Below are 55,851 nucleotides of genomic sequence, written 5' to 3' on the forward strand. Positions count from 1 at the left end.
GGTTCGGGGGACGCGCGGCGGCGCGCTGCCGAAACGTCGAGCGCGGCATTCTAGCACCGCGGCACGACGGGCGCCGGCGGGGCGAGACAAGGCCGCACGGATCGGGTAGAATCTCGCGCTCGCCTGATCGGGCGTGCCGGTTTTCGGGCTGGCTGACGTGTCCCGAGCGGTCCCGGGCGCGTGGAGCACGCATCTTGCGTCCCGTGCGGTCAGGCGACGGAAATGCGCGTGAGTGGCGAAATTGGTAGACGCACCAGGTTTAGGTCCTGACGCCCGCAAGGGTGTGCCGGTTCGAGTCCGGCCTCACGCACCAGAAGTCGAACGTGTCCCCGTCGGGGGCGTTCGCGAAAAAGCGCTGCCGGTCGGCTGACCGCAGCGCTTTTTTATTGACGCCGGTTTCGTCGCCCGGCATCCGGCCTCGTCCGACAAGCCGGCCGCGTGTAATATCGTGGCCACTTTTCGTACAAGCAGTACAACGACACAAGGGGCCGCCGATGAAACACACCGTACGCATCCCGATTTCCGTTCTCGCGCTGCTGCTGGCCGCGCCGGCCTTCGCCAATACGCCTGCCGACAACGTCGCGTGGAGCGCCACACCCGTGAAGACGGTTGCATCGTCGTCCGCATGCTCCGCGTACTCGGGGCGTGTGATGTCGAGCGGCGAGCCGCTGTCGACGGAGGGTGTGTTGAAAGCGCTCGGCACGTCGCTGGCGGGCGCCGCGCTAGGTGCCGTCGCCGGCGGATATCAGGGCGCAGCCCCCAATCCGTGCCCGCGTCCCGGCCTGTGACTCGCTGGCACGCGGATCGCGGAGCGTACCGCTTCGGTTGAAACGAGCGCGATACGAAGCGCCTCGCGTCGCTCGACCGCGGCGCTTCGTCGTTTCCGGCACGCCTATTCCCAGAAGCTGCGAATCGCGACGGCCACGATCACCGGCACCGAGAACACCAGCGGAATCGCGAAATACTGCGCTTCGCGATCGACGATCCAGCTATAGATCACCCACGCCGCGCCGATCGCGAACGTGATGAGGCCGACCGTCACGGCGGCGATGTTCAGGGCCAGCTTCGACGGCTGGCGGCGCGTTTTGGCGGTGTCGTTGTTATCGCGCGGGGACGATTTCATCGGAAAAGTGCGGCCTCGGGCCGGAACAGGGGTAAAGACACAGGAAACCCCATCCGTACCGATCGCGCAAGGGCCGGCGCATGCCGGCCCGGTATCGTTTGTCAGCGCGCGTTACAACCCGAACGACACGGCCAGTTCGTCGAGCAGCTCGCGCTGGAACGCGACGAACCGCTCGCCCGGCTGCTGCGCGATCGCCAGGTCGAGCATCGGATCGGCGACCTCGGTGCGCACGCCGGCCAGTTCCTCGACGATCGCCAGCCCGCAGAACGGTACGTACGCCTCCGAATAGCCGCCTTCGTGAACGATCACGAGCCGCCCGCCGCAATGGCGTTGTGCGGCTTCTTTCACCGCACGGGTCATGAACCGGTAGCTGTCGGTATGCAACTGCATGCGCGCGAGCGGATCGACCGCGCTCGCGTCGAGGCCGCTCGCGATGACGATCAGCTCGGGGCGGAAACGCGCCAGCGCCGGCAGCACGATCCGCTCGAACGCATACCGGTATGCGTCGTCGCCGCTGCCCGCGAGCAGCGGCACGTTCAGGTTCGCGCCGACGCCGGCGCCTTCGCCGCGATCGTCCGCGCCGCTGTAGCCGGGCGGGAAGCAGCGGTCCTGGTGCAGCGAGATCGTCAGCGTATCCGGATCGTCGTAGTAGATCGACTGCGTGCCGTTGCCGTGATGCACGTCCCAGTCGATCACCGCGACGCGCTCGATGCCGTACTTCGCGCGGGCAGCCTCGATCGCGATCGGGATGTTCGCGAGCATGCAGAAGCCCATCGGGCGGTCGCGCAGGCAGTGATGGCCGGGCGGCCGCGACAGCGAGAACGCATTCGCCGCGCGCTCGCCGACGACCGCATCGACCGCCGCGATCGCGAGACCGGCCGACAGCGCGGCGATCTCGTAGCTGCCCTTGCCGAATGGCGCGAGATCGCCGAGGTCGCCGCCGTTCGCGTCGCTCAGCGCGCGGAACGCGTCGAGATAGTGCGCCGGATGAATGCGCAGCAGGTCGGTGGTGGTCGCGGGTTCGGCGCCGTGCAGGTCGAGCCGCGCGGCCAGGCCCGACGCCTGCACGAGCGACAGGAAGCGGCGCTTCGAATCGGGCGATTCCGCGTAGCCCGCGCTCGACGGGGGCTGGACCCAGCCGCCGACCGGGAAGAACAACGCGTGCGTGCCGCCGGTATGCCAGAAAGTGCGTTCGTCGGTGAAAAAGGCAGTGCGATTCATGGATGCGTGACCTGTCACGGTTGGGAGGAAACGGAAGGGCGCGCGCGGCGATCGATGTGGCGCAGCGCGGCGAACGACACGATCGCGACGGCCGTCGCGGCCGCGAACAGCGCGCGCATCGTGCCGCCGGCGTCGAGCATCAGCCCGGCCAGCAGCGGGCCGGCGGCGAGCGCCGCGCCGATCACGAAGTTCAGTGTCGCGACGAGGCGGCCCGACGTGTCGATCTGCGCGACCGTCGCGAGAACGAACGGCAGCACGAAGGTCCACGCGAACTTGAACGCGAAGATCGCCGCGCTGTAGCCGCCGGTGTCACGCATCGCGGCGAGCGCGACGAGCGACGCCGCGAGCAGCGCGTAGCCCGCCGCCAGCATCGCGCGCCGCGCGAGCCGGCCGCCCGCGCACGACGCGAGCGCCGCGCCGGCGATCCCCATCACGCTCGCGATTGCGAGCACGTTGCCGGTCGACTGCGGATCGAGCCCGGCCTCGGCCGCCGCGCGGCTCGCGAACGTCCATACGCTGCCGATCGCGAGATAGAACGTCAGCACCGCGCCGATGGCGAGCACGACGAAGCGGCGCGGCGTCGGCGGCGCGTCGCCGCGCGCCGTATATGCGGATGCCGTCCGCGTGCCGAGCGACGACGGAAAGCCGCGCGACAGCGGCGCCGCGAGCAGCGCGAGCACGGCGAGCGCGATGTACAGCGCGCGCAGCCCGAACGCGGCGAACACGTGCGGCAGCACGAACAGGCCGATCGCGCCCGCGATCAACTGGCCGACGACCCACAGGCCGTACACGCGGTCGCTGTTCCTGCTCGTCGCCGCGCTCGTCATGCAGAGCACCATCAGCGAGCCGCCGCCGAGCGCGGTGATGGCGCGCAGCGCGAGCAGCGCGGCAAACCCCGGCATCCACAGCGCAGTCAGCAGGTTGCCAGCGCCGAACAGCGCGACGGCGAACGCCGCTACGCGGCGTGCGTCGACTCGTCCGAGCCACAGGTACGACGGCACGGTCGCGAGGCTGAACGCGCCGAGTTCGACGAAGAAGTAGGTGCCGATCTGCGACGCGGACAAGCCGAGCTGCGTGGCGAGCTGACCGGCGACGGCGGGCGCCACGAGCAGCAACAGCGGCGTGATGGCCGCGAACACGACGAGCGCGACGAGCGTCGAGCGCGCGAACGTCGACGCGCGGCCGTCGGGCGGGAGGGCGGCATCGGGGGAGAGGGTTTTCATGGCGGGATCTCGTTGGGGGAATCAGAACAGGTGGTACATGCCGACCATCGCGCCGAACTGCGACGCACCGGCGAGCGGCGTCGGGTCGTATTCGTAGACGGTCTGCGAGCTCTGGCCGCTGTTGCGCGCATAGCCGAGGTTCACGTATGCGACGGTGCGTTTGGACAGCGCGTACGTGGTGCTCGCGATGAACAGCGTCGGGTGGCCGATCGCCGGCGTGCGCGAATCGGTGTGGTAGACGCCCGCGTTCAGGCCGATCCCGCTCGACGTCAGGTAGCGCGCACCGCCCCAGACGATCGTGCGGGCCGCGTCGAGGTCGCCGGTCAGGCGTTCGACGCCCGCATACACGGTGAGCGGCAGCGTGGCGAACGCATAACGTGCGGCGAGCGTGCCGAGTTCGCGGCGCCGCGCGGACGCATCGGCCGCCGCCGATACGTCGCCGTGCGCCTGATGCAGCACCGCGCTCGCCGACAGGCCGTTGCTCGTGTACTGGCCGCCGAGCTCGAGCACGCGCCCGGCGCGCGTATTGCCCGCGACGCCGGAGGTCGCGGCGAGCGCTTCGACGTCGAAGCCGGCGAACGTCGGCGACTGGTATTTGACCGAGTGGTCGATGAAGTTCGCGTTCATCGGCACGAGCACGCCCTGGCCGCTGTACGACCCATACCAGAGCGGGTCGTAGAACAGTGTCTTGTCGAACAGCACGCTGAACTGGCGGCCGAGCGTGACGGTGCCCACCGGCCCAGCGATGCCCACGTATGCACCGCGGAAGAACGCGTAGCCGCGCACGGTCGGGGCGCCGTCGTTGACGTTGAAGCCCTGTTCGAGCTTGAACAGCGCCCGCCACCCGCCGCCGAGATCCTCACGGCCCTTGATCCCGAACTGCGAAGGCAGGATGCCGTAGTTCTGCAACTGCACGGCCGAATGGTGCCCGTCGGCGTGCGTCAGGTATTGCACGCCGGCGTCGAGCGCGCCGTACAGCGTGAGGGTGGACTGCGCATGCGCGGCGGCACCGCACACGGCAAGCGTCGCGGCGGCCGCGGCCGTGCGGATGAAGTGGGGTCTCGTCACGTGGGGTTCTCCATACCTTCCTGCATCGGTGCGTCGTTGGTGTCATCGCGACGCAGTGTCCGCAGCGGGAAAACCGTCGAACAGTCGTCCAGATGAACGGTGCGGAAAACCCGCGGTGCGCGGCGTGAACGCCGCGCGATGCCGCCGCGCGCCGTGCTGCGCAGCAGCAACGTGCGATGTACCGTTCAAATGGATGGGGCTGGCGAGCGTTCCGGCGTCGTGGCCCGCCAAAAAAGTCGCTCGCTATAATCGGCCGGTGTCGTTGCGCACATCAGCAGCCCGACCGGACAGGAGAGCGGAAGGTGAGGATCACGACGGATATCGGGCAGGATCTCGACGCGCTGCGCGACGTGCCGGCCGCCATCGTGCTCGACGAACGCGCGTGGCCGCCGCTGCCGTCCCGGCGTGCCGATTTCGATGGCGTCACGCGCGGCGACGCAGCGCAGCGCGCACTCGGGCTGATGCTGCTCGACCTGTACGCGGTGGCCGCGCAGTCCGCCATCGGCGAATTCGAATACCGGTTCTTTTCGCTGCTGCAGGCGCTCGTTCCGTTCGATGCCGCGTGGACGGGCGTCGCGACCCATGTGCCGACCGGCCCGGTGATGCACAACAGCTTTTTGTACCGGTTGCCGCACGCGTTCTTCACCGACTGGAAGCGCGTGCGCGATTGCGACCCGCTCGCGCACCGCACGTTGCACGGCGCGCACGGCCGCGCGGTGCGGCTGTCGGTCGTCGAGCCGGGGCTCGATGGGCGGTTTCGCGACTGGTGCGTGAAGTACGGGCTCGCGCAACTGATGTTTGTGTGTACGCTCGATCGCCGCTTCGGCCTGACGACGTTCGTGTCGATCTACCGTCAGGGCCTGAACCGGCCGTTCAGCGACGACGACGCGCATCGTTTCGAGGAAGTCATTCCGCATCTCGCGGCCGCCTTGACGATCAATCGCGCCGCGCAGCTCACGCGCGAACGCGAGCGCGCCGACACGGTCGCGCCGGCGGCGCGTGCGCTGTGCGACAACTTCGGTGTGCTGCACCATGCCGATCACGGTTTCGACGACGTGCTGCGCACCGAATGGCCGGCCTGGGTCGGTGCACGCGTGCCGGAGCCGCTCGTCGCGCACCTGCGGCGCCAGCCGGGCCGGCCGTTCGTCGGCGACGCACTGCGCATCCAGTGCGTGCCCGTCGCGGGGCTGTTCCAGATCGAGGCGCGGCCGCGCTCGCTGCTCGACCGGCTGAGCCCGCGCGAGCTCGCGGCGATCCGCTATTACGGCACCGGCCGTTCGCACAAGGAAGTCGCGCAGCAGATGGCGATCTCGCCGACGACCGTGCGCCACTATCTGCGCTGCGCGTACCGCAAGCTCGGCATGCACGACAAGAGCCAGATCGCCGGCGTGCTCGGCGCGAGCAGCGGCGCGATCGACGACGAAGCGGTGGAAGCGGGCGGCATGCCGCGCTGAGAGGCACGAGCGCGTACCGCACGATCCGCGGTACGCCGCCTGAAAGGTTGTGCCCGCAACCATTGAGCGTTATGCTCGTCAGCTCCCGGGAGACGGAATTTCATCATGAACGACACGAATTCAGGGTCGGTGCGCGCGGCGGTGGTCGGGGTCGGCGCGATCGGCGGATTGCTCGCGGCCGCGTTGTCGAAAGCCGGCATGACCGTGAGCGCATACGCACGCGGTGCGACGCTCGATGCGCTGAATACGCACGGCGTGCGCGTGATCGACGAGGCGGGCGCAACCGCGTCGGTGCCGGTGCGCGCGAGCGACGATGCGGCCGCGCTCGGTGTGCAGGACTACGTGGTGATCGCGCTGAAGGCGCAGGCGCTGCCGGCGCTGGCCGCGCGCATTGCGCCGCTGGTCGGGCCGGATACGGTGATCGTCGCGGCGATGAACGGGCTGCCGTGGTGGTTCACGCACGGGCTCGAAGGGGCGCTCGACGGCGTGCCGCTCGATGCGGTCGATCCGGCCGGTGCGGTGTCGGCCGCGTTGCCGCCCGCGCAGGCGATCGGCTGCGTCGTGCACCTGTCGTCGAGTACCGACGCGCCGGGCGTCGTGCGCCGCGGGCGCGGCAACCGGCTGATCGTCGGCACGCCCGATCCGCGGCTCGATACGGCCACGGCGCGGTTCGCCGCGGCGCTCACGGCCGGCGGTTTCGACGTCGAGTCGACGCCCGCGATCCGGACCGAGATCTGGACGAAGCTGTGGGGCAACATGAACATGAACCCGCTGAGCGCATTGACCGGGTCGACGGCCGAGCAGTTGCTCGACGATCCGTTCACGCAGGATCTCGCGCTGCGGATGATGGAGGAGGCGGCTTCGATCGGCGCGAAGCTCGGCTTGTCCACCGGGATGAGCGGCCCCGAGCGGATCGCGGTCACGCGCAAGCTCGGCGCGTTCAAGACGTCGATGCTGCAGGATTTCGAGGCGGGGCGCTCGCTCGAGATCGGGCCGATCCTCGGCGTGTTTCCGGAACTCGGCCGCAAGCTTGGCGTGCCGACGCCGTACTGCGACGCGGTGCTCGGATTGTTGCGTCAGCGCGCGGCGAACAGCGGGTTGTAATGCACACGAGGCCGCTGAATTAGCGGCCGTCGGCAACGCCGGCAACGTGACCCCGCGCGCTTCGCGCGATGCCGCCGCATGATGCAAGACAGGCCGCCCGGATCGCGCGTGACGCGACCCGGGCGACCTGTACGATTCCTCGGATCAATGCTGCCGGCAGTGCTCGGCAAACCGGCGAACCGGCGATGCCGAGGCCGACATTCGGCTCAGTCGTCGCGTTCGACTGCGTGCGCAACGACCTTGTCGAGCAGCCGCTCGAACGTCTGACGTTCGCTGTCGGACAGGCACGCGAGCAAGCCGTCGTTCCACTTGCGCACGATCGGCATGATCTTGCGATGCAGCGCGCGGCCGTCAGGGGTCAGCGCGATCAGCACGATCCGGCCGTCTTCCTCGCTCGCGCTGCGCTCTAGCAGCCCCTGACGCAGCAGGGCTTCGGCCGCGCGGCTTGCCTGGCTCTTGTCGAGATTGGTGTGGCGCGCGAGATCCATGATCGAGAACGGGCCGAACGCGCCGACGGCGGCGATCACGCGCGCCTCGGGCAGCGAGATGTCGAGCTTGTGCCGGTACACCTCGCCGATCCCGCGGTCGGAACGCTTCGTGAGCGCATGGAGGCGATAGGTCAGAAACTGATCGAGCCCGGCTGAACGGCCTTTCATGTCGAATCCTGAAGAAAAAGGGCGGGCCCGATTGTTCCTGTATCGCGCGCTCGGGTCAACGGTCAGTGTGCACCGTACTTCAGGCGTGTCAACTGTTCTGCTTCGTTCGCGAGCAGGTTGGCCGCGTCGCGGATCGCGACGTCGAGCGTGATCGGCCCGGGCGCCGGCGAAAAACAGCCGGCGAAATGCTCGGACAGGCGCGGCAGCGCGGCCGGGTCGACCGCGCCCGACAGCAGCGATGCGCTCACGCCGGCGGCCCGCGCGTGGCGGCACGCGATGAACGGCGCCTTGCCGTGCAGCGTCTGCACATCGGAGCGGCCTTCGCCGGTGATCAGCCAATCGGCGCCGGCCAGGGCGGCGTCGAGCCCGACCTGGCGCGCCACCACTTCGGCACCGGCCTCGAAGCGTGCACCGAGCATGTGCAGCGCGAAACCGAGGCCCCCCGCGGCGCCCGCGCCCGGCAGATCGCGGCCGCGGCGGTCGAGCGCGGCTTCGAGCAGGTCGGCGAAGCAGGCGAGGGCCGCATCGAGGAGCGCGACCTGCGCGGCCGTCACGCCCTTTTGCGGACCGAACACGGCGGTGGCGCCATGCGCGCCCGTCAGCGGGTTGTCCACGTCGGACATGCCGACGAATTCCGTTTCCTTCAGACGCGGATCGAGCCCCGACGCGTCGATCCGCGCAATGTCGGCGAGCCGCGACGGCACGGGCTCGACCGGCTGGCCGCCCGCGTCGAAGCACTGCAGGCCGAGGCCCGCGAGCAGCCCGGCGCCCGCGTCGTTGGTGCTGCTGCCGCCGAGCGCGACGAAGAAGCGGCGCACGCCGTCGTCGAGCAGCGCGCGGATCGCCTCGCCCATTCCGCGCGTGCTGCGCGCGTCGACCGGCACGCTCATGCCGACCGGGTCGGTAATGCCGACGATCTCGGCCGTCTCGACGATCGCGGTGCGCGCATCGATCACGCCCACCGCCGCGTCGCGCGCCGCCAGCGACGCGCCGGCCACCCGCAGCGTGCGCCGCGTGCCGCCGCCCGCCAGCATCGCGTCGAGCGTGCCTTCGCCGCCGTCGGCCATCGGGCAGCAGCGCACCACGGCGTCGGGCCGGGCGCGGCGAATGCCGGTGGCGATCGCGTCCGCGACCTGCTCGGCGGAAAGCGAGCCTTTGAACGAATCGGGCGCGATGACGACGACAGGCGCGGACGGGTGTTGCGGCATGGTGTCTCCGGAAGGCGTGATTGGTGTGAAGAAAGAAGAGTCGGGCCACGCAGGTGGCTCACACGCTATCGGAGCTTACAGGATGGTGGGCCCGGGGTGGATACGCCGTTCGGCATAGCGGCGATCCGCGTGCAGGGTCGTGCGACGGGCCGTCGATGGAGCGGGACACACGCGAGTCGCGCCGATCTGGCGGTACGAGGAAAATTGTTTGCTAGAATAGTCGATTCTTCCGGCCAAAGCCGTGCTCCGAGCCGCTTGCGCTAGCCATTCGGCGCGTGCAGGGATGGCGTGGCGCTCCGGCGCGGCGTGTGAGTGCGACGCACCTCACGCTGCAGGCAGGCACGGCAAGGAAAACCCGATTCGCTCGAATAATTTTAGGACGATTGAAGCCATGGCTAACGTTGTTGAGAACCTCGGCAAGCTTGAACGCCGCGTGACGATTTCTTTGCCGAAAGACACCGTGCAGAAGGAAATCGACGCCCGCATCCAGAAACTCGCGAAGAACGTTCGCATGCCGGGTTTCCGCCCGGGCAAGGTGCCGCTGAAGATGGTCGCGCAACAGTACTCGGGTCAGGTCGAGGCGGAAGTGCTGAGCGACAAGATCGGCCAGGAATTCTTCACGATCAGCCGCGCGGAAAACCTGCGCGTCGCCGGCCAGCCGAGCTTCGAGCCGAAGCAGGAACAAGCCGAAGATGCGTACGCGTTCGACGCGACGTTCGAGGTCTACCCGGAAGTGAAGATCGGCGATCTGGCGACGGCTGAAGTCGAACGCTCGACGACGTCGATCGGCGACGCCGAAATCGACCGCACGCTGGACATCCTGCGCAAGCAGCGCGTGCACTACCACGCACGCGGCGAAGCCGGCGAGCACGGCGACGGCGGTGCTGACACCGCGGCGACGGACGGCGACCGCGTGACGGTCGACTTCGTCGGCAAGATCGACGACGTCGCGTTCCAGGGCGGCACGGCCGAAGATTTCCCGTTCGTGCTCGGCGAAGGCCGCATGCTGCCGGAATTCGAAACGGCGGCGCTGGGCCTGAAGGTCGGCGAACAGCGTACGTTCGACCTCAAGTTCCCGGATGACTACCACGGCAAGGACGTCGCCGGCAAAACGGCGCAGTTCACGGTCACGATGAAGAAGATCGAGTGGCCGCACCTGCCGGAAATCGACGCCGAATTCGCGAAGTCGCTCGGTATCGAAGACGGCGACCTCACGAAGATGCGCGCCGAGATCAAGGAAAACCTCGAGCGCGAAGCGAAGCGCCGCACGCAGTCGATCGTCAAGAACCAGGTGATGGACGCGCTGCTGAAGATTTCCGAACTCGACGTGCCGAAGGCGCTGATCGAGCAGGACCAGCAACGTCTCGTCGAAATGGCTCGCCAGGACCTGGCGCAGCGCGGCGTGCCGAACGCGAAGGACGCACCGATCCCGGCCGAGATGTTCGCCGAGCAGGCGGAGCGCCGCGTGAAGCTGGGCCTCGTGCTGGCCGAGCTGGTGAAGTCGAACGGCCTCGAAGCGAAGCCGGAACAGATCCGCGCGGAAGTCGACGAGTTCGCGAAGAGCTACGAAGACCCGAAGGAAGTGGTCCGCTGGTATTATTCCAACCAGCAGCGCCTCGCCGAGATGGAAGCGTTCGTCGTTGAAAGCAACGTCGTCGATTTCGTGCTGGGCAAGGCCAAGGTGACGGACAAGGAAGTGAGCTTCGAGGCACTCGCGAGCGCATCGGCGCAAGCGTAAGTGTCGCTCTAGCGGCGTGCCGGCTGTCGGAGCGACGGCCCGCACGCCGTTTTTACGTCAAGCGCACGGTTGCCATTAATATGGCGATTGAGCGGGCGGCTTCCTACCGTTCAATTTTCCATTCGAACAAGGTTCATTGAATGATCACTCGCGCTGAATTGCTGGACATGCTTGCTTCGAACGCGCCGCAGGGTTTCGAGGCGCAAGCGCTGGGGCTGGTGCCGATCGTCGTCGAAACGAGCGGCCGCGGCGAGCGTTCGTACGATATCTATTCGCGTCTCCTGAAGGAGCGCCTGGTGTTCATGGTCGGCGAAGTGAACGACCAGACCGCCAATCTCGTGGTCGCGCAATTGCTGTTCCTCGAGAGCGAGAATCCCGACAAGGACATCAGCCTCTACATCAACAGCCCGGGCGGCTCGGTGTCGGCCGGGATGGCGATCTACGACACGATGCAGTTCATCAAGCCGGACGTGTCGACCCTGTGCATGGGCCTCGCGGCCAGCATGGGCGCGTTCCTGCTCGCGTCGGGTGCGAAGGGCAAGCGCTTCGCGCTGCCGAATTCGCGCGTGATGATTCACCAGCCGCTGGGCGGCGCGCGCGGCCAGGCATCCGACATCGAGATCCAGGCGCGCGAGATCCTCTACCTGAAGGAACGGTTGAACAACCTGCTCGCGCAGCATACGGGCCAGGACGTCGAGCGCATCGCGCGCGACACCGACCGTGATAACTTCATGTCGAGCGAGGACGCGAAGGCGTACGGGCTGATCGATCAGGTGCTGCTGAAGCGCCCGTAAACTTAAGTGGGGTGCCGCCCCGATTCGCGCGGCGCCCCTGCTATGTTCCGCACGCCCCGAGCCTCTGCGGCAAGCGCATCCGGCCGGCTCCGGTCGCGCCCTAGGCGCGGCGTTCGGAGCATTCGGCGTATCATGTCATTTACCTGTCCGGAGGCTCTACATTCATGGCGGACAAAAAAGGTTCGAACAGCGAGAAGCTGTTGTATTGCTCGTTTTGCGGGAAAAGCCAGCATGAGGTGAAAAAACTCATCGCGGGCCCGTCGGTGTTCATCTGCGATGAATGTATCGACCTTTGCAACGAGATCATTCGCGACGAAGCGGCTGCCGCCGGCGTCGAGGCCAGCCTGTCCCGGTCGGATCTGCCGAGCCCGCAGGAAATTCGCGACATCCTCGATCAGTACGTGATCGGCCAGGAGCGCGCGAAGAAGATCCTCGCGGTGGCCGTGTACAACCACTACAAGCGCCTGAAGCATCTCGACAAGAAGGACGACGTCGAGCTGTCGAAGAGCAACATCCTGCTGATCGGCCCGACGGGCTCCGGCAAGACGCTGCTCGCGCAGACGCTCGCGCGGTTGCTCAACGTGCCGTTCGTGATCGCCGATGCGACGACGCTGACCGAAGCCGGCTACGTCGGCGAGGACGTCGAGAACATCATCCAGAAGCTGTTGCAGAACTGCAACTACGAGGTCGACAAGGCCCAGCGCGGGATCGTCTACATCGACGAAATCGACAAGATCAGCCGCAAGTCGGACAACCCGTCGATCACGCGCGACGTGTCGGGCGAGGGCGTCCAGCAGGCGCTGCTGAAGCTCGTCGAGGGCACGATGGCGTCGGTGCCGCCGCAGGGCGGCCGCAAGCATCCGAACCAGGATTTCATCCAGGTCGACACGACCAACATCCTGTTCATCTGCGGCGGCGCGTTCGACGGTCTCGAAAAGGTGATCACCGATCGTACCGAGAAAACCGGCATCGGCTTCGGCGCGACGGTCAAGAGCAAGCAGGAACGCGACGCGGGCGAAGTGCTGCGCGAAACGGAACCGGAAGATCTGATCAAATTCGGTCTGATCCCCGAATTGATCGGCCGCCTGCCGGTGGTCGCGACGCTCGGCAAGCTCGACGAAGTCGCGCTGATGAAGATCCTGGTCGAGCCGAAGAATGCGCTCGTCAAGCAGTATCACAAGCTGTTCGCGATGGAGCGCGTCGAGCTGGAAATCCGGCCGGGCGCATTGCAGGCAGTCGCCCGCAAGGCGATCCGCCGCAAGACCGGCGCGCGCGGTTTGCGTTCGATCATCGAACAGGCGTTGCTCGACGTGATGTACGAGCTGCCGACGATGAAAGGGGTCAGCAAAGTCATCATCGACGAGAACGTCATCGATGGGGACGGCAAGCCCTTGCTGATCTACGAGGACACGCCGAAGGTGGCGGGTTCGAACTGACCGGCTTGCCGACGATGTTCAGCGAAAAAGGCCGTTCATGAGTCCGTGGGCGGCTTTTTTTCGTTTATCTTGTGGGTAACTCTGACTCGACACGCGGTGGTTACTTTCTTACCGAATATTTCCCGCACTTGAAGGCTTGCAATTCGTTGTGGCGGCCTCAATTACCGAACAATTGATTCCACTCATGGGGAAATGAAATGTCAGGCACCCAACTTCTCCCGCCGGAACGCATCACGCTCCCGCTGCTGCCGCTGCGGGACGTCGTCGTTTTCCCGCACATGGTCATTCCGCTCTTCGTGGGCCGGCCGAAATCGATCAAGGCCCTCGAAGCAGCGATGGAAGGCGGCAAGCACATCATGCTCGTCGCCCAGAAAACCGCGGCCAAGGACGAACCGACCGAAAAGGACATGTACGAGGTCGGTTGTATCGCCAACATTCTGCAGATGCTGAAGCTGCCGGACGGCACCGTGAAGGTGCTCGTCGAGGGCCTGCAGCGCGCGAAGGCGTTGTCCATCGAAGAACAGGAGACGCAGTTCTCCTGCGAAGTGATGCCGCTCGAGCCCGATCACGCCGACAGCGCCGAGACGGAAGCGCTGCGTCGCGCGATCGTGTCGCAGTTCGACCAGTACGTGAAGCTGAACAAGAAGATCCCGCCGGAGATCCTCACGTCGCTGTCGGGCATCGACGAAGCGGGCCGTCTCGCCGACATGATCGCCGAGCGCCTGCCGCTGAAGCTCGACCAGAAGCAGCACATCCTCGAAATGTTCCCGGTCATCGAGCGCCTCGAGCACCTGCTCGCGCAACTCGAAGCCGAGATCGACATCCTGCAGGTCGAAAAGCGCATCCGCGGGCGCGTGAAGCGCCAGATGGAAAAGAGCCAGCGCGAGTACTACCTGAACGAGCAGGTCAAGGCGATCCAGAAGGAACTGGGCGAAGGCGAGGAAGGCGCGGATCTCGAGGAACTCGAGAAGCGCATCAACGCCGCGCGCATGCCGAAGGAAGCCAAGAAGAAGGCCGACGCCGAGCTGAAGAAGCTGAAGCTGATGTCGCCGATGTCGGCGGAAGCCACCGTCGTGCGCAACTACATCGACACGCTGATCGGCCTGCCGTGGCGCAAGAAGAGCAAGGTCAACAACGACCTGTCGAACGCCGAGCAGGTGCTCGACGAGGATCACTTCGGCCTCGAGAAGGTCAAGGAACGGATCCTCGAGTATCTCGCGGTGCAACAGCGCGTGGACAAGGTCAAGGCGCCGATCCTGTGCCTCGTCGGGCCTCCGGGCGTCGGCAAGACCTCGCTCGGTCAGTCGATCGCCCGTGCGACGAACCGCAAGTTCGTCCGGATGGCGCTCGGCGGCGTGCGTGACGAAGCCGAGATCCGCGGCCACCGCCGCACGTATATCGGTTCGATGCCGGGCAAGATCCTGCAAAGCCTCGCGAAGGTCGGCGTGCGCAATCCGCTCTTCCTGCTCGACGAAGTCGACAAGATGGGCATGGATTTCCGCGGCGATCCGTCGTCGGCCCTGCTCGAAGTGCTCGATCCGGAACAGAACCACACGTTCGCCGACCACTACATCGAAGTCGACTTCGACCTGTCGGACGTGATGTTCGTCGCGACGTCGAACTCGCTGAACATCCCGCCGCCGCTGCTCGACCGGATGGAAGTGATTCGTCTGTCGGGCTATACGGAAGACGAGAAGGTCAGCATCGCGCAGCGTTACCTGCTGCCGAAGCAGAAGAAGAACAACGGGCTGAAGGAAGGCGAGATCGACGTCACCGAGCAGGCGATCCGCGACATCATCCGCTACTACACGCGCGAAGCCGGTGTGCGTTCGCTCGAGCGGGAAGTGTCGAAGATCTGCCGCAAGGTCGTGAAGATGCTGCTGCTGAAGAAGGCATCGGGCGCGATCAAGGTCGATGGCGAGAACCTCGATACGTTCCTCGGCGTGCGCAAGTACGACTTCGGCCTCGCGGCGAAGGAAAACCAGGTCGGTCAGGTGACGGGCCTCGCGTGGACGGAAGTCGGCGGCGATCTGCTGACGATCGAAGCCGCGGTGATGCCGGGCAAGGGCAACGTGATCCGCACGGGTTCGCTCGGCGACGTGATGAAGGAGTCGGTCGAGGCCGCACGTTCGGTCGTGCGCTCGCGTTCGCGTCGTCTCGGTATCAAGGACGAGGCGTTCGAGAAGCAGGACATCCACATCCACGTGCCGGAAGGTGCGACGCCGAAGGACGGTCCGTCCGCCGGCGGTGCGATGACGACCGCGCTGGTGTCGGTGCTGACGGGTATTCCCGTGCGGGCCGATGTCGCGATGACGGGCGAAATCACGTTGCGTGGCGAAGTGCTGCCGATCGGCGGGCTGAAGGAAAAGTTGCTGGCGGCTCACCGCGGCGGCATCAAGCTCGTGCTGATTCCGGAAGAGAACGTGAAGGATCTCGCGGACATTCCGGACAACGTGAAGAACGCGATCGAGATCGTGCCGGTCCGCTGGATCGACAAGGTGCTGGAGCTCGCGCTCGAGCGTTCGCCGACTCCGCTGCCGCCGGAAGAAGAAGCGAAGGCAGCAGCGCCGGTCGGCGAGGCGGCGAAGGATGCCGGCTCGACGGAAGTCGTCAAGCACTGAGGCCCTGAGCACCGTCGTGGCCGACGGTTGTTCACGAAACCCGCGGCGGTGTCCGCGGGTTTTTTTATGTGGATCGGAATCGTGCGAGGGAATCGTGCGAGCGCGTGCGTTAAAAAAATCACGCAGCAGGCTTGGCAAAATGATCGGGGATGAATTAAACTTGCGGGCTCGCTGATTGTTGATGCGGAAACGCAGATCGCAGTCGGAACGAATCGGAAACGGGTGCTTAGCTCAGCTGGTAGAGCGGCGCCCTTACAAGGCGTAGGTCGGGGGTTCGAACCCCTCAGCACCCACCAGTTTCACGATTCAGCCAGACCAAGGAGCGGTAGTTCAGTCGGTTAGAATACCGGCCTGTCACGCCGGGGGTCGCGGGTTCGAGTCCCGTCCGCTCCGCCAAACAAACAACAATGCCCGCCTCGTGCGGGCATTGTTGTTTGTGCGTTCGGTTTTGCGCCCGCTTGCGGGCGCGTGACTGCGGAGTGGAGGAAGCCGCTTGCGGGTTCGTTCCGTGCCCGCTTTTCGCCCGTCCCACCCCGTATGTTGTAATATCGGACGTTTTGTCCAATTTTCCCGTCACGCATGCTCGATTTCTTCCGTAATCACCAGCGCCTGATGATGGCGCTCCTGCTCTTGATCGTATTGCCGGGGCTGGGTTTCGTCGGGATCCAAGGCTTCCGCGGCTTCTTCGACGACAGTGCGAACGTCGCGGCAGTCAACGGGCACAAGATCACGCGGGTCGAATTCGACGGCGCGTTCCGCCAGCAGATCGACCAGGCGCGCCAGGCGCTCGGCGGGCAGTTCGACATGAAGATGTTCGACACGCCCGAGCATCGCAAGCAGGTGCTCGATGGCCTGATCCAGCAACGCGTGCTGGCCGACGAGACGCAACGCCTGCACCTGACCGCATCCGACAACGCCGTGCGCGACGCGCTGATGAGCGACCCGATGATCGCGTCGCTGAAGAAGCCCGACGGCACGATCGACGTCGAACGCTACGCGCAACTGCTGTCGTTCCAGGGGATGACACCCGAGCAGTACCAGGAGCGCGTGCGTTACAGCCTCTCGCTCCAGCAGATTCCGGCGAGCATCGTGTCGAGCGCGTTCACGCCGAAGAGCCTCGCGCAACGCCTGTCCGAACTCGCCGCGCAGCAGCGTGAAGTGCAGGCGCTCGTGTTGAAGGCGAGCGACTTCGCGGCGAAGGTCCAGCCGACCGACGCGCAGCTCACCGCGTACTACGACGCACACAAGCAGAGCTTCGCGACGCCGGAAACCGCGACGATCCAGTACCTCGTCTATTCGCCGGCCGCGGCGGCCGCGAGCGCGCAGCCGACCGAGGCGGACATCAAGAAGTTCTACGACGACAATCCGACGCACTTCCGTACCGAAGCACAGGTGCGCGTGAGCCACATCTTCATCGCCGCGCCGGGCAGCGCCAGCGCGGCCGACAAGGCGGCCGCGAAGGCGAAGGCCGAGCAACTGCTCGCCGACGTGAAGGCGCACCCGGACCAGTTCGCGCAGATCGCGCAGAAGAACTCGCAGGACGCGCCGTCGGCAGCGAAGGGCGGCGACCTCGGCTTCATCACGCGCGGCTCGACCGCGGGCGGCAAGGCGTTCGACGATGCGGCGTTCTCGCTCAAGCAGGGCGACGTGAGCGGGATCGTGCAGTCGGATCTCGGTTTCCACATCCTGAAGGCAACCGAAGTGAAGCCGGCGATCGTCAAGCCGTTCGCGGACGTGAAGGACCAGATCGCGGTCGACCTGAAGCAGCAGTACGCATCGAAGGCGTTCTCGGACAACGCGGAAGGCTTCACGTCGACCGTCTACGAAAAGGCGAAGACGCTGCAGCCGGCCGCGGACAAGTACAAGCTGACGATCCAGACGGCCACCGTCACGCCGGTGCCGAATCCGCAGTTGCCGCCGACGAGCCCGTTGAACAATCCGAAGTTCCTGGCCGCCGTGTTCGCGAACGACGCGGTGAAGAACCAGAACAACACGCAGGCGATCGACGTCGGCAACAACACGCTGATCTCGGCGCGCGTGACCGAGCACAAGCCGGCGGCGGTGCCCGCGCTCGACACGATCAAGGACGTCGTGCGCCAGAAGGTCATCGCCGAGCAGGCCGCGGAACTCGCGAAGAAGGACGGTGCGGCGAAGCTGGCCGAACTGCAGAAGTCGAAGTCGACCGACGGGCTCGCGGCCGCGCAGAAGGTGTCGCGCACGCAGGCGCAGGGCTTGACGCCGGCTGCGCTGAGCGCGGTCTACAAGGTCGATGCGAAGACGCTGCCGGCTTACGTCGGTGTCGACCTCGGCGCGGACGGCTATGCGATCTACCGTGTGAACGCGGTGATCCCCGGTTCGGCGGTCGATCCGCAGCAACTGGCGGCCGCGCAGCAGCAGATGGCGCAGGTCGACGCGCAGAGCGAAGGCGAAGCGTACCTCGCCGCGCTGCGCGATCGCTCGAAGGTGAAGCTGTACGGCAGCACGACGGCCGGCCAGCAGCAGGACGGCGACAACTGAGCATCGTTTTGCCCGCAACCATCAAAAAGCCCCGCTCGAAGCGGGGCTTTTTGTTTTCCGGTGCGCCGCGCTCAGCCGTGCGGCTTGCCGAGCAACGGCTTCAGCGCCGGCCACACGTTGTCGAGCAGAATGCGCTGGGCCTGCTGCGCGGGATGCATCTGGTCGGCCTGGAACATTTCGGGCTTGTTCTCGATGCCGGCCAGCAGGAACGGCACGAGCGGCACGCCGAGATCTTTCGACAGCCGCGTATAGACCGCATGGAACTTCTGCGTGTAATCGGGGCCGTAATTGGGCGGCACGTACATGCCGACCAGCACGACTTTCGCCTGGGTGCGCCGCGCGCTCGCGATGATGTCGCGCAGATTCTGCTCGGTCGTCGCGAGCGGCACGCCGCGCAGCGCATCGTTCGAACCGAGCTCGACGACGACGATCGAGGGCTTGAGCCGCTGCAGCACCGCGGGCAACCGCGCACGGCCGCCGCTCGTGGTGTCGCCGCTGACGCTGGCGTTCGCGACGCTATAATCGATTCGCTCGGTCGAAAGCCGTTGCCGCAGCAGCGACACCCAGCCGGTGTCGCGCGGCAATCCGTATTCGGCCGACAGGCTGTCGCCGAGCACGACGATCACGGGCGGGCTCGATGCCGGTGCCGTCGCGGCGCGCGCGGGCACGGTGACGGTGACGGCCAGCAGGGTGCCCAGCAGCGCGGCGGCCGCCGCGCGTCTTTTCCAGCGAAATGTCGTGTCCATGTTCAAGATTACCGATCCGATCATCGAAGTCCATGACGTGTGCAAACGGGTTGCCGATGCAACGGGCGAGCTGACGATCCTCGACGGCATCACGCTCGCCGTGCAGTCGGGCAGCAGCCTCGCGATCGTCGGCGCGTCGGGCTCGGGCAAATCGACGCTGCTCGGCCTGCTTGCGGGGTTGGACAGCGCGACGAGCGGCACGGTTCGCCTGCTCGGTCGCGCGCTCGACCAGCTCGACGAGGACGAACGCGCGGCGCTGCGCAACGGCGCGGTCGGATTCGTATTCCAGTCGTTCCAGTTGATGCCGCACCTGACGGCGCTCGAGAACGTGATGCTGCCGCTCGAACTGCAGGGCGGCATCAGCGCGCGCGACGCAGCCGACCGCGCGCGGGCGCTGCTCGTGCAGGTGGGGCTCGGCGAGCGTACCGCGCATTATCCGAAGCTGCTGTCGGGCGGCGAACAGCAGCGCGTCGCACTCGCACGCGCGTTCGTCACGCGCCCGGCGATCCTGTTCGCCGACGAGCCGACCGGCAGCCTCGATGCTGCAACCGGACACGCGGTCATCGACCTGATGTTCGAACTGAACCGCACGCATGGCGCGACGCTGGTGCTCGTCACGCACGATGCCGAACTCGCGCGCCGCTGCGCAACGACGGTGACCATCGACGCCGGGCGCATCGTCGCGCCGCACGCGGCTTAGCGCAGCGCGTGAATGTTCGTGCCGGCCGCGCGGCGTGGATTGCGCGGCCGGCACGGGCATGACGCCGTCGCGTCAGCGCTTCAACGGCTTCAACGGCTTTAACGGCTTTAACGGCTTCAACGCTTGAGCGCCGCGCGGGCGCGCTCGATCAGCGCCGTGGTCGACGAGTCGTGCTTCGCCGGATCGACCGATTCGGCCGACAGGTCGGCTTCGACGACCTTGCCGAGAATCTTGCCGAGCTCGACGCCCCACTGGTCGAACGGATTGATGTCCCACACCGTCGCCTGCACGAGCACCTTGTGCTCGTAAAGCGCGATCAGCGCACCGAGCGTGCGCGGCGTCAGCGCATCGACGAGCAGCGTCGTGGTCGGGCGGTTGCCGGGGAACGTCAGGTGCGGCGCGAGCGCTTCCTTGCCGGGCCCGGCGACCTTGCGCGCTTCCTCGAGCGTGCGGCCGAGCATCAGCGCCTCGCTCTGCGCGAAGCAGTTCGCGAGCAGCTTCGGGTGATGGCTCGCGAGCGGATGCTCGGGCGTCAGCACCGCGATGAAGTCGATCGGCACGATCGTCGGCCCCTGGTGCAGCATCTGGAAGAACGCATGCTGGCCGTTGGTGCCCGGCTCGCCCCACGTGACGGCCGAGGTCGGGTAGTCGACGAAGGTGCCGTCCAGGCGCGCGGATTTGCCGTTGCTCTCCATTTCGAGCTGCTGCAGGTACGACGGCAGGTAATGCAGCGCTTCCGAATACGGCGCGACGAGATAGCTCTGCGAGCCGAAGAAATTCCGGTACCAGATGCCGATCAGGCCGAGCAGCACCGGCAGGTTGCGCTCGAGCGGCGCTTCGCGGAAGTGACGGTCCATGTCGTTCGCGCCGGCCAGCAGCTCGTCGAACTGTTCGGGGCCGACCGCGATCATGATCGACAAGCCGACCGCCGACCACAGCGAATAGCGGCCGCCGACCCAATCCCACATTTCGAACACGTTGTCGGCGGCGATGCCGAACTTCACGACTTCGGCCGGGTTCGCCGACACGCCGACGAAGTGCTTCGCGAGCGCATCCTCGGGGCAGCCGCGCGCGACGAACCAGTCGCGCAGCGAACGTGCGTTCGTCATCGTCTCGAGCGTCGTGAAGGTCTTCGACACGATGATCGCGAGCGTTTCCTCGGGATCGACCTGTTCGAGCACGCGTGCGAGATCGGCGCCGTCGACGTTCGACACGAAGTGGGTCGTGATGTCGGGCGTGGCGACGTGGTGCAGTGCATGCACGACCATCTTCGGCCCGAGATCGGAGCCGCCGATGCCGATGTTGATCACGTGGCGGATGCGCTTGCCCGTATGGCCCGTCCACGTGCCGCTGCGCACGGCGCGCGCGAACGTCGCCATCTTCGCGCGCTCGGCGCTCACCTGCGCGTGGAACGGCGCCTGCGGGTCGGTCGCGCGCAGCGCGGTGTGCAGCGCGGCGCGGCCTTCGGTCGGATTGACGATCTCGCCCGCGAACATCGCGTCGCGGCGCGCTTCGACGCCCGCATCGCGCGCGAGCTGCACGAGCAGGCGCAGCGTTTCGTCGTCGATGCGGTTCTTCGAGAAATCGGCCGCGAGACCGCCGCCCGGAATCGTGAAGCGTTCGGCGCGGGTCGGCGCGCGGTCGTTTTCCGGCGCGAACCAGTCGCGCAGCCGCGCGTGGCGGATCTGTTCGAAGTGGGATTGAAGGGCAGTCCAGGCGGGGAGCGATTTCAGCGTCATGGCGGTTCGAGTGAAGCGTGAATCGGGAGGAATGCCGCGCCGGCTCATCGGGATCGGAAAGCCGGCGGACGAGAAGGCCCGCCGTGCGGCGGGGCAGTCAGTATAGCGGCGTTACGTGTCGGCGCGCGGCGACGGATAAAAAAGGCGATTGATCAGCGTGCGCACCATCGGCGCGAGCTCGCCCGCGGTGAGCCCGGCCGGGCCGGTGCCGTTTGCGGTCAGCGTGTCGGCCGCGAGGCCGTGCAGATAGACGCCCGCCAGCGCCGCCTCATACGGTGCGACCCGCTGCGCGAGCAGCGCGCCGATCAGGCCGCCGAGCACGTCGCCGGTGCCGCCGGTGGCGAGCGCCGCATTGCCGGTCGGGTTGATCGCCACCCGCCCGTCGGGCGCTGCAATCACCGTGCCCGAGCCTTTCAGCACGACGACGCCCGCGTAACGGGCGGCGAGCGCCTGCGCGGCCGCGACGCGGTCGCGCTGCACGGCTGCCGTGTCGCCGCCGAGCAGGCGCGCGGCTTCGAGTGGATGCGGTGTCAGTACGCACGGATTGCCGCGCGCGCCGCGCCTGACGACGGCGGCCGCGAGGTCCGCGTGCGTCGCGACGAGGTTCAGCGCGTCGGCATCGAGCAGCGTCGCGATGTCTTGCGCGAGCACGTCGCGTACGAGCGTCGCCGCGGCCTCGCGCGTGCCGAGCCCGCAACCGGCCGCGATTGCGGTCATCGTGCCGAGGCCGAGGGTGTCGGCCGGATGCAGCATCAGCTCGGGGAAGGGCGGATCGTACGGCGGCGCGCCCGCGCCCAGAAAGCCGACGTGCACCTTGCCGGCGCCCGCGAACAGCGCGGCGCGCGCGGCGAGGATCGGTGCGCCGCACATGCCCGTGTCGCCGCCGAGCACCGCGAGGCTGCCGTACGTGCCCTTGTGGGACGCGAACGCGCGCGCGGGCAGCGCCGCGGCGAACAGCGAGGGCGCGTTCAGCACGATGGCCGGGGCGGCGGGCGGCGCGACGTCGAGCGACGCGACGTGGATCTCGCCGGCGAGATCGCGGCCGTCGCCCGTGTAGAGGCCGGGCTTCGCGCCGATGAAGGTGAGTGTATGGGTGGCTGCGACGGCGACGCCCGCGCCGACGATCCGGCCCGTGTCGCTGTCGAGCCCGCTCGGCACGTCGAGCGCGAGCACGCGGCCGCCGTCGCGCGCATGGGCGGCGATGCGTGCGGCCTGCTCGGCGAACGTGCCGTCGAGCGCGCGGCCGAGACCGATGCCGAACAGCCCGTCGACGACCCACGCATAGCCTTCCAGCGACGCGGGCGGGGCGGCCGACAACGGCACGCCTGCCGTGCGCGCGACACCGAGTGCCCATTGCGCGTCGTCCGGTTTGACCGGCACCGGCATCCAAGCATGCGTCGCGACGCCGAGCTGCTGGAGCTGCGCGGCGGCCACCAGCGCGTCGCCGCCGTTGTTGCCGGGGCCGACCGCGAACCAGACGGGGCGATCGTCGCCGGCGACGCGCTCGGACAGCCAGCGCGCGGCGGCGGCGCCGGCGCGGCCCATCAACGTGTGCGGCGGCAGCGCGGCGGTTGCATCGGCTTCGGCCGCGCGCAGGTCGGCGACGCGCAGCAGCGCGATCGGATCGGAATCGGGAAGCGGGCGGGTAACGGTCATCGCGGGATCGTGGCGGCTGGCAAGGATGCCGCCACGGGCCGGCCCGCGGCGGTCAGGTCGTGAAGCGGCCGGCGCTCAGCGCGGCGAGCGTGTCGGCGGGCCAGTGCTGGACGTTGCCGCCCAGATAGTCGGTCACCACTTTAGCAGACCCGCACGCGAGGCCCCAGCCGGCCGGGCCATGGCCGAAATTGACGAACACGCGCGGATGCGGGGTCGGACCCACGACGGGCAGACCGTCGGGCGACAGCAGTTGCGTGCCTTGCCACGACAGCGCGGCCGAGATCTTCGCGGCACCCGGTACCCAGTCATGGACGGCCTGGCCGAGGAGCGCGAGCGCGGCTTCGGACAGCGGCTCGGCGAGCGGTTTCGCGGTGTCGGCCTGGCTCTGCAGCACCGCGGCCCCGCCGACGCGCAGCCGCTGATGGGTGCGCGTGATCGAGATCCGCTTGATCGAATCGACGACGCTCAGGTGCGGTGCGTGTTCTTCGTACGCGACTGGCGCGGTGAGCGTATGGACGCGCACCGGGTGCAGCGGCAGGCGCCAGCCGAGCCGTTCGAGCAGCGCGATGCTGCCGGCGCCGGCGGCGACCACGATCGCGTCGGCGGAAATCACGTCGACCTCGCGCGCCTTCGCCGCGCTCCGGTTGCCCGGCGGCACGAGCTCGACCGCCGCGCGGCCGTTGTCGACGCGGATCGCGGCGACGTCCGCGCCGAAGCGGAACTGCACGCCGTGCTCGTCGAGCGTCTGCTTGACCAGTTTCGCGAACAGCGGGCAGTTGCCGGTGCGCTCGGTTTCGAGCAGCACGCCGCCGGCAAAGCCGGGCTCGGCCGGCACCGACGGTTCGAGCGCCGCGCATTCGTCGGCGGTGAGCGTGCGGTACGGCTGGTCGAGCGTGCGCAGCAGGTCGAGCGCCGGTTGCAGCGCGTCCCAGTCGCGCGGATCGCGCACGACGTGCAGGATGCCGGGCTTCTGCTCGAATTCGAGCTCGAGGCGCGCCTCGATATCGGCGAGCGTGTCGCGCGACACGTCGATCAGCGGGCGCAGCCGCGCGTACTGCGCGGCGAACGCGTCGGGCTCGCGCAGCGTGCCGAGCTGCTTGACGAAGTGGCGCACGCCGCCGTTGAAGCCCGGCTTGTAGACGACGCCGCTGTCGCGCGACTGGCGCTGGCGCATGAAAGTCGGGCCGAACCAGACGTCGAGCGGGCTCGGCAGCAGCGCGCCGCCGTCGCCGTAGGTCGCACCTTGCGCGACGGTCGCGTGGCGTTCGACCACGCACACGCGATGGCCGGCCGCGCGCAGCTGGTAGGCGGTGGCGACGCCGCTGATTCCGCCGCCGATGACGATGACATCCATTGGATTGCTTCGATGACGGGCGGCGCGCACGCCGCCCGGTGAGAATTCGCTGAGGGCCGAGGCCCGGTCAACCCGGAATGATAGCGCCAAAAGTGCGCTAGCCGGCGCCGGCCGAGCACCAGGTCGTGCGCTCGCGCCGCGGCGGCCGGCGCGCGGGCCGCCGCGGGCCGCTCCGGCGGGCGGCCGTGCGCGCCGTGCGCCCGGGCACCGGGGCGGTGCACGCGGACTACCGATCGGCGGTCTTGGGCGGCCGACTTCCGGGTATAATTACGGCCTTCCTTTCGCCCCACGTCGCCACCTCGCGCGACTCATCGACGTCAGTCCAGCCCATGGCTCACTTCTCGTGTTTTCCCGGCGCTTCGGCCCTCTCCGATTTCCGTCAAACCCGTCTGCTCGACACGCTCAGGCAAATCGACGCCAACATCGTCGCGGTGCGCGGCCAGTTCCTGCACTTCGTCAATGCGGCCGAGCCGCTGTCGGCCGACGACAGCGCGCGCATCGACGCGCTGATGCACTACGGCGAGCCGTTCCAGCCGGCGGGCGAGAAGGGCGCGACCGAGACCTTCGTCGTGCTGCCGCGCTTCGGCACGGTTTCGCCGTGGGCGAGCAAGGCGACCGACATCGCGCAGCACTGCGGCCTCACGCAGGTGCGCCGCATCGAGCGCGGCGTCGAATTCACGGTCACGCTGAAGTCGGGCCTGCTCGGCGGCAAGAAGGTGCTGTCGGACGACGCACGCGCGGCCGTCGCGGCCGCGCTGCATGACCGGATGACCGAAAGCGTGGTCGCGGCGCGCGACGACGCGAAGCACCTGTTCGACGAACTGCCGGCCAAGCCGCTCGCGAGCGTCGACGTGCTGGGCGTCGGCCGCGGCGCGCTGGAGCGCGCGAACGTCGAGCTGGGCCTCGCGCTCGCCGACGACGAGATCGACTACCTGGTCGACGCGTTCCGCAAGCTCGAACGCAACCCGACCGACGTCGAACTGATGATGTTCGCGCAGGCGAACAGCGAACACTGCCGCCACAAGATCTTCAATGCGCAGTGGACGATCGACGGCGAAGCGCAGGACATGTCGCTGTTCGCGATGATCCGCAACACCGAGAAGCTGAGCCCGCAGGGCACGATCGTCGCGTATTCGGACAACTCGTCGATCATGGTCGGCGCCGAAGCCGAACGCTGGTTCCCGCGCAACGCGGGTGCGGCCGGCGAGCCGGGCGAGCGTTATGCCCGCCACACCGAGCTCACGCACACGCTGATGAAGGTCGAGACGCACAATCATCCGACGGCGATCTCGCCGTTCCCGGGTGCGGCGACCGGCGCGGGCGGCGAGATCCGCGACGAAGGCGCGACGGGCCGCGGCGCGCGTCCGAAGGCCGGCCTCACGGGCTTCACCGTGTCGAACCTCGACCTGCCCGACGCCCGCCAGCCGTGGGAAAGCGCACGCGACGCGGCGCAGCCGGTGGCCGAGCGCAACCCGAACGAGCAGCACGGCCCCTACGGCCGTCCGGACCGCATCGCGTCGCCGCTGCAGATCATGATCGACGGCCCGCTCGGCGGCGCCGCGTTCAACAACGAATTCGGCCGCCCGAACCTCGGCGGCTACTTCCGCGTGTACGAGCAGAACGTCGGCGGCACGGTGCACGGCTATCACAAGCCGATCATGATCGCGGGCGGCCTCGGCAACATCGCGGATCAGCATACGCACAAGCACGACGTGCCGGCGGGCTCGCTGCTGATCCAGATCGGCGGCCCCGGCATGCGGATCGGCATGGGCGGCGGCGCGGCCAGCTCGATGGCGACCGGCGCGAACACGGCCGAGCTCGATTTCGACTCGGTGCAGCGCGGCAACCCGGAAATCGAGCGGCGCGCGCAGGAAGTGATCAACGGCTGCTGGCAGCTCGGCGCGGAAAACCCGATCCTGAGCATCCACGACGTCGGCGCGGGCGGCCTGTCGAACGCGTTCCCCGAGATCGTCGACGGCGCGGGCAAGGGCGCGCGCTTCGAACTGCGCAAGGTCGCGCTCGAGGAATCGGGCCTGTCGCCGCGCGAAATCTGGTCGAACGAGGCGCAGGAGCGTTACGTGCTGGCGATCGCGCCGGCCGACCTGCCGCGCTTCGAGGCGATCTGCGCGCGCGAGCGCTGCCCGTTCGCGGTGGTCGGTGTCGCGACCGACGAACGCCAGCTGAAGCTCGTCGACGACGAAGCGACGGGCGCCGACGAATACCCGGTCGACATGCCGATGGAAGTGCTGCTCGGCAAGCCGCCGCGCATGCACCGCGACGTCGTGCGCGTGAGCACCGAGCGTGCGCCGGTGGACGTGACGGGCATCGCGCTGTCGGAAGTCGCGCTCGACGTGCTGAAGCACCCGACGGTCGGCAGCAAGTCGTTCCTGATCACGATCGGCGACCGTTCGGTCGGCGGTACGTCGGTGCGCGACCAGATGGTCGGCCCGTGGCAAGTGCCGGTGGCCGACTGCGCGATCACCGCGCTCGACTACGCGGGCTTCAAGGGCGAGGCGATGACGATGGCCGAGCGTACGCCGCTCGCGGTGATCGACGCGCCGGCATCGGGCCGCATGGCCGTCGGCGAAGCGATCACGAACATCGCGAGCGCGCCGATCGCGTCGCTCGACAAGCTGAAGCTGTCGGCGAACTGGATGGCCGCATGCGGCACGGCCGGCGAGGACGCCGCGCTGTTCGACACGGTCAAGGCGATCGGCATGGAGCTGTGCCCGGCGCTCGGGATCGGCATCCCGGTCGGCAAGGACTCGCTGTCGATGAAGACGAAGTGGGACGAGCAGGGCGTCGCGAAGGAAGTGGTGTCGCCGGTGTCGCTGATCATCTCCGCGTTCGCGCCGGTCGATGACGTGCGCCGCCATCTCACGCCGCAACTGCGCCGCGTGGCGGACGCGGGCGACAGCGTGCTGATCGCGATCGATCTGGGCCGCGGCAAGAACCGGATGGGCGGCAGCATCTTCGCGCAGGTCACGCAGCAGGTCGGCAATGCGACGCCGGACGTCGACGACGCGGAAGACCTGAAGCGCTTCTTCAACGCGATCCAGTCGCTCAATGCACAAGACAAGCTGCTCGCGTACCACGACCGCTCGGACGGCGGCCTGTGGGCGACCGTGTGCGAAATGGCGTTCGCGGGCCGTGCGGGCGTGTCGTTGAACGTCGACATGCTGACGCTCGACCCGAACCACGAATCCGACTACGGCGACGCGAAGGACTGGGCGAAGCAGACGAGCGGCCGTCGCGACGATCGCACGCTGCGCGCGCTGTTCTCCGAAGAGCTCGGCGCCATCGTGCAGGTGCGCGCGTCCGACCGCGACGCGGTGCTCGGTGCGCTGCGCGAGTTCGGCCTGTCGACCTGTTCGCACGTGATCGGCTCGGTCAACGATCGCGACGTGATCGAGGTGTACCGCGATGCGAAGAAGATCTTCGGCGCGCCGCGTACCGAACTCCATCGCGCATGGAGCGAAGTGAGCTGGCGCATCGCGCGCCTGCGCGACAACCCCGCCTGCGCGGATGCCGAATACGACGCGCTGCTCGACGCGGCCGATCCGGGCATCTCGCCGGTGCTGACGTTCGATCCGGCCGACGACATCGCCGCGCCGTTCATCGCGACGGGCGCACGGCCGCGCGTCGCGATCCTGCGCGAACAGGGCGTGAACTCGCATCTGGAAACGGCGTATGCGTTCGATCGCGCGGGCTTCGACGCGCACGACGTGCACATGAGCGACCTGCTCGCGGGCCGCGCGACGCTGGCCGATTTCGCGGGCGCGGTCGCGTGCGGCGGTTTCTCGTACGGCGACGTGCTGGGCGCGGGCGAAGGCTGGGCGAAGACGATCCGTTTCAACGCGAACCTCGCCGACATGTTCTCGGCCTTCTTCGCGCGTCCCGATACGTTCGCACTCGGTATCTGCAACGGCTGCCAGATGCTGTCGAGCATCGCGTCGATGATCCCGGGCGCCGAAGCGTGGCCGAAGTTCACGCGCAACAAGTCCGAGCAGTTCGAGGCGCGCTTCTCGTTCGTCGAAGTGGAGAAGTCGCCGTCGATCTTCTTCGCGGGCATGGAAGGCTCGCGGATTCCGGTCGCGGTCGCGCACGGCGAAGGCTATGCGGACTTTTCGCAGCAGGGCGACATCGATCGCGTCGCGGTCGCGATGCGTTACGTCGATCACCGCGGCGAAGCGACCGAGCGCTATCCGTTCAACCCGAACGGTTCGCCGGCCGGCATCACGTCGGTCACGACGGCGGACGGCCGCTTCTCGGTGCTGATGCCGCACATGGAGCGCGTGCATCGCACGGTCACGATGAGCTGGCACCCGGAAGGCTGGGGCGAAGCGAGCCCGTGGATGCGGGTGTTCCGCAACGCGCGCCGCTGGATCGGCTGATCCGGATGATGTTCGACCCGAACGCACCGGTCGAGGTCGTCACGCTGCGTGACGAACGGGCGGGCGAGGCCGACGCGATCGGCCGCGTGATCCGGGCGGCGTTCGCGGGCGAGCCGCAGGGCGGGGCGTTCGAGCAGCGCATCGTCGAGACACTGCGCGCAGACGGCGCGCTGAGCGTATCGCTCGTCGCGGAGCGCGACGGGCGTATCGTCGGGCACGTCGCGTTTTCGCCCGTCGCGATCGGCGGCGAGCCGGCCGGCAGCCAGCAGTGGTACGGACTCGCGCCGCTCGCGGTGCGGCCCGATTGCCAGCGGCAGAGCATCGGCGCGGGGCTCGCGCGCACGGGGCTCGACGCGTTGCGGCGGCTCGGCGCGCGCGGCTGCGTGGTGCTCGGCGAGCCGGCGTATTACGCGCGTTTCGGGTTCGAACCGCACGGCGGCATCGTGTTTCCGGGCGTGCCGCCCGAGTATTTTCTCGCGCTGCCGTTCGACGAATCGGCGCCGCTGCCGTCGGGCGAAGCGCGTTATCACGACGTGTTTTATCCCGCGTAGCGAACCCTGCGGGCAGGCGATGCCCGACACGGGAAAAACCGCTCTTCGGAGCGGTTTTTTATTGCGCGCCGGTTGAGCGCCGTCGCGTCGCGAGACACGTGTTCGTGCGCGCCAAAAGAAAAAGCCGCTCCGAAGAGCGGCTTTTCGATGCGCGTGCGACGCGCGCCGGCGTTACTGGATCTTGGCCTGCTGGCGCAGACCTTCCTCGAACGCCTGCAGCTTCTGCTGCACGAGCTGCTGGGCGATCTGCGCCTTCACCTGCTCGAACGGCGGCGGTGCGATGTCGCGGATGTCGTCGACGCGGATGATGTGCCAGCCGAACTGCGTCTTCACCGGCGTATCGGTCATCTGGCCTTTCTGCAGCTTCTGCGCGGCGGCCGCGAATTCCGGCACGTACGCCTTCGGGTCGGACCAGTCGAGATCGCCGCCGTTCTTGCCCGAACCCGGATCCTTCGAGTATTGCTTCGCGAGATCCTCGAACTTCGCGCCGGCCTTGATCTTCGCGATCAGGTCCTTCGCCTGCTGCTCGTCGCTGACGAGGATGTGGTGCAGGTGGTATTCGCGGTTGCCGCCGGCGCCCTTGACGAGGTTGTCGTAACGCGCCTTCACTTCGGCGTCGGTCGGCTGGTTCTTCTTCAGGAAGCTCTCGATCATCGAGCGCAGCACGACGGTCTGCTGCGCGACGGCGACTTGCGCCTTCACGTCCGGACGATTCGGGATGCCTTCGCGGATCGCTTCCTGCATCAGGATTTCGCGGTTCACGAGTTCCTGGCGCACGGCCTGCTGCAGTTGCGGGCCGTCGGTCTGGCCTTGCTGAACGAGCTGCGCGACCATCGCGTCGGCGCGCGACTTCGGAATCGGCGTGCCGTTGACGACGGCGATGTTCTGGGCGAATGCCGGTGCCGCTGCAAATGCAGCCGCCGCGACCCACAGGCGGGGGGATTTCAGGATCATCGGGAATTCCTAATGAGACTAGATTGAAGATTCGTTGAATTCTTCGGGCGTGTAAGCCACGATCGCGAGCGCGTGAATGCCGCGCTGCATCGCATCAGCGAGCGCATCATACACCAGCCGGTGCCGCGCGACGCGCGGCTTGCCCGCGAACGCGGACGACACGATCGTGACCGTGAAATGACCGCCGGCGGAGGCACCCGCGTGGCCTGCGTGCTGCGCGCTGTCGTCGCGCACGGCGAGCGACAGCGGGGCGAGCGACGCGGTGAGGCGCGCTTCGATCAGCGCGATGCGTTCGTCGGGGGAGGCGTGGAGAAAGGCGTCGCTCATGTCATTCGTCCTTCAGGTACTTCGTGAGCCACAGGCTCTGCAGGATGATGAATACGACCATCGCGCCCGTCGTACCGAACAGCTTGAAGTTCACCCATTGCGATTCGGTGAAGTTGTGCACCACGTACAGGTTCGCGACGCCGAGCACCGCGAAGAACATCGCCCACGCGACGTTCAGCTTGTCCCACACGGGCGACGGCAGCGTGAGCTGCTTGCCCATCATCTTCTCGATCAGGTTCTTGCTGAACGCATAACGCGCGGCGAGCAACCCGATCGCAAACAGCCAGTACAGCACGGTCGGTTTCCATTGTATGAATTTCTCGTCATGCAGGACGAGGGTGGCGCCGCCGAACACGACGATCACGCCGAGGCTGACCCACAGCATCGTGTCGACCTTCCGGTGCCGGAAGGCGACCCAGGCGACCTGGGCCAGCGTCGCGACGATCGCGACCGCGGTGGCGGTAAAGATGCCCCAGACCTTGAAGGCGACAAAAAACAGGATGATCGGAAACAGATCGAACAGGAATTTCATGGCGCTCGCAGCTGCGTGACGGGCCGCTGGCGCGGCCTGTCATCGTTGTAGGGACCCGCCAGGCATCGCCGTCGCGGATCGGGGCGGTCCGGCCCGAGGCTGGCCGCCCGGCAGATCCGCCCGGCGCCGCTCATTCGTTTTCGGGTCGGGACTCGAAGTTTAACGCAGCCGAATTGATGCAGTACCGCAAACCGGTCTGATCGCGCGGGCCGTCCTCGAAGACGTGGCCCAGATGCGCGCCGCAGTGGTTGCAGCGCACCTCGACGCGCACCATCCCGTGCGAGTAGTCGACCTTCTCGTCGATCACTTCGCCGTCGAGCGGCTTGAAGTAGCTGGGCCAGCCGCAGCCCGAGTGGAACTTGGCGCCGGATTCGAACAGCGGCGTGCTGCAGACGACGCACTTGTAGATGCCGGCATCCTCGGTGTCGGTGTATTCGCCGGTGAACGCGCGCTCGGTCGCCGCGTGCTGCGTGACCTCGTACTGCATCGGCGTGAGCCGGCGGCGCAGCTCGGCGTCGTCCTTCTGGTACGGGAAGGTCTTATCGTCGGAATCGTGTGACATGGGGTTCTCCTGATCGGTCGGTCGAGATGCGCGGGTTGCAGGCTCAGGACGAGCAGCTCACTTCGAGCGAGCCGGCCCAGTCGGGCGGCAACGCCGCGTACGCTTCATGCTCCGGTTGTTCGTCGAACGGACGGCGCAGGATTTGCGCGAGCCGCTCGACTTCCGAAAAATCCTTTTCCTTCGCGCGCCGGATCGCGACTTCGGCCAGATGGTTGCGAAGCACGTATTTCGGGTTCGCGCGGTTCATTGCAATCGCGCGCGCCGCGTCGTCGCGCGTTTCCTCGGACAGCCGCGCGCGGTAGAGGTTCGCCCATGCGTCGAACGCTTCGCGGTCGATGAACAGGTCGCGCACGGGTGCGTCGCGGCTCGCGTCGTGCTTCGAGATCTGCGCGAGCCGGCGGAACGTCAACGTGAAATCCGCGTGGCTCGCGTGCATCGTCTCGAGCAGCTTGTTCGCGAGGTCGGCGTCGTGCTCGCGTTCGAGCTCGAGGCCGAGCTTCGCACGCATCGCGCGTTCGAGTGCGGGACCGAAGCGCTCCGGAAACTTCGCGAGCACGGCCTGGGCATCGTCCACCGCGCGCTCGGCGCGCGCATCGTCGTCGGCGATGCCGTGCTGCAGCCCGATCAGCGGCAGCAGCGCCTGCGCGAGGCAGTAGCAGTTCCAGTGCGCGATGCGCGGCTGCATCCGGTACGCATAGCGGCCGCCGGTATCGGAGTGGTTGCAGATGTGGTTCGCGTCGAACGCGTCGACGAAGCCGAACGGGCCGTAGTCGATCGTCACGCCGAGGATCGACATGTTGTCGGTGTTCATCACGCCGTGGCAGAAGCCGACGGCCTGCCACTGCGCGACGAGGTCGGCAGTGCGCAGCGTCGCGGCCTCGAGCAGCGCGAGGTACGGATCGTCCGCGTCGCGGCAGGCCGGATAGAAGCGGTCGATCACGTGATCGGCAAGTTGGCGCAGCAGGTCGGGGCGATCGTTCGAGAAGAAGTGCTCGAAGTGGCCGAAGCGCACGAAGCTCTCCGACACGCGCGTGACGACGGCCGCCGTTTCGATCTCCTCGCGCACCACCGGCTGGTCGGAGCCGACCACCGTCAACGCGCGCGTGGTCGGGATGCCGAGGTGATGCATCGCTTCCGAGCACAGGAATTCGCGGATCGACGAGCGCAGCACCGCGCGGCCGTCGCCCATCCGCGAGTACGGCGTGCGGCCGCCGCCCTTGAGCTGCAGTTCGTAGCGCCGGCCGTCGGTGCCCGGCAATTCGCCGATCGTCAGCGCGCGGCCGTCGCCGAGCTGGCCGGCCCACACGCCGAACTGGTGGCCGGAATAGACCGACGCGTACGGCATCGCGTGCGCGGGCCAGTCGCGCGTCGGGTTGCCGGCGAACAGTTCGGCGAAACCGGGCTGCGCGGCGATCGCGGGCGGCAGGCCAAGCAATTGCATGACTTCGTCGGAACAGCCGACGACGTACGGCGCGGCAAGCGGCGCGGCCGGCAGTCGCGTATGAAACGCGTCGCCGAGCGTGACGAACGCGCGTTCGGCGGGCGCGCCGAGCGTCGCGGGGAGGTCGGGGAGAGTGTCAGCCGCATCGGCTGCGCTTCGGGAAAACGACATGTTGAGCGCCTCTGGGTAAGCCGATATTGTAAGGCGGCGTCGCGCCGCCCGCATGGCGGCCCGCGCATCGCGCGCCACGCCCGTCCGGGGCCGCTGACGGGCGCGCACCGGGACCGCTTCCGTACGGAAACGGCCCCCAGGCTGGTCACCGATTCGCATCCTCAGGGAGAACAAGACGATGGGTAAGCCGTTGCTGGGCCAGATGATGGATGTGCCGCTGCTGGTGTCGTCGCTGATTTCGCATGCCGCGCGGCACGCCGGCGACACGGAGATCGTGTCGAAGCGCGTGGAAGGCGACCTGCATCGCTACACGTACCGCGATTGCGAACGCCGCGCGAAGCAGCTGGCGCAGGCGCTCGCGCGGCTCGGCGTCGAAACCGGCGAGCGCGTCGGCACGCTGGCGTGGAACGGCTACCGGCATCTGGAGGCGTATTACGCGATCGGCGGGATGGGCGCCGTGTGCCACACGATCAACCCGCGCCTGTTTCCCGAACAGATCGCGTACATCGTCAATCACGCGGAAGACCGTTACGTCCTGTTCGACATCAATTTCGCGCCGCTGGTCGACGCGATCGCGCCGCAATGCCCGCACGTGAAGGGCTGGATCGCGATGACGGACGCCGCGCACCTGCCGTCCGGCGCCACGCCGTTCCTCTGCTACGAAACGCTCGTCGAAGCCGAGGACGGCCGCTACGACTGGCCGCGTCTCGACGAGCGGCAGGCGTCGGGGCTCTGCTACACGTCCGGCACGACCGGCAACCCGAAGGGCGTGCTGTATTCGAATCGCTCGACCGTGCTGCACGCGTACGGCGCCGCGCTGCCCGACGCGATGAACCTGTCCGCGATGGACGCCGTGCTGCCCGTCGTGCCGATGTTCCACGTCAACGCCTGGGGGCTGCCGTACGCGGTGCCGCTGACGGGCGGCAAGCTGGTGCTGCCCGGCAAGGATCTCGACGGGAAATCGCTGTACGCGCTGATGGAGGCCGAGCGCGTGACGTTCTCCGCGGGCGTGCCGACCGTGTGGCTCGGCCTGCTGAACTACATGCGCGAAGCCGGCGTGCGTTTCTCGACGCTGAACCGCACGGTGATCGGCGGCTCCGCGTGCCCGCCCGCGATGCTGCGTACGTTCGAGGACGAATACGGCGTGCGCGTGATCCATGCGTGGGGGATGACCGAACTGTCGCCGCTCGGCACGCTCGCGAAGCTCAACTGGGCGCAGTCGCAGCGGCCGCTCGACGCGCAGCGCCGGCTGCTCGAGAAGCAGGGGCGCGTGATCTGCGGCGTCGACATGCGCATCGTCGGCGACGACGGCCGCGAGCTGCCGTGGGACGGCATCGCGTTCGGCGAACTGCAGGTGCGCGGGCCGTGGGTGATCGACCACTACTTTCGCGGCGATGCGTCGCCGCTGTCGGACGGCTGGTTTCCGACCGGCGACGTCGCGACGATCGACCCCGACGGCTTCCTGCAGATCACCGACCGCAGCAAGGACGTGATCAAGTCGGGCGGCGAGTGGATCAGCTCGATCGACATCGAGAACGTCGCGATCGCGCATCCGGGGGTGGCCGAAGCCGCCTGCATCGCCTGCGCGCACCCGAAATGGACCGAGCGCCCGCTGCTCGTCGTGGTGCCGCGCGAAGGCGCGAACCTGAGCCGCGACACGCTGCTCGCGTTCTACGAGGGCAAGGTCGCGAAATGGTGGATTCCCGACGACGTCGTGTTCGTCGAATCTCTGCCGCACACGGCGACCGGCAAGCTGCAGAAGCTGAAGCTGCGCGAGACGTTCCGCGATTACGTGCTGCCGACGGCGGTGTGCGAGCCGTAAGCCCCGTGCCGGGCCGCCGCCGCCGGCCTGCGAATCGGTCTCCCGATCCGTCCCCGGATCGGGAGCAAAATTCAAATTGAACGACCGTGCTTTTTCGTTGTATGCTGCCTCCGTTCATCCGGACATGCGGCCGTTCGACCGCGCACAATGAAGCGCAGCCAATCCGGCGCGCGATGCATGGAGGCAGGCAGATGGCAGTGGATTACTCGACTCGCGACGGCGTGGCCGTCATCACGCTCAACAATCCGCCCGTCAACGGGCTCGGCCTGTCGACCCGCCAGGGCGTCATGGACGCGCTCGATCGCGCCGCGCAGGATCCGTCGGTCACGGCCATCGTGCTGACCGGCGCGGGCCGCGCGTTCTCGGGCGGCGCCGACATCACCGAATTCAATACGCCGAAGGCCCTGCAGGAGCCGACGCTGCACACCGTGATCCGCGCGGTGGAGGCGAGCGCGAAGCCGGTCGTCGCGGCGCTGCACAGCGTCGTGATGGGCGGCGGCCTGGAGCTTGCGCTCGGCGCGCATTACCGCGTCGCGGCGCCCGGCGCGCAGGTCGCGCTGCCCGAAGTGAAGCTCGGGCTGCTGCCGGGCGCGGGCGGCACGCAACGCCTGCCGCGCGCGGTCGGGCTCGAAACCGCGCTGAACATGATCGTGTCGGGCGCGCCGGTGCCGTCGGAGCAACTCGCGAAGAGCGGGCTGTTCGACGAAATGGCCGACGGCGATCCGCTCGACGCGGCCGTCGCGTTCGCCCGCACGGTCGGCGCGCAGAAGGGGCCGCATCCGCGCGTGCGCGATCGCAAGATCGTCCACGAGAACGCGGCGGGCTTCATCCAGTTCGCACGCAATTCCGCGCGGGCCGCCGCGCCGAATTTCCCCGCGCCGCACAAGTGCATCGACGCGATCGAGGCCGGCGTGCTGAACGGTTTCGACAAGGGCAGCATCGCCGAGCGCGAAGGTTTCGTCGCGCTGATGATGACGCCGGAAAGCCGCGCGCTGCGTCATGCGTTCTTCGGCGAGCGGGCGGCTAGCAAGATTCCCGACGTGCCGGCCGACACGCCGCTGCGCGAGATCCGCCGGGTCGGCGTGATCGGCGCGGGCACGATGGGCGGCGGGATCGCGATGAACTTCATCAACGCGGGGCTGCCCGTCACGCTGCTCGAGACGAAGGAGGAGGCGCTCGAGCGCGGCCTCGCGACGATCCGCAAGAATTACGACGCGCAGGTGAAGAAGGGCAAGCTCACGCAGGAGAAGCTCGACGCGCGCATGGCGCTGATCGCGCCGACGCTGTCCTACGACGACCTGAAGGACGCCGACCTGATCGTCGAGGCCGTATTCGAGGAGCTCGGCGTGAAGGAGCAGGTGTTCCGCAAGCTCGACGAAGTCGCGAAGCCGGGCGCGATCCTCGCGTCGAACACGTCGACGCTCGACGTCGACAAGATCGCCGCGTTCACGAAGCGTCCGCAGGACGTGGTCGGCATGCACTTCTTCAGCCCGGCGAACGTGATGAAGCTGCTCGAGGTCGTGCGCGGCGCACAGACTGCGAAGGACGTGCTCGCGACCGTGATGGCCGTCGCGAAGAAAATCCGCAAGACGGCGGTCGTGTCGGGCGTGTGCGACGGCTTCATCGGCAACCGGATGATCGAGCAGTACATCCGCCAGGCGCTGTTCATGCTCGAGGAAGGCGCGCTGCCCGCGCAGGTCGACCGCGCGATCGAGAAGTTCGGGTTCGCGATGGGGCCGTTCCGGATGAGCGACCTCGCCGGCAACGACATCGGCTGGGCGATCCGCAAGCGGCGCTACGTCGAGCAGCCCGGGCTGCAGTATTCGAAGATCGCCGACCGCCTGTGCGAACAGGGTCGCTTCGGCCAGAAGACGGGCGCCGGCTGGTACGACTACGTGCCGGGCGATCGCAAGGCGAAGCCGTCGTCGCTCGTCGACGAGATGGTCGTCGCGTATTCGAAGGAGCGCGGCGTCGAGCGGCGCAAGATCGGCGACGACGAGATCGTCGAGCGGCTGGTGTTCGCGCTCGTCAACGAAGGCGCGAAGATCCTCGAGGAGAAGATCGCGTCGAAGGCGTCCGACATCGACATGGTCTATCTGACCGGCTATGGCTTCCCGCTGTGGCGCGGCGGCCCGATGCTGTATGCGGACGCGGTCGGCCTCTACAACGTCGAGCGCGCGATTCGCCGCTATGCGGCGGCGCCGAACGGCGACGCGTGGCAACTCGCGCCGTCGATCGCGGAACTGGCGAAGGCCGGCCGCGGGTTCAACGGCTGACGGCGCCGCCTCGCGGCGCGGCCGATCCTGTCTGGAGACATGCAATGAAACGCACCGACGACGTCCTGCTCGTGATCGACGTGCAATACGACTTCATGCCGGGCGGCGCGCTCGCGGTGCCCGACGGCGATGCGGTCGTGCCCGTGATCAACGCGCTCGCGCAACGTTTCGACCAGGTCGTGCTCACGCAGGACTGGCACCCGAGCGAGCACGTGTCGTTCGCGGCGAACCATCCGGGCCGCGAGCCGTTCTCGACGCTCGCCCTGCCGTACGGCGAGCAGGTGCTGTGGCCCGTGCATTGCGTGCAGGACACCGACGGCGCGGCGCTGCATCGCGACCTCGACATCCCGCACGCGCGGCTCGTGATCCGCAAGGGCGGCGACGCGCAGGTCGACAGCTATTCCGCGTTCGTCGAAGCCGACCGCACGACGCGCACGGGGCTCGCGGGCTACCTGCGCGAACTCGGCGCGAAGCGCGTGTGGTGCTGCGGGCTCGCGACCGACTATTGCGTCGCGTGGTCGGCGCTCGATGCGCGCGCGGCCGGTTTCGAAGCCGCGGTGATCAACGATGCGTGCCGTGCGATCGACCTGAACGGGTCGCTGGCACGCGCATGGCAGCAGATGCAGGCAGCGGGCGTCGCGCATGCGACGTCCGCCGGCGCGCGCCCGGCGGCGTAGCGCATTCCCCATCCGATTCAGGACATGAAGCAGGACCGAAGGAGACTCGCATGACCGAAGCCGTAATCGTATCGACCGCACGCACGCCGCTGGCGAAATCCTGGCGCGGCGCCTTCAACATGACGCACGGCGCGACGCTCGGCGGCCACGTGGTCGCGGCGGCGCTCGAACGCGCGAAGCTCGACCCGGCGCGCGTCGAGGACGTGATCATGGGCTGCGCGAACCCCGAAGGCGCGACGGGCGCGAACATCGCGCGGCAGATCGCGCTGCGCGCCGGGCTGCCGGTGAGCGTGCCGGGGATGACGGTGAACCGTTTCTGTTCGTCGGGGCTGCAGACCATCGCGCTGGCCGCGCAGCGGATCATCGCGGGCGAAGGCGACATCTATGTGGCCGGCGGCGTCGAATCGATCTCGTGCGTGCAGAACGAGATGAACCGGCACATGATCCAGGAAGGCTGGCTCGTCCAGCACAAGCCCGAGATCTACTGGAACATGCTGCAGACGGCCGAGAACGTCGCGCAGCGCTACGGCATCTCGAAGGAGCGGCAGGACGCGTACGGCGTGCAGTCGCAACTGCGCGCCGCGGCCGCGCAGGAAGCCGGGCGCTTCCGCGACGAGATCGTACCGATCACCGTGCTCGCGGGCATCGCCGACAAGGCGACGGGGCGCCTGTTCACGCAGGAAGTGACGGTATCGGCCGACGAGGGCATCCGCCCCGACACGACGCTCGAAGGCGTGTCGAAGATCCGCTCGGCCGTGCCGGGCGGCGTGATCACCGCGGGCAATGCGAGCCAGTTCTCGGACGGCGCGTCGGCGTGCGTCGTGATGAGCGCCGAGGCCGCCCAGCGCGACGGGCTGCAGCCGCTCGGCGCGTTCCGCGGCTTCGCGGTGGCCGGCTGCGAACCGGACGAAATGGGCATCGGCCCGGTGTTCGCGGTGCCCAAGCTGCTGAAGCAGGCGGGGCTGAAAGTCGACGACATCGGCCTGTGGGAACTGAACGAGGCGTTCGCGGTGCAGGTGCTGTACTGCCGCGACACGCTCGGGATTCCCGAGGACCGCCTGAACGTGAACGGCGGCGCGATCGCGGTCGGTCATCCGTACGGCGTGTCGGGCGCGCGCCTGACGGGCCATGCGCTGATCGAAGGCAAGCGGCGCGGCGTGAAGTACGTGGTCGTCACGATGTGCATCGGCGGCGGGCAGGGCGCGGCCGGCCTGTTCGAAATCCTCTGATCTTTGAGCGGCGGCCGCGGTCGCGCTTCGGCGTCACCGCACGCCGCCGCGGCGAATCGGCGCGGCCCCGCGCCATTCGCAACGATCGGGAAGCAAAAGGCATGCACCCGGCAATGCCGTTTCCCCTGACTTGTCAAACGAATTGCCCCACCTATACTTGCTCTGACATTTGCCTTTCGGCACGATGGGCCGGATCGTGCGTCGTGCGATCCGTGCCGCGAAGATTCGAATCATCACAGCAGACCGACCGGGGACCGAATGAGTACGACCCATGCAGCCGGGGAACCGCCGCGCGTCGTCAGCGCGGCCGCGAGGCTCTACGCGAAATGCCTGCTGGTCGGATTCGCGCTGCTGCCTGCGTATCTGATTGCCTATCTGTGGTTCTTCAGCGACCGGAGCGTCGTGTTCGAGAGCCACGCCTTCCATGAAATCGCGATCGCGGCGGCGACCCTCGAAGGCGCGTTCGTCACCTACGTGACGTGGGTGTGCTACCGGTCGTCCGGCGAGCCGCTGTTGCGCTGGCTGACGCTCGGCTTTCTCGGCTTCGCGATGATCTATGCGCTGCACGGTGCATTCACCGGGATGGCGCACCACAATATCTGGCTGTTCCTGCTGTACGGGCCCGCATCGCGCTTCGTGATGTCGGCGCTGCTGCTCACGGGCCTGCTGTCGTATTCGCGTCCGCCCGACCGGATCGACAAGCGCACGAGCGCGCGGACGTGGCTGCCGTGGATCGTGTTCTTCGTGATCGTCAACGTGGCGGTCGCGTACATCGCGTATTCGCCGGTCGCGGGCGCGCTCGGCACGCGGCTGTCGATGGAAGGCGGCGCGCTGGTGTTCTCGCTGCTGAACGTGGGGCTGCTGCTCGCGCGGCGGATCCGCTCGCCGCTGATGGTGATCTACGGCGTGTCGATCATGGCGTTCGCGCTGTCGTCGCTCGCGTTCATCCTCGGCAAGCCGTGGAATCACATGTGGTGGCTCGCGCATGCGATCTTCGCGGGCGGCTTCTTCCTGCTCAGTTACGGCGTCGTGCAGGCGCTGCAGACGACGCGCTCGTTCTCGGCGATCTACAGCCAGGAAGATCTGATGAGCCGGCTGTCGGAATCGATGGCGCGCACCGAAAGCGCGCTGCAGGAGCTGCGGCGCACGAACCAGAAGCTCGAGTACATGGCCGCGACCGACCCGATGACGGGCGCGTCGAACCGCCGCCAGTTCATCGCGCAGGTCGAGCGCGAGATCGTGCGGGCCGAGCGCGACGGCACGCCGTTCTGCCTGCTCGCGCTCGATCTCGACAATTTCAAGAATATCAACGATGCATACGGGCACCAGATCGGCGACGAGGTGCTGCGCGGCGTCGTGCGCCAGTGCCTCGAGGCGATCCGGCCGGCGGGCGCGCTTGCGCGGGTCGGCGGCGAGGAGTTCATGGCGCTCTTGCCGGACATGCCGCTCGAGGGCGCGCGGATGACGGCCGAGCGCGTGCGTTCGTCGATCGCGAGTGCGCCGTTCGGGCTCGACTTCAAGCGCGTGCAGGTGACGGTCAGCGTCGGCGTCGCGCAATACGGCGTCGACGGCAGCACGGTCGATGCGCTGCTGCGGGTGGTCGACGAGCGGCTGTACCAGGCGAAGCGGGAAGGGCGCAACCGCGTGGTGTCGCGATGATCCGCATTCCACCGACGCCCCGGCGGCGGGCGCGCCGCCGGGGCTTTTGCAGACCAGCGCCGATGCCGGTGCCGGTCGGCACGCGCGCGGCGACGCGCTAGCGCGACGCCACCGCGGTCGCCTGCTTCGGCCGTTCGTCCTGTATCGGCTGCGACGCCTGCCACCAGTACTTGCCCGCGCGCTGCTGCGGATCGCGGATCGCGAGATACGTCGTACTCCAGAGCTGCGCCGCGTTGGCTTCGGTCGCATCGGCGCTGCGCGTGCCGAATGCGTCGGTCTGATATTTGCCGTTCACGTAGGACCACGTCCACATTTCCGAGGTGCGCATGTCGCGCCCGTTCGAGATCACCTGCCAGATCGTCTGCCGCGCCTGCGTGAGCAGCGTGCGTGTCGTGGCCGACAGGTCCTGACGCGCGAGCTGGCGATCGAGCCCGGCCACCCACATCGCCTGCTGCCACGACCAGATCACCGTGCCGTGATACGCGGAACTCGTGAACTTCGGCCACAGCGACGGGTTCGCATACGCGGGGTTCGCGATCAGCATCCCGGCATCGGTCACGAGCCCGCTCGGGAACGGCCGCGTGACGTCGGCGACGATCCGCTGAAGCTGATCGTCCGGCGGCGTGCCGAACAGCAGCGCGAAGCCGCCGTCGGAATTCATCACCGGAATCGGGTTGCCCTGCTGGTCGAGCGACAGCGCGTAGAAGGCCAGCGGTGCGTTGGGCGCGGCGCCGGCCGGCACGCCGGCGGACGGCGCATAAGCCGACACGTCGGTGGCTGCCTGCGCGGCCGGCACGCTGACCTGGAACAGCGGCGGCGCCTGCGTTTCCCAGACGGCCGCTTCGTTCGCCGTGTTGGCGAGCGTCGCGCGCTGCCCCGCGTCGAGGTACGGATCGAGCAGGCCACGGGCGAGGAACGCATTCGCCGCGCGCAGCGCGGCCGGCACGAGCACCGCGTTCACGTCGTACGGGTAGACGCCGCCGCCGAGGCCGTCGGTGCTGTCGCGCCAGTTGCCGACGATTTCGCCGGGCCGCAGGTGGATCAGGTTCGCGACCGACGGCTGCTGCGCGAACGGCTGCGCGGTCGTCGCGACGTGCAGCAGATTGACGACGAGACGGCTGCCGTTGGTCTGCCCGTCGCTGCCGCGCTGCGCCAGATACGCGGCCGCGCGGGCCTGGCCGCGCGTATCGTCGACCAGCCACGCGGCCGCGATCGGCGCGAGCAGGTAGTCGCTGTCGATCATCTTGTAGTCGTAGGTCGGTGTCGGATCGTTCGGCCGCCCGTTCTTCTGGTTGTCGATCAGCGCGAATTCGCCGATGCCTTCCTCGTGCGCGACCTTGCCGTCGGCGGACAGCCTGCTCAGCACCGACGACAGCCCGGCCTCGATCGCCGCGGGTTCGAGCACGGGCATCAGCATGCGGACCGAGATCAGCGTGTCGCGGCCGAAGTACGTGTCGTACTGCCACGAGCCGGCCAGCAGCTTGTCGTTGAAGCTCAGGAATTCGAGCACGTTCTGGCTGACCGGGTCGGGATTCACGGACGGGGCGAACAGGTCGGCGTGCGCGATCGGCGACAGCGGCGTCTCGCCCGTTAGCGCATCGATGTGCAGCTTCAGCGTGTGCGAGCCCGCCGGCGCGCTCAGCACGAGCTTGCCGCCCGCTGCCGGCGCGATGCTGCCGCCGTCGCGCAGCGTGATGCGCAGCGCATAGCCCGGCGCGCCGTCGATCCGGTCGCGTTGCCATTGCGCGGTGCTGCCCTGGACCGTCGGCGCGGTGAGGATCTGTTGCGGAATCGTGGCGCCGCCGTTGAAGTCGCGCAGGAAGCGCACGTTGCTGAGCACGCCCTGGCGGATCGTCAGCGTACCGGTGTCGACCGACACGTCGGCGCCGATGCCGTACAGCGGGCGGCCGTGTGCGTCCGGCGCCGACAGCGCGGACGGCGGCGTGTCGAGGCTCCAGTTCACCGGCTGCGCGGTGTCGTCGAACCACAGCCCGGTGCCGCTGTTGCCGGCGGGGAAGACCACGAGCAGGCGCGGCTTCGTCGACGAGCGCACGAGCAGGTGCGCGGCGACCTTGTCCTGCCGGTAGAACGCGTTGATCTGGCCGCCGGTATCCATACGGAACGACAACGCGGCGGTGTTCGACGGCGGGCTGTTCGATTTGACGTCGTCGTCGTTGCAGGCCGACAGCAGACCGGCGCAGACGAGCCCGAGACACAGCGACTTCGCAAGGCGATGCATGTTGATGTCCCTCCTGATGAATGGCGATTTTTATATCCGGATGTTCTGATCGGCGGATCTTGGATCGCTTGATCCCGGTTTGAATTCATTCCGGCGAATGACGGGAATTAATCGGGATGTTGCGATTCTTCGAAAAGAAAATAGGTTGGCAAATAACCGAATGGCCAATAAATGCCGGAAGCTGAAAAACGACAAGGGGTGACGCATCGATGCTCCGCGAGAAAGGCAATGCGAAAGCCCTTCGCGCGGGTGAGTGGCGAATCCGGGGCGGCGAAGAAAATGATACGTAAGCCGTCGTAGGCGATTCTAAATTTGCGAGAAAGTCCAAGTCAATAATGTTTTTGTCGTCGACTATTGAGTTGGAAAGATGGTCGCAATTATTACCCGCCATGCCGGTAAAATGTGCGATTTAATGGATTCGAATTAATTCACTTCGGATATCCGCTGACAAAACGGTCGGCAATACCGTATCGCGCCGGCGATTGATGCCGGACAGTAGAGGAATCGTCATGTTTGTGTCGGCCATTTGGGTAAGGAGCCGACGCGCCCGGGGACGGTGGGCACGAAGCCGTGCAATCTGCGTTCCTGCCCTTCGACCAGGATTGTGCGTGCGCTCCCATCGGAATCGCCAGGTCGGGCGGGCGGGGCGGCTACCGTCGCTGAACGCGGATCGTCGCCCGGAGCATTGAAGAACAGGAGATTCGATACTGGTTTTACTCAGCTGACGCGAGCTCGGACCGACGACATTTCCAGCGTCACGCTACGCAACGTTCCATATTTCGACTATTATAGAAATATGGAATCGAACCAAATCATCGCCGCGCTTGCAGCGCTCGCGCACGAGTCCCGGCTCGCCGTATTTCGCGCGCTCGTCCAGGCCGGGCCGGAAGGCATGTCCGCCGGGCAGATCGCCACGTTGCTGGACGTGCCGCCGTCGTCACTGTCCTTCCATTTGAAGGAACTGGCGTATGCGCAACTCGTGACGAGCCGGCAAGAAGGCCGCTTCGTGTTCTATTGCGGAAACTTCGCGACGATGAACGGCTTGGTCGCGTACCTCACCGAGAACTGCTGCGGCGGCAATCCATGTTCGCCGGTGTCGGCGTGCTCCACGCCCGGTAGCGGCCAATCCTGACGCGCCTTCGCGTGCATCGCCCATGACCACGAACGTACTGATTCTCTGCACCCACAACTCCGCCCGCAGCGTGCTGGCGGAGGGCATGCTCAATTTCTGGGCCGCGAGGCTCGGCAAGGACGTCCGGGCGTACAGCGCCGGCAGTGCGCCGAGCGGTCGCCTCAATCCGTTCGCGCTGGAGGCGCTCACGAACGCCGGCGCGGACGTCGACGGATACCGCAGTAAAAGCTGGGACGAATTCGTCGGCGACGGGGCGCCCGAGATGCGTGTCGTCATCACGGTGTGCGATAGTGCGGCAGCCGAAACGTGCCCGTACTGGCCCGGCAGCCCCGTCAAGGTCCATTGGGGTTACGCCGATCCGTCGAATGCGGTCGGGGATGACGAAGGCAGGCGACTTGCCTTCGACCTGACGCGTCAGGCGATCGGCTATCGCATGCTGCAGTTGCTGGCGTTGCCGCTCGAGCGCATGAGCAATGCCGAGTTTCAGGACGCGTTGACCGATATCTCGCGAAACTGATCGCCCATACCGCGGCCCGCCGCCGACGCGAGCGGCGCGCGACGCCTTCGAGACCGAACCCCGTGCAATGACCACGTACAACGCTGCCCCGCCGAGCAAGGCCGCTGCCAACAAGCCGGCCATCAATTTCTTCGAGCGCTACCTTACTGTCTGGGTCGCGCTGTGTATCGTCGCAGGTATCGCGCTCGGCCGGGTGCTGCCCGGTTTGTTCCAGCAGATCGGCCGGATGGAATACGCGCAGGTCAATCTGCCCGTCGGGCTGCTGATCTGGGTGATGATCATCCCGATGCTCGTCAAGGTCGACTTCGCCGCGTTGCACGAGGTACGTCGGCACGTGAAAGGCATCGGCGTCACGCTCGTCGTGAACTGGCTCGTCAAGCCGTTCTCGATGGCGTTCCTGGGCTGGCTGTTCATTCGCCACCTGTTCGCACCGATGTTGCCGACGGACCAGCTCGATAGCTACATCGCGGGCCTGATTCTGCTTGCCGCGGCGCCGTGTACGGCGATGGTATTCGTGTGGAGTCGGCTCACGGATGGCGATCCGCTGTTCACGTTGTCGCAGGTCGCGCTGAACGACAGCATCATGGTGATCGCGTTCGCACCGCTGGTCGGGCTGCTGCTCGGCATGTCGGCGATCGCCGTACCGTGGGCGACGCTGGTCACATCGGTCGTGCTGTACATCGTCGTTCCGGTGATCCTCGCGCAGTTGTGGCGCAAGCGCCTGCTCGCAAAGGGCGCGGCCGCATTCGATGCCGCGATGGTGAGGATTGCTCCCTGGTCGATCGCCGCGCTTCTCGCGACGCTCGTACTCCTGTTCGCATTTCAAGGCGCGGCGATTCTGGCGCAGCCGCTCGTGATCGCGCTGCTCGCGGTACCGATCCTGATTCAGGTGTTCTTCAATTCGGCACTGGCCTACTGGCTCAACCGCGCGGTCGGCGAGAAGCACAGCGTTGCATGTCCGTCGGCGCTCATCGGCGCGTCCAACTTCTTCGAGCTGGCCGTCGCGGCGGCGATCAGCCTGTTCGGATTTCACTCGGGCGCCGCGCTGGCGACCGTCGTCGGCGTGCTGATCGAGGTACCGGTGATGTTGCTGGTCGTGCGTGTCGTCAATCGGTCGAAGGGCTGGTACGAGTGCCGGGCCTGAACACATCGGAGCATCTGCACATGACCGACTACCTGAACGATTTACCGCAACTCGACACCGCGCTGTTCCGCGTGCCGGATGCCGCCCAATTGCGGCCGGCGGCGCCGTCGACTCATCCTCCCCGGATTCTGCTGCTCTATGGGTCGCTGCGCGAGCGCTCGTTCAGCCGCTTGCTGGTCGAGGAAGCGGCACGCTTGCTTACGGCGATGGGCGCCGAAGTCCGCGTGTTCAATCCGAGCGGGCTGCCGCTACCGGATGACGCGCCCGACAGTCATCCCAAGGTCGTCGAGCTGCGCGAGTTCGTGATGTGGTCGGAAGGGATGGTGTGGTGCTCGCCGGAGCGGCACGGCGCGATGACGGGCATCATGAAGTCGCAGGTCGACTGGATTCCGCTGTCGATCGGCGCCGTGCGGCCGACGCAGGGCAAGACGCTCGCGGTGATGCAGGTGAGCGGCGGTTCGCAGTCGTTCAACGCGGTGAACCAGATGCGTGTGCTCGGACGCTGGATGCGCATGCTGACCATCCCGAACCAGTCGTCGGTGGCGAAGGCGTTCATGGAGTTCGACGAAGCGGGGCGGATGAAGCCATCCGCTTATTTCGATCGTGTCGTGGACGTGATGGAAGAATTGGTCAAATTTACGTTGCTGACGAGAGACATCGGTCCGTACCTGGTCGATCGGTACAGCGAACGGAAGGAGAGCGCCGAAGCGCTTTCACGGCGTGTGAACCAGCGAAGCATCTAGCATCCGACGGAAGGAGCGAAGATGGAGATCCGTTGCGCCGCTGTCGATGACTTGCCGTCGATTGAAGCATTGCTGCGCGAGAACGCCTTGCCAGCCGACGGCGTCGCAAGCCATGTGCAACGTTTCGTCGTTGCGATCGAGCATTCGACGATATGCGGATGCGGGGGTATCGAGTATTACGGTGACGTCGCGCTGCTGCGTTCCGTTGCGGTCGCCGCGCACGTACGCGATGCCGGCGTCGGGCGGGTGATCGTGTCGCGGCTCGTGGATGCGTGCCTGTCCCGCAACGTTCGGTCGTTGGTGCTGCTCACGACGACCGCGGAGAGCTATTTCGCCTGTCTGGGTTTCGTGCGCGTTGCACGAGGGGACGTGCCGTCTGCGGTGCTCGCGTCGCCGCAGTTTCAGGGCGTGTGTCCGGAGTCGGCCGTTTCAATGCTGCGGGTTCTTTAAGCGTTACGGCGATCACCGCACGCTTCGGGGGGCTGCCGGCAACCGCATTCGATGCGCGGTTTCGAGCCTTCTGTCCGGCCAGGAGCCTTCCGGCAGGGCAACGTAGTGAGGTACGGAGTATCGAGACGGCGATCAACCAAACTGCGACGTCAGCCATCCCTCCGCCCATTTAGTTGCGTACGCAACTGCATCGTCGCGACGCTCGAAGGCCGCCAGATCGCCGCTCGTGTGTACTTCTCGCTCCGCTCCGTCCACGAGTATCGTGGTAATCCTCACGTGTGCGACGTACTGCCGATCGGCCCTGCGTGGTGTCGGATCGATCCGGAACCGTGTCGAATTGAAGAGCATTTTCTTCTCCAGACGTTGTCATCGTCGAGAATCGCTGTCGGCCCATGCGAGCCGATCATTGAGCCATCGCCTCGGGTGCTGGCTGCTGTTGCCTGCATGCTCGCCCTGTACGAGAAGGTCGCTATCGGACCTGCTTCCGAAGGTATCCGGGACGGCGGCCTCGAGCGATCGTCAGGTCGCGGACATCACACGGGGACGCGGGCAAGGCCTTATCGCCTGGGGTGCTTCATTTCCTCGGCTTCCACGATCGCGAGTCGTTCTTCGCTTGCGGAACCGGATTCCATGGCTTCGTCGATCGATGCCAGCGCATACTCGCAGGCGAGCTTCGTTTCCTCGACGCCAGGCTCGGGCTCCTCGTCGTCGTCGCTGGGCGGCGGGGAAAGCATGTCTTCAAGCATCATCGCCAGTTCCGGGGTGTCCCATTGTTCCCCCCTTTGCTCTTTCTTCTTGATGTAGTGCCGGATTTCCGCGTCTTGCTCGGGCGAAAGTGGAAGGTGCCGAAACGTGTTGCGTGGATTGGTGTCGATCATGATGTTGCTCCGAAGTTTGAATCCGATTCGCTCGAACGGCCTCCCGGATTACGCGTGCACGGGAAAAGGGTGCGAAACGAGGCGCCTACTTGCGGGGGCGCGAATCCTGGATTCGTCCGAGGCGCCCCAAAAGCTCGTCCACCTGAAGTTCGAGGATCCTGTTTCGCTCGGACTGCGTGCGAAGTTTGTTGAGCCTGATGCGCCAATACGCTGGATCGCTGACCGACGATCTGTTGACGAACGCATGCCGTGCCTGCTCAAGCAGGCCGATCGCTCGCCTGATATGTACCAGTTCGCGTTCCGCATCACAGTACCCGTTCATGTTTGCCGCCTTTTGATTGCGTTTTGCCTCTTGACGGGCTGCCCGCTAGAACACTCGAGTTCACGGCGCAGGAGCCGATTGCGAACTGGGGCGTTGCCGCACGACGGGTGTCGCAAGAGGAGGGAAGGTTGTGCGCAAGCAGGGGCGACACGAAACCGGGGAGAGGGGCGAGCCGTCAATCTGCAAATGGGGCTCGGATGAGACCATCATACGCGCATCGCCGATGACGCAACGGTTTTATTTCGGCTGCGACGCGACGTACTCGTATCCGATGCCGTCGTTCGTGATCGCCCATTTTTAAAGACTACGAACAGACAGGGCGCGCCGCTCGAGAGGCGAACGCAGCGGAAAAAACGGCGCTGGTTCGGGCCGTGCAGGTGCCGGCTTCGCCGGCTGATATCCGTCGTCACGTGCAGGCAGCGATCCGCTTGCAGACCGGGCGATCGCGATGCGCGCGAGAGCGCCTTCGGCAAGTGCAAGGCGGAGAAATCTGCGTCGCCCTGCGCTGCCTGTTCCCATGTATAGTGGGCCTCCCCCCTGTGGAGTGACCAACATGCCGGCATACCCGTTTTTTCTCTACAAGGGGTACGAACTTCATCCTCTTGTCTTCTCCCGCACGTTCGATCGCTTTGACCGACATTCCCGTTACGCCGAAGGGTATGACGTCGCGGTGCGAATCTGTCGTCCGGCATCGATGGCCAGCTCTCCGGAAGGTCGCGTTTTTCGGCTAAACCAGCCCGAGGCATTCTCCGATTTCGGCGTGGCGAGGCGCGCTGCCGGGCAGCAGGGAAAGGACATCGTCGACGGGAAGGTGAGCGGCGCTTCGGTCGTCGACATGTGAACGCGCTGCGGGCGTACGCGGGCAATCGACCGGCGTCGTCGCTGCTGGCCTGTTTCACCGTCGTTTTTTGTGGAAAAAACGATCCGGGTGGACATCGGCGGGACGCATCTCGGCGCGAAGTGACGAGCCTGGCGCCGGGGTTCTTCCAGACCGGTATCGGTCGTGCAAATCAACGTCGATGTGCTTGCGCATTGTCTCGCGTGCCGCGAGGCGGGTTGCGCACGGGTTCGCAGCGGTTAGCGAACTCCCGCTCCGGTTACCGGCTGCCCTCTGACCCTCAACGGAGCGTCCCATGTATCGGATGATCGTGTACCGCGGATTCGAAATCCATGTCGAACTCACGCCGGCCGCTGCGGATCTCTACGACGTCACGTTTCAGATCAAGGGCGCGGACAATCTTCGTGTCGTGGGTGGGCGCGGCGGCAAGATTTCGCTGCACAACGGCCCCTATACGCGCCGGTGGGCTTATCTCATCGCTGAAGCCGCCGGGCGTGCTGCAATCGATGTGCTCCTCGGCGTGGTCGTCGGGGACGATAACCCCGTCGCCTGACGCGGGTTGGGCGTCTGTCGGTGCGCGGGAATATTGTCGTTTGCGGGTTATCGCGCGGTTACGAATGGCGCGAGAAGGATGCGGGATTTGTATCGGCCGTCCTGGAAACCAACGGCGGATATTCGCCGATCGCGAATAAACGCTCCTTCCCGGCAATCCCGTATCGGCAGCGCCAGCGCTTGGCGCCGGATGACTGAACCCCGAGATACGGCGCCATTGGCGCCCGTAAGTTTGGTAGGCTTGTCGCCTGTGTTTGCTCGTCGGATCTCGACGTCGGCAAGTGGCACGATGAGACGCGGGGGCCGCCCTCGAAGATTGCAGGCGATACCCGCTTTTTCTCGGCCGAGCGCGACTTCGAGCGAATGCGAGCGAACGGTGGGAAGGGCCGACAGCGCCCGACTGGCAACGGTTGCAGGCGAAGCGCCGAACCAACACGAACAGGAGCGAACGAAGTGATCAGACATATCGTCATGTGGAAGTTGAAGGAATCGGCGGAAGGCGCGACGCGTGCGCAGAACGCGCTGAAGCTGAAGGAAAAGCTCGAAGGCTGCCGCGACCTCGTGCCGGGTACCCTGCAGATCGACGTCGGCGTGGCGACGCCGGGCCTCGACGCGACCGCCGACATCGTGCTCGTCTCCGATTTCGCCGACAAGGCCGCGCTCGACGCATACCAGGTGCATCCGGTCCACCAGGAAGTGAAGAAATTCGTCGTCGCGGTGGCCGAATCGCGCGAGTGCGTCGACTACATCGTCGACAACGCACGATGAGCGACGCGGCAACCCCGACGGAAGGCCCGTCGATCGAAAGCCCGTTCGTCGATCTGCTCGGCGTGCAGCTCGTGTCCGCGAAGGATGGCGCGAGCGAGATCGTGCTGCCGCTCGAGGAGCGCCACATGAACACGTGGAGCATCGCGCACGGCGGCGTGACGATGACGCTCGCCGATATCGCGCTCGCGATGGCGGCGCGCAGCCTGACCGACGACGGCGTCGGCGTCGTCACGGTCGAGATGAAGGTGAACTTCATGCAGCCGGGCCGCGGCGAGCTGCGCGCTTACGGGCGCGTGATGCACCGCTCGACGACGATGGCCTACTGCGAAGGCGAAGTGCGCGACAGCGACGGCAATTTCGTCGCGAAGGCGCTCGGTACGTTCAAGTACATGCGGCGGCTCGCGGTCGGCCGCGACATCAAGCGGCAACGCTCGCGCACCGCGCCGGACGCCCAGCCCGGCCCGAGCGACGCGTAAGCATCCGTCACGCACGGCCCTGTCTCTTCGATGAGGCAGGGCCGTCTCGTTTTGGAGCACGGGCTGGCCGGCACACCGCGCGCCGCGCCCGCCGGGCGCGCGCGTGGCATCATGTCACGCTTGTCCGTTCACGGCGCCACGCCGGCGCCGTCCATACCGATGCCGCTGAATCCGAAGATCGCCCAGGTGCTCGACATGATCGAGCGCGCGAAACGCCCGTCGTACCACCACCAGACGCCGCAGCAGGCGCGCGCCGCATACGAGAAGAGCGCGCCGATCCTCGACGTCGCACCGGCGCCGATGCATGCGGTGGAGGAATGCGCCGTGCCGACGCGGGACGGCCGCACGATCGGTGCGCGGCTGTATCTGCCGGTCGAGCCGAGCCTGGCCGAGCCGCTGCCCGCGCTCGTGTACTACCACGGCGGCGGCTTCACGGTCGGCAGCGTCGACACGCACGATGCGCTGTGCCGGATGTTCGCGCACGATGCGCGATGCGCGGTCCTGTCGGTCGGCTACCGGCTCGCGCCCGAACACAGGTTTCCGACCGCGGTGAACGACGCGGACGACGCATTGCAGTGGCTGCATCGCGAGGCCGCCACATTCGGCATCGACGCCGCGCGGCTGGCGGTCGGCGGCGACAGTGCGGGCGGGACGCTCGCGACGGTGTGCGCGGTGCTCGCGCGCGACGCGGGCATTCGCCTTGCGCTGCAACTGCTGATCTATCCGGGCGTGACGGGCCACCAGGACACCGAATCGCACGCACGGCTCGCGAACGGCTACCTGCTGACGCAGGACACGATCCAGTGGTTCTTCGCGCAATACGTGCGCGATCGGGCGGACCGCGACGGCTGGCGTTTCGCGCCGCTCGACGGCACGCGCGATGCGCCGTCGTTCGCGGGTGTCGCGCCGGCATGGATCGCGACGGCCGAATTCGATCCGCTGAGCGACGAGGGCGCCGCGTACGCGGACAAGTTGCGCGCGGCCGGCAACGCGGTCACGCTGGTCCGCTATCCGGGGATGATCCACGAATTCTTCAAGATGGGCGGCTACGTGCCGGAAGTGCGGGCCGCGCATGCCGATGCGGTCGCGGCGCTGAAGGCTGCATTCGACGAAGTTTGACGGCGAGCGCGTGAAGGCGCGCATGCCGCGGGAGAGCTGCGATGACGAACGGCGTGGGCGTGGTGGAAACGGGCGACTGGACGGTACTGGGCGGCGACGCTGCGCGGATTCGCGACGCGGTGTTCGTGCGCGAGCAGCAGATTCCGCCGGAATGGGAACTCGACGACGACGATCCGCTGTCGCTGCATGCGGTCGCGTACCGGACCGACGCGGCGACCGGCGTGCGCCGCGCGGTCGCGACGGGGCGATTGCTGCCGTCCGGCACGATCGGCCGCGTCGCGGTGCTGGCCGACGTGCGCGGGCAGGGTGTCGGGTCGGCCGTGCTGAATGCGCTGCTGGACGCCGCACGGCGCCGCGGCGAAGCGGTCGTGCGGCTGTACGCGCAGGATTCGGCGGTGTCGTTCTATCTGCGGCACGGCTTCGCGGCGGTCGGCGAACCGTTCGTCGAAGCCGGCGTGCCGCACGTCGAGATGGCACGCGCGCCGTAGCGCGCAATGCGTGCGTTCAGCGCGGCCGCGTCGCGTCGATATCGAACGTGAACGCGCGCTCGAACGCGCCCGGGCGGGCGGTCCGGTGCGAGCCGTCGTCGTCGCTGCGCTCCTTGATCTCGACCGTCAGCCGCACGCCTTCCTTCATCGTGACGCGCAGCGCCGTGGTGCCGCGCGTGCCGTATTCGGGTGTCTCGATGAACGCGGCCGACAGCGCACGTTCGCGCTCGATCGGAATGCCCGTGTGCGGCAGGGCGTCGTCGTCCGCGACGTGCGGGTCGCGCATCAGCGCGATCAGTTCGTCGAGCGACGGGGTCGGATTGTCGGTGAGCAGCGTGCCGAGTTCCGCGCGCTTGCGCACCACTTTCGGCCAGGGCGTGTCGAGCCGCGCATTCGACAGCGCATGCACGCCCGGCGCGATCGCGACGGGCGCGGCGACACGGCTTTCGCCCTCGGGCGCGCGGTTGCAGAACCATGCGAGTTCGCGCCGGCGCCAGTCGCCGACGAGCAGGTTGAAGCCGTTGTACACGGCCGCGTGCTCGGCAAGCTGCGCGAGATAGTCGAGCGGTGCGGCGGACGGGCCGCCGAGAAAGTCGGATACCAGCTTGCCGCGGGTCGGCGCGCCCGCGCGGATGTCGAACGGCGCGCGGTAGTTGGTCAGCGCGGCGAAGCGGCCGTCGCGCGATACGCCGAGCCACGTGCCGCCCGCTTCGAGATCGCGGCCGGCCAGTACGCCCGGCACGTCCTCCCACCACGAGAGCGGCGCGCTGGTCCGGCGAAAGAACTCGTCGCGATTGGCGGCGAGGGTAAACACGGGACCGGCGGCGGAATCGGGCTGCCAGTCGAAGGCAATCAGACACATCGGGCGAATCTCTCGCAGGAAACGTCGCGCGCCGGCTGCGACTCGCGAGCCGGCGCGCGAACGGGTTGTCAGTGCATCAGGCTTCGGTCGGCCACGCGTACGGCAGCGCATCGAACGCGAGCGCCGGGCCGTCGGCCGAACCGAGGTGCACCGTGCCGCCGTCGAGCGCGGCGAGCTTGATCTCGACCAGCGCGTCGACGCCGCCGGCCGGCGCGGCCGCCGCATTGACGATCATCCCGCACGGCTGGCCCGGGTCGTCGCTATGGAACAGCTCGACGCCGGCATGCACGGTATCGGTGTCGCCGGCGACGTGCGCGAGCGCGGTGCGGCGCTTGATCGTGCCGCGGTACTGGCTGCGCGCCACCACTTCCTGGCCCGGGTAGCACCCTTTCCTGAAGTTAACGGCACCGATCACGTCGAAGTTGACCATCTGCGGGACGAACTGTTCGACGGCCGGCTGCGTGATGCGCGGCTCGCCCGCGCGAACGTCGAGCCAGTCCCATACGGCGGGCGACACGATGGGCAGCGTGCCGGCCAGCGCGGCGACGCGCGCGTCGACTTCGGCGCGCGGGCCGATCCACAAATAGCGCTTGCGGCCGGCCGCATCGGGCACGCGGATCAATGCGCCGGCCGGGCCGTCGACCTTCACGTGCACGCCGTCGGGCAGCGCATCGAAGATGCCCGACAGCGCCTCGCGCACGTCGCCGACGAAGCCGGCCACCGCGAGCGTGTCGCTCGCGTCCGTCAGCTTCGCCTTCGCGCGCAGCACGAACATCGACAGCCGCTTCTGCGCGGCCGGCTGCACGTCTTTCGACACGAGCAGGCGCACGCCGTGGCCGGCCCGCCACGCGAGGAACGACGCGAGCAAGCGGCCTTTCGGCGAGCAGTACCCGGACAGCCGGGCGCTGCCGGCGTCGAGATGCTCGATGTCGTTGGTGAGCTGGCTGTGCAGGAACGTCGCGGCGTCGTCGCCGGCCACGTCGATCACACCGAACTGCGGCAGCGGCATGCAGGCGCCCGGCGCTTCGAAATCGGCGGCGGACGGGCGGGGGAAAACGGGGAGCGAGGCAGATGCGGCCTGGGCAGCCGGTGAAGCGAACGGTGTGCTCATGGAATGAGGGAACAGTCAACCCTGACTTTGACGGAGGCGAGCAAGTATTATATGGGTCTTACCTGAGTCACGTTTCCATGTCCCTACTGAAGAAATGCGCCGCGACGATCGTGGCGCTGGCCGTCGTTGTGGCCGCTGCCGGCGCGGGCGGCGGGTATTACTGGGCGACCCGGCCGCTGTTGCTGGGCTCGGCATCGCTCGACGTCACGATCAAGCCGCGCAGCAGCGTGAAGAGCGTCGCATTGCAGCTCAAGCGCGGCGGCGTGCCGGTCGAGCCGCTCGCCTTCGTCGCGATGACGCGCGTGCTCGGGCTGTCGAGCCGGCTCAAATCGGGCAACTACGAATTCAAGACCGGCATCACGCCTTATGACGTGCTGCAGAAGATCGCGCGCGGCGACGTGAACGAGTACGTCGCGACGGTCATCGAGGGCTGGACCTTCAAGCGGATGCGCGCGGAACTCGACGCGAACCCCGATCTGGCGCATTCGACGGCCGGCATGAGCGACGCCGAGCTGCTGCGCGCGATCGGCGCATCGGACGGCGCGGTGCAGCGCGGCAGCGGCGAGGGGCTGTTCTTTCCCGATACCTACCTGTTCGACAAGGGCACGAGCGACCTGAACATCTATCGGCGCGCCTACCGGCTGATGCAGACGCGCATCGACGAGGCATGGGCCGCGCGCACGCCGGGGCTGCCGTACAAGACGCCTTACGAAATGCTGACGATCGCGTCGATCATCGAGAAGGAAACCGGCCACGCGGCCGACCGCGCGTTCGTCGCGGCCGTGTTCGCGAACCGGCTGCGGATCGGCATGCCGCTGCAGACCGATCCGTCGGTGATCTACGGGCTCGGCGACGCGTACGACGGCCGTCTGCGCAAGCGCGACCTGCAGGCCGACACTCCTTACAATACCTACACCCGACGCGGGCTGCCGCCCACGCCGATCGCGTTGCCGGGTGTCGCCGCGCTGCAGGCGGCGATCAATCCGGCTCCGACGAGCGCGCTCTATTTCGTCGCGAAGGGCGACGGCACGAGCGTGTTCTCGGACACGCTCGGCGACCACAACAAGGCCGTGGACAAGTACATACGAGGTCAATAATGGCGAGCGGTAAATTCATCACGTTCGAAGGCATCGACGGGGCGGGGAAGACCACCCACCTGTCATGGTTCTGCGAACGCCTCCAGGGCCGGCTGGCCGCGGCCGGCCGGCAGGTCGTCGTCACCCGCGAGCCGGGCGGCACGCAGCTCGGCGAGAAACTGC

The 55,851-nt window shown here is 67.2% G+C and carries 50 protein-coding genes and 3 tRNA genes (1 of these 53 only partly in view); 32 read left to right on the forward strand and 21 right to left on the reverse strand.

Annotated features, from left to right (window positions below; genetic code table 11):
- Nucleotides 1-226: 226 nt before the first annotated feature.
- Both C4B30_RS27140 and C4B30_RS27145 read left to right on the forward strand, forming a co-directional pair.
- Nucleotides 227-313, forward strand: a tRNA-Leu gene (locus tag C4B30_RS27140).
- Nucleotides 314-494: 181 nt separating this feature from the next.
- Entirely contained in the window at nt 495-788 is a 294-nt protein-coding gene (locus C4B30_RS27145) for a hypothetical protein (RefSeq protein ID WP_089500302.1), read from the forward strand.
- Between the two features lie 104 nt (nt 789-892).
- On the opposite strand, the gene C4B30_RS27150 is transcribed toward C4B30_RS27145, so the two are convergent.
- From C4B30_RS27150 to C4B30_RS27165, 4 genes are all read right to left on the reverse strand, one after another.
- Nucleotides 893-1,123: a membrane protein gene (locus tag C4B30_RS27150; RefSeq protein ID WP_027784697.1), complete on the reverse strand. Its 231-nt coding sequence runs from the start codon at nt 1,121-1,123 to the stop codon at nt 893-895.
- Nucleotides 1,124-1,234: 111 nt separating this feature from the next.
- Complete coding sequence (locus tag C4B30_RS27155; protein WP_027784696.1) at nt 1,235-2,344, reverse strand: class II histone deacetylase; 1,110 nt, start codon at nt 2,342-2,344, stop codon at nt 1,235-1,237.
- A gap of 14 nt (nt 2,345-2,358) precedes the next feature.
- Nucleotides 2,359-3,567, reverse strand: a complete 1,209-nt coding sequence (locus C4B30_RS27160) for an MFS transporter (RefSeq protein WP_027784695.1) — start codon at nt 3,565-3,567, stop codon at nt 2,359-2,361.
- Nucleotides 3,568-3,588: 21 nt separating this feature from the next.
- On the reverse strand, nt 3,589-4,635 hold the full coding sequence (locus tag C4B30_RS27165) for a porin (RefSeq protein ID WP_027784694.1): 1,047 nt from the start codon (nt 4,633-4,635) through the stop codon (nt 3,589-3,591).
- A 302-nt stretch (nt 4,636-4,937) separates the two neighbouring features.
- Between C4B30_RS27165 and C4B30_RS27170 the strand changes: the two genes are divergently transcribed.
- A complete protein-coding gene (locus C4B30_RS27170; protein WP_027784693.1) occupies nt 4,938-6,089 on the forward strand; it encodes a helix-turn-helix transcriptional regulator in 1,152 nt (383 codons plus the stop codon).
- Nucleotides 6,090-6,194: 105 nt separating this feature from the next.
- Nucleotides 6,195-7,193, forward strand: coding sequence for a 2-dehydropantoate 2-reductase (locus C4B30_RS27175; RefSeq protein WP_027784692.1), 999 nt, complete (start codon nt 6,195-6,197; stop codon nt 7,191-7,193).
- Between the two features lie 206 nt (nt 7,194-7,399).
- Here the strand turns inward: C4B30_RS27175 and C4B30_RS27180 are convergent, their stop codons facing one another.
- Together C4B30_RS27180 and C4B30_RS27185 are read right to left on the reverse strand one after the other, a co-directional pair.
- The gene (locus C4B30_RS27180) at nt 7,400-7,849 is read right to left on the reverse strand and encodes a MarR family winged helix-turn-helix transcriptional regulator (RefSeq protein ID WP_027784691.1); all 450 of its coding nucleotides are present in this window, start codon (nt 7,847-7,849) and stop codon (nt 7,400-7,402) included.
- A gap of 62 nt (nt 7,850-7,911) precedes the next feature.
- Nucleotides 7,912-9,057 (reverse strand): glycerate kinase, encoded by a 1,146-nt coding sequence (locus C4B30_RS27185; RefSeq protein ID WP_089500301.1) that lies wholly within the window; start codon nt 9,055-9,057, stop codon nt 7,912-7,914.
- 391 nt (nt 9,058-9,448) lie between these two features.
- Here C4B30_RS27185 and tig point away from each other — a divergent pair, with 391 nt between their 5' ends.
- The 7 genes from tig to C4B30_RS27220 all read left to right on the forward strand — a co-directional run bounded on the left by tig (nt 9,449) and on the right by C4B30_RS27220 (nt 18,163).
- The gene (tig, locus tag C4B30_RS27190) at nt 9,449-10,795 is read left to right on the forward strand and encodes a trigger factor (RefSeq protein WP_027784689.1); all 1,347 of its coding nucleotides are present in this window, start codon (nt 9,449-9,451) and stop codon (nt 10,793-10,795) included.
- A gap of 140 nt (nt 10,796-10,935) precedes the next feature.
- Entirely contained in the window at nt 10,936-11,589 is a 654-nt protein-coding gene (gene clpP, locus C4B30_RS27195; RefSeq protein WP_006496351.1) for an ATP-dependent Clp endopeptidase proteolytic subunit ClpP, read from the forward strand.
- 164 nt (nt 11,590-11,753) lie between these two features.
- On the forward strand, nt 11,754-13,025 hold the full coding sequence (clpX, locus tag C4B30_RS27200) for an ATP-dependent Clp protease ATP-binding subunit ClpX (RefSeq protein WP_027784688.1): 1,272 nt from the start codon (nt 11,754-11,756) through the stop codon (nt 13,023-13,025).
- Nucleotides 13,026-13,222: 197 nt separating this feature from the next.
- Nucleotides 13,223-15,646: an endopeptidase La gene (lon, locus tag C4B30_RS27205; protein WP_006489349.1), complete on the forward strand. Its 2,424-nt coding sequence runs from the start codon at nt 13,223-13,225 to the stop codon at nt 15,644-15,646.
- Nucleotides 15,647-15,866: 220 nt separating this feature from the next.
- Nucleotides 15,867-15,942: transfer RNA gene (locus C4B30_RS27210), tRNA-Val, on the forward strand.
- 23 nt (nt 15,943-15,965) lie between these two features.
- Nucleotides 15,966-16,042, forward strand: a tRNA-Asp gene (locus C4B30_RS27215).
- 183 nt (nt 16,043-16,225) lie between these two features.
- Nucleotides 16,226-18,163, forward strand: coding sequence for a SurA N-terminal domain-containing protein (locus tag C4B30_RS27220; RefSeq protein ID WP_027784687.1), 1,938 nt, complete (start codon nt 16,226-16,228; stop codon nt 18,161-18,163).
- A 71-nt stretch (nt 18,164-18,234) separates the two neighbouring features.
- On the opposite strand, the gene C4B30_RS27225 is transcribed toward C4B30_RS27220, so the two are convergent.
- Nucleotides 18,235-18,909: an arylesterase gene (locus C4B30_RS27225; protein WP_027784686.1), complete on the reverse strand. Its 675-nt coding sequence runs from the start codon at nt 18,907-18,909 to the stop codon at nt 18,235-18,237.
- Here C4B30_RS27225 and C4B30_RS27230 point away from each other — a divergent pair.
- Nucleotides 18,908-19,609 (forward strand): ABC transporter ATP-binding protein, encoded by a 702-nt coding sequence (locus tag C4B30_RS27230; RefSeq protein WP_027784685.1) that lies wholly within the window; start codon nt 18,908-18,910, stop codon nt 19,607-19,609. The two genes, C4B30_RS27225 and C4B30_RS27230, sit on opposite strands and share 2 nt — an antisense overlap.
- 116 nt (nt 19,610-19,725) lie before the next feature.
- Here C4B30_RS27230 and pgi read toward each other — a convergent pair whose 3' ends face one another.
- The 3 genes from pgi to C4B30_RS27245 form a co-directional block, all read right to left on the reverse strand.
- Nucleotides 19,726-21,348, reverse strand: coding sequence for a glucose-6-phosphate isomerase (pgi, locus tag C4B30_RS27235; RefSeq protein ID WP_027784684.1), 1,623 nt, complete (start codon nt 21,346-21,348; stop codon nt 19,726-19,728).
- Between the two features lie 111 nt (nt 21,349-21,459).
- The gene (locus C4B30_RS27240; protein WP_027784683.1) at nt 21,460-23,004 is read right to left on the reverse strand and encodes an NAD(P)H-hydrate dehydratase; all 1,545 of its coding nucleotides are present in this window, start codon (nt 23,002-23,004) and stop codon (nt 21,460-21,462) included.
- A gap of 52 nt (nt 23,005-23,056) precedes the next feature.
- Nucleotides 23,057-24,358, reverse strand: a complete 1,302-nt coding sequence (locus tag C4B30_RS27245) for an FAD-dependent oxidoreductase (protein ID WP_027784682.1) — start codon at nt 24,356-24,358, stop codon at nt 23,057-23,059.
- 329 nt (nt 24,359-24,687) lie between these two features.
- Here C4B30_RS27245 and purL point away from each other — a divergent pair, with 329 nt between their 5' ends.
- Both purL and C4B30_RS27255 read left to right on the forward strand, forming a co-directional pair.
- Nucleotides 24,688-28,752, forward strand: a complete 4,065-nt coding sequence (purL, locus tag C4B30_RS27250) for a phosphoribosylformylglycinamidine synthase (RefSeq protein WP_027784681.1) — start codon at nt 24,688-24,690, stop codon at nt 28,750-28,752.
- Nucleotides 28,753-28,757: 5 nt separating this feature from the next.
- Nucleotides 28,758-29,303 (forward strand): GNAT family N-acetyltransferase, encoded by a 546-nt coding sequence (locus C4B30_RS27255; protein ID WP_034185421.1) that lies wholly within the window; start codon nt 28,758-28,760, stop codon nt 29,301-29,303.
- 171 nt (nt 29,304-29,474) lie between these two features.
- Here C4B30_RS27255 and C4B30_RS27260 read toward each other — a convergent pair whose 3' ends face one another.
- The 5 genes from C4B30_RS27260 to C4B30_RS27280 all read right to left on the reverse strand — a co-directional run bounded on the left by C4B30_RS27260 (nt 29,475) and on the right by C4B30_RS27280 (nt 33,290).
- Nucleotides 29,475-30,257 (reverse strand): peptidylprolyl isomerase, encoded by a 783-nt coding sequence (locus tag C4B30_RS27260; protein ID WP_027784679.1) that lies wholly within the window; start codon nt 30,255-30,257, stop codon nt 29,475-29,477.
- Between the two features lie 18 nt (nt 30,258-30,275).
- Nucleotides 30,276-30,584, reverse strand: a complete 309-nt coding sequence (locus C4B30_RS27265) for a BolA family protein (protein WP_027784678.1) — start codon at nt 30,582-30,584, stop codon at nt 30,276-30,278.
- A 1-nt stretch (nt 30,585) separates the two neighbouring features.
- A complete protein-coding gene (locus tag C4B30_RS27270; protein ID WP_027784677.1) occupies nt 30,586-31,116 on the reverse strand; it encodes a septation protein A in 531 nt (176 codons plus the stop codon).
- A 130-nt stretch (nt 31,117-31,246) separates the two neighbouring features.
- Nucleotides 31,247-31,678 carry a peptide-methionine (R)-S-oxide reductase MsrB gene (gene msrB, locus C4B30_RS27275; RefSeq protein ID WP_027784676.1) on the reverse strand — a complete coding sequence of 144 codons (432 nt, stop codon included), beginning with the start codon at nt 31,676-31,678 and terminating at the stop codon, nt 31,247-31,249.
- A gap of 43 nt (nt 31,679-31,721) precedes the next feature.
- Nucleotides 31,722-33,290 (reverse strand): protein adenylyltransferase SelO, encoded by a 1,569-nt coding sequence (locus tag C4B30_RS27280; protein ID WP_027784675.1) that lies wholly within the window; start codon nt 33,288-33,290, stop codon nt 31,722-31,724.
- 178 nt (nt 33,291-33,468) lie between these two features.
- Between C4B30_RS27280 and C4B30_RS27285 the strand changes: the two genes are divergently transcribed.
- The 5 genes from C4B30_RS27285 (at nt 33,469) to C4B30_RS27305 (ending at nt 40,953) form a co-directional block, all read left to right on the forward strand.
- On the forward strand, nt 33,469-35,112 hold the full coding sequence (locus C4B30_RS27285) for a 3-(methylthio)propionyl-CoA ligase (RefSeq protein ID WP_027784674.1): 1,644 nt from the start codon (nt 33,469-33,471) through the stop codon (nt 35,110-35,112).
- 191 nt (nt 35,113-35,303) lie between these two features.
- Nucleotides 35,304-37,388: a 3-hydroxyacyl-CoA dehydrogenase NAD-binding domain-containing protein gene (locus tag C4B30_RS27290; RefSeq protein WP_027784673.1), complete on the forward strand. Its 2,085-nt coding sequence runs from the start codon at nt 35,304-35,306 to the stop codon at nt 37,386-37,388.
- Nucleotides 37,389-37,432: 44 nt separating this feature from the next.
- Entirely contained in the window at nt 37,433-38,065 is a 633-nt protein-coding gene (gene pncA, locus C4B30_RS27295; RefSeq protein WP_027784672.1) for a bifunctional nicotinamidase/pyrazinamidase, read from the forward strand.
- Between the two features lie 50 nt (nt 38,066-38,115).
- Complete coding sequence (locus C4B30_RS27300) at nt 38,116-39,294, forward strand: acetyl-CoA C-acyltransferase (protein WP_027784671.1); 1,179 nt, start codon at nt 38,116-38,118, stop codon at nt 39,292-39,294.
- Between the two features lie 258 nt (nt 39,295-39,552).
- On the forward strand, nt 39,553-40,953 hold the full coding sequence (locus C4B30_RS27305; protein ID WP_027784670.1) for a sensor domain-containing diguanylate cyclase: 1,401 nt from the start codon (nt 39,553-39,555) through the stop codon (nt 40,951-40,953).
- Nucleotides 40,954-41,050: 97 nt separating this feature from the next.
- On the opposite strand, the gene C4B30_RS27310 is transcribed toward C4B30_RS27305, so the two are convergent.
- Nucleotides 41,051-43,192, reverse strand: a complete 2,142-nt coding sequence (locus tag C4B30_RS27310; protein WP_027784669.1) for a hypothetical protein — start codon at nt 43,190-43,192, stop codon at nt 41,051-41,053.
- A 796-nt stretch (nt 43,193-43,988) separates the two neighbouring features.
- Between C4B30_RS27310 and C4B30_RS27315 the strand changes: the two genes are divergently transcribed.
- The 5 genes from C4B30_RS27315 to arsN2 all read left to right on the forward strand — a co-directional run bounded on the left by C4B30_RS27315 (nt 43,989) and on the right by arsN2 (nt 47,178).
- Nucleotides 43,989-44,324 carry an ArsR/SmtB family transcription factor gene (locus C4B30_RS27315; RefSeq protein ID WP_027784668.1) on the forward strand — a complete coding sequence of 112 codons (336 nt, stop codon included), beginning with the start codon at nt 43,989-43,991 and terminating at the stop codon, nt 44,322-44,324.
- Between the two features lie 22 nt (nt 44,325-44,346).
- A complete protein-coding gene (locus tag C4B30_RS27320; protein WP_027784667.1) occupies nt 44,347-44,841 on the forward strand; it encodes an arsenate reductase ArsC in 495 nt (164 codons plus the stop codon).
- 67 nt (nt 44,842-44,908) lie between these two features.
- Nucleotides 44,909-45,985: an ACR3 family arsenite efflux transporter gene (arsB, locus tag C4B30_RS27325; protein WP_027784666.1), complete on the forward strand. Its 1,077-nt coding sequence runs from the start codon at nt 44,909-44,911 to the stop codon at nt 45,983-45,985.
- A gap of 20 nt (nt 45,986-46,005) precedes the next feature.
- Nucleotides 46,006-46,728, forward strand: coding sequence for an arsenical resistance protein ArsH (gene arsH, locus C4B30_RS27330; RefSeq protein ID WP_027784665.1), 723 nt, complete (start codon nt 46,006-46,008; stop codon nt 46,726-46,728).
- 21 nt (nt 46,729-46,749) lie between these two features.
- Nucleotides 46,750-47,178 (forward strand): arsenic resistance N-acetyltransferase ArsN2, encoded by a 429-nt coding sequence (gene arsN2 / locus C4B30_RS27335; protein ID WP_105133175.1) that lies wholly within the window; start codon nt 46,750-46,752, stop codon nt 47,176-47,178.
- Between the two features lie 132 nt (nt 47,179-47,310).
- Here arsN2 and C4B30_RS35935 read toward each other — a convergent pair whose 3' ends face one another.
- The 3 genes from C4B30_RS35935 to C4B30_RS27350 form a co-directional block, all read right to left on the reverse strand.
- Nucleotides 47,311-47,526 carry a hypothetical protein gene (locus tag C4B30_RS35935; RefSeq protein WP_080681343.1) on the reverse strand — a complete coding sequence of 72 codons (216 nt, stop codon included), beginning with the start codon at nt 47,524-47,526 and terminating at the stop codon, nt 47,311-47,313.
- 209 nt (nt 47,527-47,735) lie between these two features.
- Nucleotides 47,736-48,056, reverse strand: coding sequence for a hypothetical protein (locus C4B30_RS27345; RefSeq protein ID WP_027784663.1), 321 nt, complete (start codon nt 48,054-48,056; stop codon nt 47,736-47,738).
- Nucleotides 48,057-48,141: 85 nt separating this feature from the next.
- Nucleotides 48,142-48,378, reverse strand: coding sequence for a hypothetical protein (locus C4B30_RS27350; RefSeq protein ID WP_027784662.1), 237 nt, complete (start codon nt 48,376-48,378; stop codon nt 48,142-48,144).
- Between the two features lie 553 nt (nt 48,379-48,931).
- Between C4B30_RS27350 and C4B30_RS27355 the strand changes: the two genes are divergently transcribed.
- The 6 genes from C4B30_RS27355 to C4B30_RS27380 all read left to right on the forward strand — a co-directional run bounded on the left by C4B30_RS27355 (nt 48,932) and on the right by C4B30_RS27380 (nt 52,619).
- Nucleotides 48,932-49,219, forward strand: coding sequence for a hypothetical protein (locus tag C4B30_RS27355; protein ID WP_027784661.1), 288 nt, complete (start codon nt 48,932-48,934; stop codon nt 49,217-49,219).
- A 292-nt stretch (nt 49,220-49,511) separates the two neighbouring features.
- Nucleotides 49,512-49,769, forward strand: a complete 258-nt coding sequence (locus tag C4B30_RS27360) for a hypothetical protein (RefSeq protein WP_027784660.1) — start codon at nt 49,512-49,514, stop codon at nt 49,767-49,769.
- A gap of 452 nt (nt 49,770-50,221) precedes the next feature.
- Nucleotides 50,222-50,536 (forward strand): Dabb family protein, encoded by a 315-nt coding sequence (locus C4B30_RS27365; RefSeq protein WP_006483902.1) that lies wholly within the window; start codon nt 50,222-50,224, stop codon nt 50,534-50,536.
- A complete protein-coding gene (locus C4B30_RS27370) occupies nt 50,533-51,012 on the forward strand; it encodes a PaaI family thioesterase (RefSeq protein WP_006483907.1) in 480 nt (159 codons plus the stop codon). Before C4B30_RS27365 ends, C4B30_RS27370 begins: the two co-directional genes overlap by 4 nt.
- Nucleotides 51,013-51,171: 159 nt before the next feature.
- Entirely contained in the window at nt 51,172-52,131 is a 960-nt protein-coding gene (locus C4B30_RS27375) for an alpha/beta hydrolase (protein ID WP_027784659.1), read from the forward strand.
- 41 nt (nt 52,132-52,172) lie between these two features.
- A complete protein-coding gene (locus tag C4B30_RS27380) occupies nt 52,173-52,619 on the forward strand; it encodes a GNAT family N-acetyltransferase (protein WP_027784658.1) in 447 nt (148 codons plus the stop codon).
- Between the two features lie 16 nt (nt 52,620-52,635).
- On the opposite strand, the gene C4B30_RS27385 is transcribed toward C4B30_RS27380, so the two are convergent.
- Nucleotides 52,636-53,481, reverse strand: a complete 846-nt coding sequence (locus C4B30_RS27385) for an NRDE family protein (protein WP_027784657.1) — start codon at nt 53,479-53,481, stop codon at nt 52,636-52,638.
- Between the two features lie 76 nt (nt 53,482-53,557).
- Nucleotides 53,558-54,592 carry a CAF17-like 4Fe-4S cluster assembly/insertion protein YgfZ gene (gene ygfZ, locus C4B30_RS27390; RefSeq protein ID WP_027784656.1) on the reverse strand — a complete coding sequence of 345 codons (1,035 nt, stop codon included), beginning with the start codon at nt 54,590-54,592 and terminating at the stop codon, nt 53,558-53,560.
- 77 nt (nt 54,593-54,669) lie between these two features.
- Here ygfZ and mltG point away from each other — a divergent pair, with 77 nt between their 5' ends.
- Both mltG and tmk read left to right on the forward strand, forming a co-directional pair.
- Nucleotides 54,670-55,689: an endolytic transglycosylase MltG gene (mltG, locus tag C4B30_RS27395; protein WP_027784655.1), complete on the forward strand. Its 1,020-nt coding sequence runs from the start codon at nt 54,670-54,672 to the stop codon at nt 55,687-55,689.
- Nucleotides 55,689-55,851: the 5' portion of a dTMP kinase gene (tmk, locus tag C4B30_RS27400; RefSeq protein WP_027784654.1), read on the forward strand. It continues 458 nt past the right edge of the window; the window shows 163 of its 621 coding nt (coding positions 1-163); its start codon is at nt 55,689-55,691; its stop codon lies beyond the right edge, outside the window. The genes mltG and tmk overlap by 1 nt, the downstream gene beginning before the upstream one ends.

This window comes from Burkholderia sp. BE12, from assembly GCF_002959955.1.
GTDB lineage: Bacteria > Pseudomonadota > Gammaproteobacteria > Burkholderiales > Burkholderiaceae > Burkholderia.

What these genes read in the sequence shown, in the direction of transcription:
- C4B30_RS27240 (WP_027784683.1), bottom strand. Translation starts at nt 23,004, where the DNA reads ATGACCGTTACCCGCCCGCTTCCCGATTCCGATCCGATCGCGCTGCTG.
- C4B30_RS27380 (WP_027784658.1), top strand. Translation starts at nt 52,173, where the DNA reads ATGACGAACGGCGTGGGCGTGGTGGAAACGGGCGACTGGACGGTACTG.
- C4B30_RS27245 (WP_027784682.1), bottom strand. Translation starts at nt 24,358, where the DNA reads ATGGATGTCATCGTCATCGGCGGCGGAATCAGCGGCGTCGCCACCGCC.
- C4B30_RS27300 (WP_027784671.1), top strand. Translation starts at nt 38,116, where the DNA reads ATGACCGAAGCCGTAATCGTATCGACCGCACGCACGCCGCTGGCGAAA.
- C4B30_RS27160 (WP_027784695.1), bottom strand. Translation starts at nt 3,567, where the DNA reads ATGAAAACCCTCTCCCCCGATGCCGCCCTCCCGCCCGACGGCCGCGCG.
- clpX (WP_027784688.1), top strand. Translation starts at nt 11,754, where the DNA reads ATGGCGGACAAAAAAGGTTCGAACAGCGAGAAGCTGTTGTATTGCTCG.
- C4B30_RS27180 (WP_027784691.1), bottom strand. Translation starts at nt 7,849, where the DNA reads ATGAAAGGCCGTTCAGCCGGGCTCGATCAGTTTCTGACCTATCGCCTC.
- C4B30_RS27345 (WP_027784663.1), bottom strand. Translation starts at nt 48,056, where the DNA reads ATGATCGACACCAATCCACGCAACACGTTTCGGCACCTTCCACTTTCG.
- C4B30_RS27290 (WP_027784673.1), top strand. Translation starts at nt 35,304, where the DNA reads ATGGCAGTGGATTACTCGACTCGCGACGGCGTGGCCGTCATCACGCTC.
- lon (WP_006489349.1), top strand. Translation starts at nt 13,223, where the DNA reads ATGTCAGGCACCCAACTTCTCCCGCCGGAACGCATCACGCTCCCGCTG.
- C4B30_RS27150 (WP_027784697.1), bottom strand. Translation starts at nt 1,123, where the DNA reads ATGAAATCGTCCCCGCGCGATAACAACGACACCGCCAAAACGCGCCGC.
- pgi (WP_027784684.1), bottom strand. Translation starts at nt 21,348, where the DNA reads ATGACGCTGAAATCGCTCCCCGCCTGGACTGCCCTTCAATCCCACTTC.
- C4B30_RS27225 (WP_027784686.1), bottom strand. Translation starts at nt 18,909, where the DNA reads ATGGACACGACATTTCGCTGGAAAAGACGCGCGGCGGCCGCCGCGCTG.
- pncA (WP_027784672.1), top strand. Translation starts at nt 37,433, where the DNA reads ATGAAACGCACCGACGACGTCCTGCTCGTGATCGACGTGCAATACGAC.
- C4B30_RS27230 (WP_027784685.1), top strand. Translation starts at nt 18,908, where the DNA reads ATGTTCAAGATTACCGATCCGATCATCGAAGTCCATGACGTGTGCAAA.
- C4B30_RS27350 (WP_027784662.1), bottom strand. Translation starts at nt 48,378, where the DNA reads ATGAACGGGTACTGTGATGCGGAACGCGAACTGGTACATATCAGGCGA.
- tig (WP_027784689.1), top strand. Translation starts at nt 9,449, where the DNA reads ATGGCTAACGTTGTTGAGAACCTCGGCAAGCTTGAACGCCGCGTGACG.
- C4B30_RS27310 (WP_027784669.1), bottom strand. Translation starts at nt 43,192, where the DNA reads ATGCATCGCCTTGCGAAGTCGCTGTGTCTCGGGCTCGTCTGCGCCGGT.
- msrB (WP_027784676.1), bottom strand. Translation starts at nt 31,678, where the DNA reads ATGTCACACGATTCCGACGATAAGACCTTCCCGTACCAGAAGGACGAC.
- C4B30_RS27260 (WP_027784679.1), bottom strand. Translation starts at nt 30,257, where the DNA reads ATGATCCTGAAATCCCCCCGCCTGTGGGTCGCGGCGGCTGCATTTGCA.
- arsB (WP_027784666.1), top strand. Translation starts at nt 44,909, where the DNA reads ATGACCACGTACAACGCTGCCCCGCCGAGCAAGGCCGCTGCCAACAAG.
- C4B30_RS27320 (WP_027784667.1), top strand. Translation starts at nt 44,347, where the DNA reads ATGACCACGAACGTACTGATTCTCTGCACCCACAACTCCGCCCGCAGC.
- C4B30_RS27270 (WP_027784677.1), bottom strand. Translation starts at nt 31,116, where the DNA reads ATGAAATTCCTGTTCGATCTGTTTCCGATCATCCTGTTTTTTGTCGCC.
- C4B30_RS27375 (WP_027784659.1), top strand. Translation starts at nt 51,172, where the DNA reads ATGCCGCTGAATCCGAAGATCGCCCAGGTGCTCGACATGATCGAGCGC.
- arsN2 (WP_105133175.1), top strand. Translation starts at nt 46,750, where the DNA reads ATGGAGATCCGTTGCGCCGCTGTCGATGACTTGCCGTCGATTGAAGCA.
- arsH (WP_027784665.1), top strand. Translation starts at nt 46,006, where the DNA reads ATGACCGACTACCTGAACGATTTACCGCAACTCGACACCGCGCTGTTC.
- C4B30_RS27175 (WP_027784692.1), top strand. Translation starts at nt 6,195, where the DNA reads ATGAACGACACGAATTCAGGGTCGGTGCGCGCGGCGGTGGTCGGGGTC.
- C4B30_RS27185 (WP_089500301.1), bottom strand. Translation starts at nt 9,057, where the DNA reads ATGCCGCAACACCCGTCCGCGCCTGTCGTCGTCATCGCGCCCGATTCG.
- mltG (WP_027784655.1), top strand. Translation starts at nt 54,670, where the DNA reads ATGTCCCTACTGAAGAAATGCGCCGCGACGATCGTGGCGCTGGCCGTC.
- C4B30_RS27285 (WP_027784674.1), top strand. Translation starts at nt 33,469, where the DNA reads ATGGGTAAGCCGTTGCTGGGCCAGATGATGGATGTGCCGCTGCTGGTG.
- C4B30_RS27280 (WP_027784675.1), bottom strand. Translation starts at nt 33,290, where the DNA reads ATGTCGTTTTCCCGAAGCGCAGCCGATGCGGCTGACACTCTCCCCGAC.
- C4B30_RS27355 (WP_027784661.1), top strand. Translation starts at nt 48,932, where the DNA reads ATGCCGGCATACCCGTTTTTTCTCTACAAGGGGTACGAACTTCATCCT.
- C4B30_RS27145 (WP_089500302.1), top strand. Translation starts at nt 495, where the DNA reads ATGAAACACACCGTACGCATCCCGATTTCCGTTCTCGCGCTGCTGCTG.
- C4B30_RS35935 (WP_080681343.1), bottom strand. Translation starts at nt 47,526, where the DNA reads ATGCTCTTCAATTCGACACGGTTCCGGATCGATCCGACACCACGCAGG.
- C4B30_RS27315 (WP_027784668.1), top strand. Translation starts at nt 43,989, where the DNA reads ATGGAATCGAACCAAATCATCGCCGCGCTTGCAGCGCTCGCGCACGAG.
- C4B30_RS27385 (WP_027784657.1), bottom strand. Translation starts at nt 53,481, where the DNA reads ATGTGTCTGATTGCCTTCGACTGGCAGCCCGATTCCGCCGCCGGTCCC.
- C4B30_RS27370 (WP_006483907.1), top strand. Translation starts at nt 50,533, where the DNA reads ATGAGCGACGCGGCAACCCCGACGGAAGGCCCGTCGATCGAAAGCCCG.
- C4B30_RS27255 (WP_034185421.1), top strand. Translation starts at nt 28,758, where the DNA reads ATGATGTTCGACCCGAACGCACCGGTCGAGGTCGTCACGCTGCGTGAC.
- C4B30_RS27220 (WP_027784687.1), top strand. Translation starts at nt 16,226, where the DNA reads ATGCTCGATTTCTTCCGTAATCACCAGCGCCTGATGATGGCGCTCCTG.
- purL (WP_027784681.1), top strand. Translation starts at nt 24,688, where the DNA reads ATGGCTCACTTCTCGTGTTTTCCCGGCGCTTCGGCCCTCTCCGATTTC.
- C4B30_RS27265 (WP_027784678.1), bottom strand. Translation starts at nt 30,584, where the DNA reads ATGAGCGACGCCTTTCTCCACGCCTCCCCCGACGAACGCATCGCGCTG.
- C4B30_RS27360 (WP_027784660.1), top strand. Translation starts at nt 49,512, where the DNA reads ATGTATCGGATGATCGTGTACCGCGGATTCGAAATCCATGTCGAACTC.
- ygfZ (WP_027784656.1), bottom strand. Translation starts at nt 54,592, where the DNA reads ATGAGCACACCGTTCGCTTCACCGGCTGCCCAGGCCGCATCTGCCTCG.
- clpP (WP_006496351.1), top strand. Translation starts at nt 10,936, where the DNA reads ATGATCACTCGCGCTGAATTGCTGGACATGCTTGCTTCGAACGCGCCG.
- C4B30_RS27155 (WP_027784696.1), bottom strand. Translation starts at nt 2,344, where the DNA reads ATGAATCGCACTGCCTTTTTCACCGACGAACGCACTTTCTGGCATACC.
- C4B30_RS27305 (WP_027784670.1), top strand. Translation starts at nt 39,553, where the DNA reads ATGAGTACGACCCATGCAGCCGGGGAACCGCCGCGCGTCGTCAGCGCG.